We start from the raw sequence: 52,155 nt of genomic DNA on the forward strand, positions 1-52,155 counted from the left end.
GCCGTCTTGCGGAAGACCAGGTTGCCGGTGTCATCGGCCTTCCACGCCTTCACGATCGACAGATCCGCCACGATGCCGCGTTCCAGGATATGGGTCTGGCCGTCGAAATCCTTGTGCTCCTTCCCTTCGGCGATCATCGTGCCGACGCCGGTCTTGGTATAGAAGCCCGCGATGCCGCTGCCGCCGGCGCGCATCCGTTCGGCCAGCGTCCCTTGGGGGTTGAATTCCAGCTCCAGCTCCTTCGACAGGTACTGGCGCATGAATTCCGCGTTCTCGCCCACATAGCTGCTGATCATCTTGCGGATCTGGCGGGTCTGCAACAGGATCCCCAGCCCGAAATCGTCGATGCCGCAATTGTTGCTGGCGACGGTCAGATCCTTCGTGCCCGCGTCCCGGATCGCCGCGATCAGCAGCTCGGGAATGCCGCAAAGGCCGAACCCCCCCGCCGCGATGAACATCCCGTCATGCAAGACACCCTCAAGCGCCTCCGACGCCGTCCCGTAAACCTTCTTCATCGGGCCTCCTTCCCACGTTTCCTGCCATTGCAGGGGTTGTCGCCCGTGCCCCCGCAAGTGTCAATCGCGGCAGAATGTGTTAGCGCCGCCACACGGGGGGTGCGGCGGCGCTTTGGACGGACCTGATCCTGGGCGTCATTCCCCGGTGGGGGCGTCATCCGGCTTGGCGGTCGTCTTCTTCGCAGCAGGCTTCTTGGCTGCGGGTTTCTTGGCGGCCGTGGTCTTCTTGGCCGCCGGTTTTTTCGCGGCGGGTTTCTTGGCTGCCGGCTTCTTCGCCGCCTTCTTGGGCGATTTGGCCGCCTTGGCCGCGATCAGCTCCAGCGCCTGTTCGACAGTCAGGTCGGCCGGTTCGACATCCCGGGGCAGGGTCGCGTTGATCTTTTCCCATTTCACATAGGGGCCATAGCGGCCGCTCATCACCTGGATCGCGCCGCCATCGGGGTGATCGCCCAATTCCTTCAGGGGCGCGGCGGCGGCACCGCGACCACGGGTCTGCTTGGCCACCAGCACCTCGACCGCACGGTTCATGCCGATGGTAAAGACCTCATCCACGTCCTGGATGTTGGCGTATTTCGAACCATGCTTCACGTAGGGTCCGAAACGGCCAATCCCGGCCTCGATCAGCACGCCATCCTCGGGATGCGGGCCGACGGGGCGGGGCAGGGACAGCAGTTGCACGGCCTGGTCCAGGTCCAGCTTGGCCGCGTCCCAGCCCTTGGGGATGGAAGTGCGCGGCGGCTTGGGAACCTCTTCGGTGGCCTCTCCCCGCTGGACATAGGGTCCGAAGCGGCCTGTCTTCAGGCTGATCTGGTCGCCCGCATCCTCGCCCAGAACGCGGTCGCCCACGGGTTCCTCTCCGTCAGGGGCCGAAAGCGGGCGGGTATAGCGGCATTCGGGATAGTTCGTGCAACCGATGAAGGCCCCGCCCGAACGCGCCGTCTTGAGGTTCAGGCGACCCGCATTGCAAAGCGGGCAGACGCGCGGATCGCCCCCATCCGCACGCGGCGGATAAAGATGCGGCGCCAGCGCCTCGTCGATGGCGTCCAGCACTTCGGTGATGCGCAGTTCCGAGGTGCCCTCCAGCGCCTTGGAGAAATCTTTCCAGAAGCGGCCCAGAACCTCGCGCCACAGGCGGTCGCCTGCGCTGATCTCATCCAGCTCGTTTTCCAGGTTCGCGGTGAAGTCATGGCTGACATAGCGCGGGAAATACTTGATCAGGAAGGTCGTGACCAACCGGCCCTTGTCTTCGGGGATCAGGCGGTTCTTGTCCTTGCGGACATAGTCCCGGTGCTGGATCGTCGTGACGATGCTGGCATAGGTGGACGGGCGGCCGATGCCCAGCTCCTCCATGCGCTTGACCAGGGTGGCTTCAGTAAAGCGGGGCGGGGGCTGGGTGAAATGCTGGCGCGCGGCGGTTGACGCGGCGTCGTTCACCAGCAGGCCGGGGGCCGCGCGCTGGCCCTTGGGCGCGTCGGGCAGGGGGTCGGTCTTGTCGCTCGCCTTGGCGAATTCGGCGTCGAATCCGCTGGCGACCAGCGTCGCGGCCTCGCCTTCGGTGATGGCGGGCAGGCGGGCGCTGTCCTCGCCCTCATCATCGTCCCGGCCTTGGTCATAGACACGCAGGAAGCCGTCGAACAGCATCACCTGGCCGGTGGCGCGCAGGCCGACCTGATCGTCGGGGCTGGCGATTTCGACCGTGGTGCGCTCCATCCGGGCCGCTTCCATCTGGCTGGCGATGGTGCGCTTCCAGATCAGGTCATAGAGCTTGCGCTGGTCATCCGCGCTCAGCTTCAGCTTGTCGGGCGACATCATCATGTCGGTCGGCCGGATGCATTCGTGGGCTTCCTGCGCGTTCTTGGCCTTGTTCTTGTACATGCGCGGGCTTTTGGGCAGGTATTTTTCACCGAACTTGGCCTTGATCGCGTCGCGGGCGGCCATGACCGCCTCGGGGGCCATGTCGATGCCGTCGGTCCGCATATAGGTGATCAGGCCGGCCTCGTACAAACGCTGCGCCGCCGACATGCAGGCCTTGGCCCCCATGCCCATCTTGCGGCTGGCCTCCTGCTGCAGGGTCGAGGTCATGAAGGGCGGCCAGGGGTTGCGGCTGGCGGGCTTGGCGGTGACGCCCGTGACGCGCAGATCGCGGCTGGTGACGGCGCTGACGGCCATTGCGGCCTGTTCGGCGGTCGCAAGGTCGAACCGGTCCAGCTTGGACCCGGCCAGGGTGGTCAGCGTGGCGTCGTATTCGTCGCCGCCGGGCGTGGCCAGGCGGGCATGGACGGACCAGTATTCGCGGGCCTTGAAGGCCTCGATCTCCATTTCCCGATCGACGATCAGGCGCAGGCAGACGGATTGCACGCGGCCGGCCGATTTCGCGCCGGGCAGCTTGCGCCACAGGACCGGCGACAGCTTGAAGCCCACCAGATAATCCAGCGCACGGCGTGCCAGATAGGCATCGACCAGCGGCTGGTCGATCTGGCGCGGCTTGGCCATGGCTTCGGTGACGGCGGATTTGGTGATGGCGTTGAAGGTGACGCGGCTGACCTCGCTGGTCTTCTTCAGCGATGTCTGCAGCGCCTCCAACAGGTGCCAGCTGATCGCCTCGCCCTCGCGATCGGGGTCGGTGGCCAGGATCAGGTTGGGATCATCCTTCAGCGCATCCTTGATGGCCTTCAGGTGCTTCTTGCTGTCCGCGGCGACTTCCCATTTCATGTCGAAATCATGGTCGGGATCGACGCTGCCATCCTTGGGGGGCAGGTCGCGGACATGGCCGAAACTGGCCAGAACGCGGTAATCGCCGCCCAGGTATTTTTCGATGGTCTTGGCCTTGGCCGGGGATTCTACGACGACAACGGGCATGGGAACCTCGGACAGCTGCAATGGGGCGGCAACATGGGTGCAGGTCGCCCCACTGTCAACGGGTGCCGGACGTGGCGCCGGCTCAACTCAAGGCCAGGCGCCCCCCGGCCAGACGCGTGATGCGGCCCTGAAGTTCCAGCGACAGCAGCGCCGCACTGACCGCCGACGCGGCCATGCCCAGGTCGCGGATCAGGTCGTTTTCGTCAGTGGGTGACGGCGTCAGCTGGCTCAGGATGCGGTCCTCCAGCGGCATCGCGGCCACGGGTGGCGCGATTCTGGCAGCGGGCGGCGCGACGGGTCTGACCGGGGCAGGGGCAGCCATGGTCACGAATTCGCGCTGCGGAGCCTGCTGCAGCGCTTCGGCCACGTCGGCGGCGCTGCGCACCAGCGTCGCGCCGTCGCGGATCAGCGCGTTGCAGCCCGCCGCGCGGGCATCCATCGGGTGCCCGGGGACGGCCATCACCTCGCGCCCCTGGTCCAGCGCGTTCCGGGCGGTGATCAGCGTGCCGGAACGCTGCGCGGCCTCGATCACGACAACGGCATGCGACAGGCCTGAGACGATGCGGTTGCGGGTCGGGAAATGGCGCGCGGTCGGTTCGGTGCCGGGGGGCTGTTCCGATACCAGTGCCCCGCCTTCGGCGATCTGGGCGGCAAGCTGGGCGTTTTCTGCCGGATAGATAACGTCGATGCCGCCCGCCATGACGGCGATGGTGCCGGTCGCCAGGCTGGCCGCATGGGCCGTGGCGTCGATGCCGCGGGCCAAGCCGGCGGCGACGACCAGACCCTGTTCGCCCAGGCCCGCCGCCATTCCCCGCGCCATGCGCAGCCCAAGCGAAGAGGCGTTGCGCGCACCGATGACCGCGACGACGGATGCCGACAGCAACCGTGCATCGCCCCGCACCCACAGGATGGCCGGTGCGCCGTCGATGTCGCGCAGCGATGCGGGATAGAGGGGCGAATCGCAGCGGATCAGCTGCGCGCCCGCCCGTCGCCCGGCGGCCAGTTCGGCGGCGGCCACACCTTCGGGACAGACCTGATAACCGCTGACCCCGGACTGCGCTGCGATATCGGGCAGGGCGGCCAGCGCTGCGCGCGCGGACCCGTGTTCCGCGATCAGCCGGTGAAAGGTGGCGGGCCCGACCCGGCGGGACCGGATCAGCCGCAGGACCGACAGATCGTCATCGGCGCTGATCGAAACGCTGCTGTTCATGATGCCTCCGGCCCGGTGCCCGGACAGGAATAGCGCGCGAATGGTTAACAGGCGGTTAGCGGATCACCCCGCCGCCGAGCCGCCCACCGTCAGCCCGCCGATCATCAGCGTCGGCTGGCCCACGCCCACCGGCACCCATTGGCCCTGCTTGCCGCAATTGCCGATGCCGGGGTCCAGCGCCATGTCGTTGCCGATGCCGCGGATCTGCTGCAGCGCGGTGGCGCCGTCGCCGATCAGGGTTGCGCCGCGAATCGGGTCGCCCACGACGCCGTTCTTCACGCGATAGGCCTCGGTGCAGGAAAACACGAACTTGCCATTGGTGATGTCCACCTGTCCGCCGCCGAAGCCCACCGCATAAATGCCGTCCTTCAGATCGGCCAGGATCGCCGCCGGGTCGGCATCGCCGCCGGGCATATAGGTGTTGGTCATGCGCGGCATCGGCACATGGGCATAGCTTTCGCGCCGCCCGTTCCCGGTGGGTTCGACCCCCATCAGCCGCGCGTTCTGGCGGTCTTGCATATAGCCGACCAGGATGCCGTCCTCGATCAATACGTTGCGGGCAGGGGGCGTGCCCTCGTCGTCGATGTTGATGCTGCCGCGGCGGTCGGGAATGGTGCCGTCATCGACCACGGTGACGCCGGGGGCGGCCACGCGCTGGCCCATCAGCCCGGCAAAGGCCGAGGCCTTCTTGCGGTTGAAATCGCCCTCCAGCCCGTGACCGACGGCTTCGTGCAGCAGGATGCCGGGCCAGCCCGCGCCCAAGACGACGTCCATCACCCCCGCCGGCGCGGGAACCGAGCGCAGGTTCACCAGCGCGATGCGCAGCGCCTCGTCGACCAGACCCTGCCAATGGGCGGGCCCCATCAGGGCGTCCAGGGCGAAACGCCCGCCGCCCCCGGCATTGCCGCTTTCGCGGCGGTCGTTGTTTTCCACGATGACTGCGACATTCAGTCGCGTCATCGGACGGATATCCGTGGCCAACCCGCCTTCGGGACGCAGGATCGCGACCTCCTGCACGCTGCTGCCCATGGAGGCCGTCACCTGCACGACGCGCGGGTCCAGCTGGCGGGCATAGGCGTCGATCTGGCGCAGCAGGTCGATGCGGCGCGCGATGGTGATGTCCTGCGCGGGATCGATCGGACGATAGAGGTCCACCGGCGTCATGGCGGGCGCGGGCGCCATGACGCCGCCGCCCTGACCCACCGCCAGCCGTGCGGTTTCGGCCGCGCGTTGCAAGGATGGCACAGTGATCTCGCTGCTGTGGGCGTATCCCGACACCTCGCCACGCACGGCGCGCAGCCCGAAGCCCTGGCCCGCCATGAAGCTGGAATTGCGCAGCCGGCCATCGTCGAAGACCAGCGTTTCGGACTGGCTGCGTTCCAGGAACAGCTCACCATCATCGGCGCCATGCACGGCCTGCCGCAGGATGGTCAGGGCGGTGTCGCGATCAAGCTGGGCGGCGAAGGGATCGAAGGGCGGGCGGCTCATGCAGGTCTCCTTGCAGGGGCGGGCAGGGGGCAAAGCCGGGGCGCGGCAGCGGGTCGCGTTCCCTCTTTGGCCGGAAATGCTGTAGTCATGTCTTGCCCGATTGGGCTAGATATGGTCATAGAGCGGTCACTGTGAAAGGAAAAGGGGCAGCCTGTCGGCAGCCCTTGCGGCCATATTGGCCGGGCCAACGCAACGGGATGGAATGATGGCAAGAGCGATGATTCGCCGTGCAGTCGCGGCAGCTACGGGGTTCGCATCTGCGGGCGTGTTGGCCGGGGCTGCGATGGCGCAGAGTGCCGTGGGCGAACTGCCCACGATCGGCAAACCGGTGGCAGGGGGCATGGGCTTCCAACCCGCCTCGACGGAACTGGCGCGCGACCAGCAATGGCTGGACCATTTCGTGCTGATCATCATCACGGTCGTGACCATCGTGGTCTGCGCGCTGCTGCTGTACGTGATCGTGCGCTTCAACTCGCGCGCCAATCCCGTGCCGGCCAAGTTCACCCACAATACTCCGCTGGAAGTGGCATGGACGCTGGTTCCTGTGCTGATCCTGGTGGCCATCGGCGCGTTCTCGCTGCCGATCCTGTTCCGCAGCCAGGAAATGCCGGCGGACCCCGATGTCGTGGTCAAGGTCACGGGACACCAGTGGTACTGGTCCTATGAATATCCCGAGAACGGCGTCGCGTTCGATTCGCTGCTGCTGGAAAAGGAAGACCTGGCCGAGGCAGGCTACAGCGAGGATGAATACCTGCTGGCGACCGACACCGCCGTGGTGGTGCCGACCGGTCAGAACATCCTGCTGCAGGTCACGTCGGGCGACGTGATCCATTCCTGGACCATTCCGGCCTTCGCCGTGAAGCAGGACGCCGTTCCGGGCCGCATCGCCCAGGCCTGGTTCAACGTCGAACAGGAAGGCACCTATTTCGGTCAGTGCAGCGAACTCTGCGGCATCAACCACGCCTACATGCCTATCGTCGTGAAGGCCGTCAGCCCCGAGGTCTATGCGGCCTGGGTCGCCGAACAGGGCGGCACGCTGGAGGAAGAGGCGCAGACCGCAGCGGTCGACACCGACGCCGCCGTCGAGGTTGCCGAGGCCAACTGAATTGAATGATCCCGATCCGGCCGGCATGATGCCGGCCGGATCCGATATTTCCGAACCGATTGCAGGCATGATGGCCGATATCAACGCATATGAGCACACCCCCGAGGCCCAGTTCGGCGATTACGTCGCGCTGCTGAAGCCGCGGGTCATGTCGCTTGTCGTGTTCACGGCATTCGTCGGCCTGTGGGTGGCACCTGGTCCGGTGCATCCCTTCATCGGCTTCTGCGCCGTGCTGTTCATCGCCCTTGGCGGCGGTGCATCGGGCGCGCTGAACATGTGGTACGACCGCGACATCGACGCGATCATGACCCGCACGCAAAGCCGGCCGATCCCGTCGGGACGCGTCGAACCCGGCGAGGCCCTGGGCGTCGGCATCGTGCTGTCGGTGATTTCGGTGATGATGCTGGGGCTGGTCGCGAACTGGTTCGCGGCGGCTTTCCTGGCCTTCACCATCTTCTTCTATGCCGTGGTCTATACCGTCTGGCTGAAGCGCTGGACGCCGCAGAACATCGTCATCGGCGGTGCCGCGGGCGCCTTCCCCCCGATGATCGGATGGGCCTGTGCGACCGGCGGGATCAGCATTGAATCGCTGCTGATGTTCGCGCTGGTCTTCTTCTGGACGCCGCCTCATTTCTGGGCGCTGGCGCTGTTCATGAAGGAAGACTATCACAATGCGGGCGTGCCGATGCTGACGGTGACGCATGGCCGCCGTTCGGCGCGTCGCCACATCTTTGCCTATACGCTGGTCCTGGCACCCTTCGCCATCTGGCTGGGCCTGACCTCGGTCGGCGGGCCGCTCTACATGGCGGTGGCGGTCGTCCTGAACGCGATGTTCATCCATGGCGGCTGGAAGATCCTGAAGCGCTCCGAAGATCAGGCCATCGCCGATGGCTATGCCGTCGAAAAGCGGGTCTTCAAGCTGTCGCTGGTCTATCTGTTCGTTCATTTCCTGGCGCTGCTGGTGCAGGGCTGGATGGGGGGCTGGTGATGCCGATCCAGGCGGAACATGAAATCCACGGGCGGCGCAGGTCGCGCAATGTCGGTCTGGGCCTTGTGCTGATCGGCTTCGTGGCGCTGGTCTTTGCCCTGACGGTCGTCAAGGTGCGCCAGGGCGGGCTGATCGAAGGATATGACCACCAGCCGCGCGTCTCGCTGACGCCCATCGAAGGTGAAACCAAGGGAGACGCGCCATGAAACGCCTCAGCCCCGAAGGACGCACCGCCGCCACCCTGGTCGGGGTCGTCCTGACCATGGGCGCCCTGGCATGGGCCGCCGTCCCGTTCTATAACTGGTTCTGCCAGGTCACGGGCTTCGGCGGCACGACACAGGTGGCCGAAACCGTGTCGGACGAGGTTCTGGACGAAACCGTCCGGGTCCGCTTCGATGCCAATACCGACAGCGATCTGGGCTGGACCTTCAAGCCCATGCAGACCCGCATGGACCTGAAGATCGGCGAGAACGGCCTTGCCTTCTACGAGGCGGTGAACAACACCGACCAGCCCCTGACGGGGACCGCCAGCTATAACGTGGCGCCGGATGTGGCGGGGTATTACTTCATCAAGGTGCAGTGTTTCTGCTTTACCGAACAGACGCTGCAGCCCGGCGAACGCGTCGAGATGCCGGTCAGCTTCTATGTCGATCCCGCGCTGGTGAACGACCCGGATGCCGATTACGTGCGCGACATCACCCTGTCCTATACCTTCCACCGGACAGAGCCGCGCTCGGCGGCGCTTGACACGGCACCTGCCGAAAACATCAATTAAGACGAACTAGGGGAGCCGACGGGGATCCGACATGGCGCATGCTAAGAACCACGACTACCATATTCTTCCGGCCTCGGTCTGGCCCTTCCTGGCAGCGGTGGCGGTTTTCGTCATGCTGTTTGGTGCCGTCGCCTGGATGACCGGTCAGGTCACCATCGCGGGCGCCGAGATCACCGGCCCCTGGATGTTCGCCATCGGCTTCATCGGCACCTGCTATGTCAGCTTTGGCTGGTGGGCGGACATGGTGCGCGAAGGTGAACAGGGCGATCACACCCCGGTCGTCCGCATCGGCCTGCAATACGGCTTCCTGCTGTTCGTGATGTCCGAGGCGATGCTGTTCGTCACGCTGTTCTGGAACTTCATCAAGAACGCGCTGTATCCGATGGGCGAAAACAGCCCCATCACCGATGGCGTCTGGCCGCCCGAAGGCATCGTGACCTTCGATCCCTGGCACCTGCCCTTCATCAACACGCTGATCCTGCTGCTGTCGGGCGTGGCCGTGACCTGGGCGCATCACGCGCTGGTCCATGAAGGCGACCGCAAGACCACCATCAACGGCCTGATCGTGGCCGTCGTGCTGGGCCTGCTGTTCACGGCCCTTCAGGCCTATGAATACAGCCACGCCGCCTTCGGCTTGGCCGACACTTCCTATGCCTCGGCCTTCTACATCGCCACCGGCTTCCACGGTCTGCACGTGATCATCGGGACGATCTTCCTGTTCGTCTGCCTGATCCGCATGATGCGGGGCCAGATGACCCAGAACCAGCATCTGGGTTTCGAAGCCGCCGCCTGGTACTGGCACTTCGTCGACGTGATCTGGCTGGTCCTGTTCGCCGTGATCTATATCTGGGGCAGCTGATACCCCGACCCTGACATCCGGAACGCGCGGGGGGCAGCCTCCGCGCGTTTTTCGTTGCCCCATCCGGAGCCCGTCCATGCGCCGCTATCTGTTTCCGCTGATCCTTGGCATCGTCGGTTGCACCATCCTGATCCAGCTGGGCCTGTGGCAGCTGGATCGGATGGCATGGAAGCAGGGCCTGCTGGACCAGATCACCGACGGCATCGAGGCCGATCCCGTGCCGCTGCCGGATCAGGTCGACCCGTCGATGAAATACCTGCCGGTCACCGTCACGGGGACCACCACGGGGCAGGAGATCGACGTGCTGTCCCAGCTGCGCGACCAGGGCGCGGGATACCAGGTCGTGTCGCGCTTTGTCACCGATGACGGGCGCGCGATCCTGCTGGACCGCGGTTTCATCCCGCAGGAGGCGCGGCATCTGGAACGCGGGCCCACGCGGCTGCGCGTCACGGGCAACCTGCATTGGCCCGCCGATACCGGCAGTTCGACCCCGGCGCCCAACCTGGACGAAAACATCTGGTTCGCGCGGGACGTGGATGCCATGTCCGAACACCTGGACACCCAGCCGGTCCTGGTCGTGGCCAGCTTTGTCGAGGGCGAGGCCCAGGGCGTCATTCCCATGCCTGTCGCCATCGAGGGCATTCCCAACAACCACCTGTCCTATGCCGTCCAGTGGTTCATGATCGCGGCGGTCTGGGCGGTGATGACACTGGCGTTGATCTGGCGTATCAGACAGCGCAGCTATTGAAGGATTTCCGATGCGTTACGTCTCGACGCGGGGTCAGGCCCCGGTTCTGAACTTTGAACAGGCCATGCTGTCCGGGCTGGCTCGGGACGGGGGATTGTATCTGCCGGAGACCATTCCGACCTTTGAGGGGTTGGCCGACCTGGACGGTCTGTCCTATGAGGAAGTCGCCTTCCGCGTCGTGCGTCCCTTCACCGACGACAGCTTTTCCAAGGATGAGCTGCGCGGCGCCATCGACCGGGCCTATGCGCGCATCAGCCATGCCGCCCGCGCGCCCCTGGTGCAGCTGGCCCCGGGCCACCACCTGCTGGAGCTGTTCCACGGGCCGACCCTGGCCTTCAAGGATTTCGCGATGCAGCTGATCGCGCAGCTGTTCCGCATCGCGCTGAAGCGGTCGGGCCAGAAGATCACCATCGTGGGCGCGACCTCGGGCGATACCGGCAGTGCCGCCATCGAGGCCTTCAGCGGCATCGAAGATGTCGACGTCTTCATCATGTACCCGCATGGCCGCGTCAGCGAAGTCCAGCGCCGCCAGATGACGACGCCTGCCGCCGACAACATCCATGCGCTGGCGCTGACCGGGCATTTCGACGATTGCCAGGCGCGGCTCAAGGATCTGTTCAACGACCATGCCTTCCGCGACGATGTCGGGCTGGCGGGCGTGAACAGCATCAACTGGGCGCGGGTGGTGGCGCAGATCGTCTATTACTTTACGGCGACCGCCAGCCTGGGCATGCGCCCGACCGATTTCTGCGTGCCGACCGGCAATTTCGGCGACATCTTCGCGGGCAGCATCGCGCGGTCGATGGGTCTGCCGATCCGCCGCCTGATCGTCGCCACCAACCAGAACGACATTCTGCACCGTGCCCTCAGCCAGGGTGAATATCGCGTGGGCGAGGTCGAGCCTTCGATCAGCCCGTCGATGGACATTCAGGTCAGCTCGAATTTCGAACGGGCGCTGTATCTGGCCTATGGCGGCGATGCCGGGGCCGTCAGCCAGCTGATGGACGAGTTGAAGACCGGTGGCTTTGCCATCAGCCAGGGCGCGCTGCAGACCCTGCGCGACCAATACCTGTCGGGCCGCGTCTCGGAGGAGGAGACGCTGGACACGATCCGCGCCATGCGCGAGGCCACCGGCGAGATCCTGTGCCCGCACAGCGCCGTGGGCGTCGCCGTCGCCAACCGCCACCTGGAACCCGGTGTGCCGATGGTGACGCTGGCCACCGCCCATCCCGCGAAATTCCCCGATGCCGTCGAACGTGCCATGGGGGTCCGTCCGGGCCTGCCGCCGCATATGGCCGGGCTGTTCGACCTGCCCGAGCGCGTGACCCGGGTTGAAAATGACGTCGAGGCGCTTAAATCGCTGATCCTCGAGCGGAGAACCAATTGACCCAAGACCCCACCCCCCGTCTGACGACCCTTCCCAACGGCCTGTCCATCGTGACGCGCCAGATGCCCGGCCTGCATTCGGCAGCGCTTGGCATCTGGGTCAGTGCGGGTGGCCGCAACGAACGCGCCGAACAGAACGGTATCGCGCATTTCCTGGAGCATATGGCCTTCAAGGGCACGGCCAAGCGCAGCGCCCTGCAGATCGCCGAGGCGATCGAGGATGTGGGCGGTTATATCAACGCCTATACCTCGCGCGATGCGACGGCCTATTATGTCCGCGTGCTGGAGGATGACGTCGATCTGGCCTTCGACGTGATCAGCGACATCGTCCTGAACCCCGCCTTTGACCAGCGCGAGATCGAGGTCGAGCGGGGCGTCATCCTGCAAGAGATCGGGCAGTCCATGGACACGCCCGACGACATCATCTTCGACTGGCTGCAAGAGGCCGCCTATCCCGATCAGGCCATGGGGCGCACCATCCTGGGCCCCGCCGAACGCGTCGGCAGCTTTGGCCGCGCCGATCTGGCGGGGTTCGTCGCCGAAAACTATGGCCCCGGCCAGATGGTCGTCGCGGCCGCGGGTGCGGTCGATCATGACCGGATCGTGCGGCTGGCCGAAAAGGTTCTGGGCCACATGACGCCCATCCGGCAGGCCCCGCGCGAGGCCGCCACCTGGCAGGGCCGCGAAGCGCGTCAGGTCAAGCAGCTGGAACAGGCCCATTTCGCGCTGGCTCTGGAAGGGCCGGGCTACATGGCGCCCGATTTCTATGCGGCGCAGATCTTCTCCTCGGCGCTTGGCGGGGGAATGTCGTCGCGGCTGTTCCAGAAGATCCGCGAGGAACGCGGGCTGTGCTATACCATCTTTGCGCAATCGGGCTTCCACGACGATACCGGCATGCTGACCATCTATGCCGGGACGGGCGGTGACGATCTGGCCGATCTGACCAACCTGACCATCGATGAGATGAAGCGCGCCGCCGAGGACATGTCCGAGGCCGAGATCGCCCGCGCCAAGGCGCAGTTGCGCGCGGGTCTGCTGATGGGGCTGGAAAGCCCCTCGGCCCAGGCCGAACGCATGGCCCGCACGTTGGCCATCTGGGGTCGCGTGCCCGACCCGGCCGAGGTCGCCGAGAAGATCGCCTCGGTCACGGCTGCGGATGTGCGTGCCCATGCCGAAGGGCTGCTGACGCGGGCCCGCCCGGCGCTGGCGCTTTACGGTCCGGTGGCCGATGCGCCCACGCTTGACGCCCTGGCTGCGCGGTTGGCCGCATGATGCTGGGACGCCGCCGTCCATTTCGGCTGGAAGCCGAACGGATCGTGCTGCGTCTGCCATCCCATTCCGATTTCGGCGCCTGGACGGCGCTGAGATCGGAGAGCCGCGATTTCCTGGTGCCATGGGAACCGGTCTGGTCGCCCGACCACCTGTCGCGGAAAAGCTTTACCAACCGCGTCTATTGGGCCGCGCGCGCCAGCAAGGCGGGCACGGCCTTTCCGCTGTTTCTGGTCCGCCGCGACGGCGTGCTGCTGGGCGCGATCACCATGGACAACATCCGCCGCGGCCCGGCGCAATCCGCGACCATCGGCTATTGGATCGGCCAGCGCCATGCCCGCAACGGCTATATGCGCGAGGCGATCGGCATCCTGGTCCATCACGCCTTCACCACGCTGGACCTGTCCCGGATCGAGGCCGCCTGTCTGCCCGAAAACGCCGCATCCCGGGGGGTGCTGGAAAAATCCGGCTTCAAATACGAAGGCGTCGCGCAAAGCTATCTGCAGATCAACGGACGCTGGCGCAACCACGTGCTGTTTGCCAACCTGCGCGGCGACCGGCGCGGCAAGACCGATATCCGCTGAGAGGGGACCATCATGCTGAACGCCGCCGACAAGGCCCTTGCCGCCACGCTGCCCCAAGGCGTGCTGCGCGATCCCGCCCCCCATTACACCGAAGAACCGCGCGGGCGTTATCACGGGCTGGCGGGACTGATTGCCGCGCCACATGACGCTGAAGAAACCGCCGCCATCATCCGCGCCTGCGCTGCCGCACGCGTTCCTGTCGTCCCGCGCGGCGGCGGGACGGGCCTGGTCGGCGGTCAGATCATGTCGGACGGCCCTGCGCCGCTGATCCTGTCGATGGAACGCATGACCGCCATCCGCGACGTCTTCCCCGAGGAAGGCGTGATGATCGCTGAATCCGGCGTGACCCTGCAGGCTGCGCGAGATGCGGCGGATGCGGCGGGGCGGCAGTTCCCGCTGTCGCTGGCATCGCAGGGCAGCGCCCAGATCGGCGGCGTCCTGTCGACCAATGCGGGCGGCGTCAACGTGCTGCGATATGGCAATGCCCGCGCCCTGTGCCTGGGGGTCGAGGCGGTGATGCCGGACGGCAGCATCCTGCGCGACCTCAAGCGGCTGCGGAAGGACAATACCGGCTATGACATCCGCGACCTGATGATCGGGGCGGAAGGAACGTTGGGGATCATCACGGCGGCATCGCTGGTGCTGGCCCCGAAGCCCGCCGAGACCGGGGTGGCGCTGATGGTGGTGGAAAGCCCCGCCGCGGCGCTGTCGTTGTTGTCCTTGGCGCAGGCGCGCATGGCGGGCGGCGTCACCGCGTTCGAGCTGATCTCGGGACAGGGGCTGCGGTTCCTGAACGCGGCCTTTCCGGACATGCGCCAACCCTTCGACACGCGCCCGGACTGGCTGGTCCTGACCGAGGTCGGCCTGCCTGCGGGGCTGTCCGCCGACGCCGCGCTGGAGGGCCTGTTCATCGCCGCATCCGAGGCCGGTCTGGCCAGTGACGGGGTGATCGCCCGGTCAGATCAGCAGGCCACCGACCTGTGGGCACTGCGCGAACATATCCCCTTGGCCAACCGTCATGTCGGCGCGATCGCCAGCCATGACATCAGCCTGCCTCTGACCGAAATCACCCATTTCATCCGCGATGCCAGCGCCATGATCGCCGCCGAGGGCGACTTGCGGATCAACTGTTTCGGGCATCTGGGGGACGGCAACCTGCATTACAACCTGTTCCCCGCCGAAGGTCGCGTGCGCGAGGATTACGACGATATCCGCAAGGAGATGTCCCGCCGCATCCACCAGATGGTCGTGGAACGCGGCGGGTCGTTTTCGGCCGAACATGGGGTGGGTCGCCTCAAGGCGGGCGATCTGGCCCATTGGGGCGATCCGGTCCGCCTGCAGGTCATGCGTGCCATCAAGGCGGCGCTGGACCCGGCAGGCATCATGAACCCCGGCGCGGTGCTGGCCTAGGCGCCTTCGAATTCACACAGCGCGTGGACGGGCATTTCCAGGCTTTCCAGCAGCGCGCGCCCGCCCAGTTCCGGCAGGTCGATCACGAAGGCGCAGCCGACGACCTCGGCGCCAAGGCGGCGGCACAGCTTGATCGCGGCTTCGGCGGTGCCGCCGGTGGCAAGCAGGTCGTCGACGATCAGCACCTTTTCACCGGGCTTCAGCGCGTCGTCATGGATCTCCATGATCGCCTCGCCATATTCCAGTTGATAGGCCTCGGAGATGACCGCGCCGGGCAGCTTGCCCTTCTTGCGGATCGGGACGAAGCCGGTGGACAGCTGGTGCGCCACCGCGCCGCCAAGGATGAAGCCGCGCGCCTCGAGGCCCACCACCTTGTCGATGCGCGTGCCGGCATAGGCGTGCAGCAGCTGATCGACCGCCATGCGAAAGCCGCGCGCATCGGCAAACAGCGTGGTCACGTCGCGGAAGATGATGCCTTCATGCGGGAAGTCGTGGATGGAGCGGACATAGTCCTTGACGGTGCGGTTCATGCAGGGCGGTCCATTTCGAAAAGATCGTGCACGGCGGCGTAATCCTTGTAGCCGAGCCGCGCAATCCATCCCCCTGCGGCACGCGGATCGAAACGACCCTCGACCACGCAATCGTCGCGCATGTGCACGCCCGTGACGACGCCGAAGACGGCGAAATTGTGATCGCCCGCCAGCGGCACGATCTGCGTCATGCGGCATTCCAGGTTCGCGGCGGCATGGGTCGCGCGCAGGCAGTCGATGGTGGTGCAGTCCGACGATTCGATGCCGGCGGCCTGGAATTCGCTGGTGCCGGCGGGCAGGGGGGCGGAACTGGCATTGACCGCGTCGCGCAGATCGCCCGTGGCGATGTTGACGCAGAAGACGCCTGTCTCGATGATCTGGGCGACGCTGTCCTTGGTGCCCTTGCGATCGGGCTTGGCGCCGGTCGAGGCGAACATCACCTGCGGCGGGGTATAGGCGACGGCGTTGAAGAAGGAATAGGGCGCCAGGTTGTCACCCTGCGATCCGCGGGTCGAGATCCAGCCGATGGGCCGGGGCGCGATGATCGCGTTGAAGGGGTTGTGGGGTAGGCCGTGTCCGGCTTCGGGGCGATAGAACATGTCGGCCTCCTGTTGGTTTGCGCGCCCAACCTGCCACCGCTTTTGCCGGTCCGCAATGTTTCGCCCGACAAACCGACGTGCTAAGGGGCCGCAGATGCAGCAGGAGGCGCGATGTACGAGATCTGCCCCGAGACCCCGGCCGATACGCCCGAGGTCGAAGCCCTCTATGATCTGTGTTTCGCGCCGGGGCGCACGGCACTGTCCTCCTATCGGCTGCGCGACGGGGTGCCGAGGGTGGCCGATCTGTGCCTGGTGCTGCGCAGCGACGCCGTCCTCACGGCAGCGATTCGTTTCTGGCCGGTGCGCATCGGGGATCACCCGGTGCTGTTGCTGGGGCCGATCGCCGTCCATCCAACCGCCCAGGGCGAGGGATTGGGCGGGCTGTTGATGCGCGACAGTCTGACGCGCGCGACCAAGATGGGTTTCGAACGCGTCCTGCTGGTCGGGGATGCACCCTATTACTCGCGTTTCGGCTTTCAGCGGCTGGACGATGTCATGATGCCGCCCCCCACCAACCCCGATCGGGTCCTGGGGTTGGAACTTCGACCGGGGGCCTGGGTTGGGGTGACGGGCGATGTCGAACGCGCGCCCGAACAACAACCCTCATTGCCGCCCGTTCCCGATCGCGACGACTGTGTCGTGATTGCGCATCCGAAAGAAGACACAGATGACGCCGAAAACGCCTCAGGTTCTTCCGCCGATCTCTGATCCCTCCGTTCACGCCCAGATCGACCGTCTGGCGCTGCGATACGTGAAGGCCCAGGGGTTGGCGATGCAGATGATGGCGCGTCTTGGCAATGGCGCCGAGGGGCTGATCCAACGTCTGCCATCCTTTGTGCGCAACCGGCTGGACGCGGCCACGCGGGCGGCGCTGACACGGGCCTTCTCTGCCGCCTCGGGCAGCCGGCGCGTGCTGCGCGACCGGGGCGACCTGTTCAACCGGATGCTGTCCACGGCCAGCGGCGCGGCGGGCGGCGCGGCCGGTTTCGCCGGTGCCTTGGTCGAACTGCCGTTCACCGTCACGCTGCTGCTGCGGGCGATGCTGGACATCGCCGCCGAACATGGGCTGGACCCCGACAGCGAGGAAGTGCGTCTGGAATGCCTGCGCATCTTTGCGGCCGCGGGCCCGATGACGACCGACGACCAGACGGACCTGGGTCTGTTGGCGGCCCGTCTGTCGGTCAGCGGGCAGACGGTGCAAAGCCTTGTCAGCAAGGTGGCTCCGCGGCTGTCGGTGTCCCTGGGGCAAAAGATGGCGGCGCAGGCGGCACCCGTTTTCGGCGCGGTCGCGGGGGCGTCGATCAACTTCATCTTCGCGCGCTATTACCAGGAACTGGCCCGCGTGCATTTCGGGCTGATGCGGCTGGCCAAGGAAACCGACCTGCCGCCCGAAGCCCTGACAGAGGCCCTGCGCCTGTCCATCGACGCGCGCCAAACCCGCTGATCAATCCTCCTGCGCGTCCAGCGACAGGGGCGCGGCCTTGGCCAGCAGATCGTCGGTCGACAGGGGGCCTTCGGGGCGGGCCAGCCGCGCCTTGGTCACCCAGTAAAGCCGTTCCTGCGCCCGCGTGATCGCCACATAGGTCAGGCGCTTCCAGAGGGGCACGCCCGCCTCGCTCCGGTTCGACCAGGCGGCGGCGCTGATGTCGGGGCCAAAGACCTGCACCTGCGGCCATTGGCTGCCCTGCGCCTTGTGGACCGTGACCGCCGCCCCGTGCAGAAAGGCCGCCCCCATACGCGCGGCATAGGGGATGAAGGGTTCTTCCTGGTCGGGCATCTCGATCTTGACGATGGATGCGGCGGACAGGCGCGGGTCCTCGGCACCGATCACGTGCAGGCGGGAAAAGCCCGGCTTGCGGCCCGGCCCTAGATAGACGACCTGCGCGCCCTTGATCAGGCCACGCGCCTCCAGATCGATGCGCTTCTTGCGATGCTTCAGCGGCAGTTCCAGCCCGTCGCAGATCAGCGGCTCGCCCGGCAGCAGGGCATCACCCGGCGCACCGAAGGCCGTGCGGAAGGCGTGGATCAGCCGGATGCGGGTGGCGTTGCGCCAGACCAGCACGGGGCTGCGGGCCATCAGGTCGCTTTCCACACGCTCGGCCCAGACCACGCGGTCATCCTTGCGGGCGGCGCTGCGGATCAGGCTCTCGAAATCCTCGAAGTTCAGCTGATCGTCGGCAAGCGCATGGGCCAGGTCCAGGATGGGGCTGTCATCCGCCTGTCGGTGGATGCGGTTCAGGTACAGACGCTGCGGGGCGGCCAGCCGGTCAAAGACCATCTCGCCCGATTGGCCGACGGGGGCCAGCTGGGCGGGGTCGCCGAACAGGATCAGCGTCGGAAAGATCTCGCGCAGGTCCTCGAACTGCTTTTCGTCCAGCATCGAGGCCTCGTCGATCAGCCCGACATCCAGCCCGTCCTCGCGCCGCTTCCAGCCCCGGATGAAATCCGACCCGCGCAGCCCCGCCGTGGCCAGCGCGCCGGGAATGGAAGTGTGGATGTCGTAAAAGGCCTTGGCCTTGTCCAGGGCCGCGTCGGACAGCCCTTCGATCACCGGACGTTCGCCGGTGCCGGTCAGCCATTCGGCGATCTTTTCATATTCCGGGTCATAGACCGGCGTATAGAGGATGCGGTGGATCGTCGTCGCCGGGACACCGCGCATCCGCAGGACGAAGGCGGCCTTGTTCGTCGGCGCCAGGATCGCGACGCTGCGCCGGTCCTTGCGGCGGCGGCCTTCGTAATCGGGGCTGATCAGTTCGACCCCGGCCTCCAGCAGCGCCTTGGTGATCTGCGACAGCATCAGCGTCTTGCCGGACCCTGCCTTGCCGATGACCGCCATGACGCGACCTTTGCCCGATTGCGGGGGGTGGATCTCTTCTGCGATGATGTCGATGCCGGCCGCGCCGAAGGTTTCGGCCAGCGCATCCCATGCGTCGGCCTGATCGGGCGAAAGAGTCGGGGCTGGGGCGGGGATATTCATGCCCTTCCCTTAGCCTGCCTTTTCGCAAAAGCGAAGCGCCGCGCAACTTTTCATGATGTCCGGGCGTGTCTTGGACCATCGAAAGGACGTGCCGCGATGATCGAGCTGTTTTTCGTCACCTGCCTGCTGTCGGACCCCGACCGCTGCCTGGATCACAGCCTTCTGTTCGAGGAACAGAACGGCCTGATCACCTGCATGCTGCAAAGCCAGAACGAACTGGCCCGCTGGATCGAGACCCATCCCCAGGAACAGGTCCGCGAGTGGAAATGCCGCTTTGCCGGCGAGACGGATCGCAAGGCCTGAAGCCCGGAACTGCCTGAACCGTCGGCAATGCCACGGCGTCGCGCCTGCAAAACACGCGCTTTGGCGGTGCGGGGCCGCTGATGCGCCCTGTCGGCTTTGCGGGAATCACCCCGAACGGCATCCTGTCGTCATGGGAGGGCAACGCAAGGGACTTGCCCATGATCGAACTGCTTTTCGTTGCCTGCCTGTCGGGCGAACCCCAAAGCTGCCGCGACCGCAGCATGGTCTTTACCAGCGATATCGGCCTGATGGGCTGCATGATGGGCGCGCAGGCGCAGCTGGCCAAATGGGCGCAGTCCCATCCCGGCCAGTCGATCAGCGGCTGGAAATGCCGGATGGCCGGCGCGGATGGCCGCGCCGCCTGAGGCCACGGGCCGCCCGCAGGGGACGGCCCGGACTATGGGTCAGCCGTGACCGGGTTCCAGCGCGTCCTCGAAGGTGCGCAGGCCGGTGCGGGGCGACTGGACCAGCACCGACATGTTGCCGGGCTTGTGTTCGTTGCGGTACATCTTCATATGCGCCGCCGGGATGTCGGCCCAAGGGAACACCTCGGACATGCAGGGGTCCAGCCGGCGTTCCAGCATCAACTTGTTCGCGGCGCTGGCCTGTTTCAGATGCGCGAAATGGCTGCCCTGGATGCGCTTCTGATGCATCCACAGATAGCGGACGTCGAAGGTGCAGTTGAAGCCCGTCGTGCCCGCGCAGATGACGACCATGCCGCCCTTCTTGCAGACCAGGGTCGAGACCGGGAAGGTCGCCTCGCCCGGATGTTCGAAGACGATGTCGACATTGTTGCCCTTGCCGGTGATCTGCCAGATGGCCGCGCCGAACTTGCGCGCCTCGGTGAACCATTCCTTGTATTCGGGGGTGTTCACCTTGGGCAGCTGGCCCCAGCACTTGAATTCCTTGCGGTTGATGACGCCCTTGGCGCCAAGCCCCATGACGAAATCGCGCTTGTCCTCTTCGCTGATGACGCCGATGGCATTGCCGCCCGCCGCGTTGATCAGCTGGATCGCATAGGACCCCAGCCCCCCCGACGCGCCCCAGACCAGCACGTTCATGCCGGGCTTCAGTTCATGCGGTTCATGGCCGAACAGCATGCGATAGGCGGTGGCCAGCGTCAGGGTATAGCAGGCCGATTCCTCCCAGGTCAGGTGTTTGGGGCGGGGCATCAGCTGCTGGGACTGGACGCGGGTGAACTGGGCAAAGCTGCCATCGGGGGTCTCATAGCCCCAGATGCGCTGCGTGGTGGAAAACATCGGGTCGCCGCCGTTGCATTCCTCGTCGTCGCCGTCGTCCTGATTGCAATGGATGACGACCTCGTCGCCGACCTTCCAGCGCTTGACCTTGTCGCCCACCGCCCAGACGATCCCCGAGGCATCCGATCCGGCAATGTGATAGGGCTGCTTGTGCACGTCGAACATGCTGATCGGCTGGCCCAGGCCCGCCCAGATGCCGTTATAGTTGACGCCTGCCGCCATCACCATCACCAGCACCTCGTTGCTGTCGATGGTGGGGGTCTCGACGACCTCGGGCTGCATGGCCTGGTCGGGTTCGCCCTGACGTTCGCGGCGGATGGTCCAGGCATGCATGCGGGCCGGGACATGGCCAAGCGGCGGCATTTCACCAACCGCGTAGAGATCCTTCACCGGGGCATCATAGGGGGCGATCGGGGTCGGTGCGTCGAGGGCCATCATACTCTCCTTTCATGTGCCGCAGCGCAGAATCGCCGGGCCGATTTGGATCTTGCTACGATAGGTCGCGCAACAATGCAATATACTGAGGCCAATAATAGAAATATTGTGTCGTTACGGAATTTGAATCGCCGCGGTGCGGCGAATTGACGTCGCATCATTGTTTCTGTATTTCTTTCCCTGTCGAAATATTATTGCGAGGTTATGCGATGGCCCAGAAGGACAAGCCTTGGCTGTTCCGCACCTATGCGGGCCATTCCACGGCGGCGAAATCGAACGAGCTGTACCGGATGAACCTGTCCAAGGGGCAGACCGGCCTGTCGGTGGCCTTCGATCTGCCCACCCAGACGGGCTATGACAGCGACCACGTTCTGGCGCGGGGCGAGGTCGGCAAGGTCGGCGTGCCGGTCTGCCACCTGGGCGACATGCGCGCCCTGTTCGACCAGATCCCGCTGGAACAGATGAACACCTCGATGACGATCAATGCGACGGCGCCGTGGCTCTTGTCGCTCTATATCGCTGCCGCGCAGGAACAGGGGGCCGATATCGCGGCGCTTCAGGGCACGGTGCAGAACGACCTGATCAAGGAATATTTGTCGCGCGGCACCTATATCTGCCCGCCCGCGCCGTCGCTGGCGATGATCACGGATGTCGCGGCCTATACGCGCGAACATCTGCCCAAATGGAACCCGATGAACGTCTGTTCCTATCACCTGCAGGAGGCCGGCGCGACGCCCGAACAGGAACTGGCCTATGCGCTGGCGACCGCCGTCGCGGTTCTGGACGACCTGAAGGGCAAGGTGCCCGAGGAGAGCTTTCCCGAAATGGTCGGGCGGATCAGCTTCTTCGTCAACGCGGGCATCCGTTTTGTCACCGAACTGTGCAAGATGCGCGCCTTCACCGAGCTGTGGGACGAGATCACCCGCGACCGCTATGGCATCACCGATCCGAAATATCGCCGGTTCCGGTATGGCGTGCAGGTCAACAGCCTTGGCTTGACCGAACAGCAGCCCGAGAACAACGTCTATCGCATCCTGCTGGAAACGCTGGCGGTGACCTTGTCGAAGAACGCGCGGGCACGTGCCGTTCAGTTGCCCGCCTGGAACGAGGCCCTGGGCTTGCCGCGCCCCTGGGATCAGCAATGGTCGCTGCGGATGCAGCAGATCCTGGCCTATGAGACCGACCTGCTGGAGTTCGGCGACCTGTTCGACGGCAACCCGGTGATCGAGGCCAAGGTCGATGAGCTGAAAACGGGCGCGCGGGCCGAGCTGGACCTGCTGGACCGGATGGGCGGGGCGATTGCCGCGATCGACTATATGAAATCGCGGCTGGTCGAGTCGAATGCCGCCCGGCTTGGGCGGATCGAGACGAACGAGACCATCGTGGTGGGCGTGAACCGCTGGCAACAGGCCGAACCGTCGCCCCTGACGGCGGGGGATGGCGGGATCATGGTGGTCGATCCGGCGGTCGAGCAGGACCAGATCGCGCGGCTGGATGCGTGGCGGGCCGGTCGGGACGCCGAAGCGGTCGCCACGGCGCTGGAGGTTTTGCGGGCGGATGCGGCGGCGGGGCGGAACGTGATGCCTGCGTCCATCGCCGCTGCGCGTGCGGGGGTGACGACCGGCGAATGGGCGGGCGTCATGCGGCAGGTTCATGGCGAATATCGGGGGCCGACGGGCGTTTCAGCGAACCCCTCGAACCGGACCGAGGGGTTGGAGGAGATCCGCGAGGCGGTGGATGCCGTCAGCCATCGATTGGGGCGGCGCCTGAAATTCCTGGTGGGCAAACCCGGCCTGGACGGTCATTCCAACGGCGCGGAACAGATCGCGTTTCGCGCTCGTGATTGCGGCATGGACATCACCTATGAGGGGATCCGCCTGACGCCGGAACAGATCGTCGCCCGGGCGGCCGAAGAGAAAGCCCATGTCATCGGGCTGTCGATCCTGTCCGGAAGCCACCTGCCGCTGATCCGCGACGTGATGCAGCGGCTGTCAGCGGCGGGATTGGCGCATATGCCGGTGATCGTCGGGGGGATCATCCCGGATGAGGATGCACGGGCCTTGTCCGACATGGGCGTGGCGCGGGTCTATACCCCGAAGGATTTTCAGCTGAACACCATCATGCGGGATATCGTCACCCTGGTCGAACCTGCCGAGGCAGTCGCCTGATCTGCGTCCCGCGACCGCCGGGGGGCTTCGCGCCCCCCGGACCCCCCGCGGGGTATTTCGGCAACGGAGAAATGCGAAACGCCGCCCCGAGGGGCGGCGTCTGCGTGTCTGCGATGGTCGGGGCGATCAGAAGCCGAGACCTGCATATTTGGATTTGAACTTGGTGACGCGGCCACCGGCATCCATGAGGCGGGTGGAGCCACCGTTCCAGGCGGGGTGCGAGGTCGGGTCGATGTCCAGCGTCATCGAATCGCCTTCCGAGCCCCAGGTCGAACGGGTCTGGTAGGTGGTCCCGTCGGTCATCTTGACCTCGATCATGTGATAATCGGGATGGATATCGTTTTTCATCTCGTGACCTCGGTTCAGGCTTTCGCGTCGGTTTTGGGGCGGTAGTTGGTCTTCTCGACAATACGTGCCGATTTACCGCGACGGTCGCGCAGGTAATACAGCTTGGCGCGACGGACCTTACCGCGACGAACGACCTCGATCGAGTCGATGTTGGTCGAGTAGAGCGGGAACACGCGTTCCACGCCTTCGCCGAAGCTGATCTTGCGCACGGTGAAGCTGGCGGCGATGGTGCTGCCGCCCTTGCGCGAGATGCAGACGCCTTCGTAGTTCTGGACGCGCGAGCGGGTGCCCTCGGTCACTTTGTAGCCGACGCGGATGGTGTCGCCGGCCTTGAAGTCGGGAATGTTCTTGCCGAGCTCTGCGATTTGCTCGGCTTCGAGTTCTGCGATCAGATTCATCGCTGTTGATCCTTATCATGCTCGCGGTGGTTCCGCGATTGGTCTGATGCGCCCGAGCGCTGTCGGTCCTTTGCCGGGTCCACATGCGTCTCCGCATATGCCCGCCACAGATCGGGGCGGCGTTCCTTGGTCAGCCGTTCGGCCTCACGGGCGCGCCAGTCGGCAATGGCCGCATGATTTCCCGACAACAGGATGTCGGGGATCTGGCGGTCTTCCCAAAGGGCGGGCTTCGTGTACTGAGGATGTTCCAGAAGACCCCGGTTGCCGACGGAAAAGGATTCCTCGGCCAGCGAATCCTGATTCCCCAGCACGCGCGGTATAAGCCGGACCGTCGTGTCGATCAAGACCTGAGCGGCGATCTCTCCTCCGGTCAGGACATAATCCCCGATGCTGATCTCCTCGACGCCGTGGGCGTCCAGGACGCGCTGGTCGACGCCTTCGAACCGGCCGCAGATCAGCGTGACGCCGGGGCCTTGTGCCAATTCGCGGGCGCGGGCCTGGGTCAGGGGTTTGCCGCGGGGCGACATGTAGATGACGGGCAGGCGCGTCCCGCGCGCAGCCTGGCGCAGCGCGGCATCCATCACGTCGGCGCGGATCACCATGCCGGCACCGCCCCCCGCGGGCGTGTCGTCGACATTGCGGTGCTTGCCGACGCCGAAATCGCGCAGGGGAAGGGTCTGGATGTTCCACAGGCCCTGCGACAGCGCCTTGCCGGTCAGCGACAGGCCCAGGATGCCGGGGAACGCCTCGGGGAAGAGCGTGATGACACGCGCGGTCCAGGCGCCACGCACCTGCGGTTCGGCCATCAGTTCGCGCGGACGCAGGGTGGCGTTGATCGACAGGCGCCCATGCGACTTTGGCGGTTGGGTCATTCGTCGGCGCCGGGCGGGTCGGCCACGATGCGGCGCGCGGCAAGGTCGATCGTGGGGACGATGGCCTTGGTAAAGGGCAGCATCAGGATGTCCTTGCCGCCCACGATTTCCAGGATGTCGCCGGCACCATGGTCATAGATGGCACGGACACGGCCCAAGGGCTGGCCGCCGGTATCCACGACATCCAGTCCGATCAGGTCGGCGTGATAGAATTCGTCATCGGGAAGCGAGGGCAGGGCCGCGCGCGGTGCCCAAAGCGTCAGGCCTTTCAGGGCCTCGGCCTCTTCGCGGGTGGCGATGCCCGAAACGCGGGCGCCGATGCCGCCGGTGACCGGACGGGTCAGCGACACGGTGAAGCTGCGCGTGCCATCCTCGGATGTCAGCGGCGCGTAATTGGCAATGTCGGACGGTTCGGCGCAGAAGCTTTTCAGCCGGACTTCGCCATGGACCCCGAAGGCCCCGGCGATCGCGCCGACACAGATGCGGTCGTCAGCCATTCTCAGCCTCCTGGTTGGTGTCTGGCGGGGTTGCCCCCGCCAACAGGGATCACTCGGCTTCGGCCGGAGCAGCAGCCTTGGCGGCACGCTCTTCGGCGCGCTGCGTGGCCTTCTTGCCGGGGACGGCTTTCTTCATGTTCTTGCGCTCGGCCTTTTCCTTGACGCCGGCCGCTTCCAGGAAGCGTGCGACGCGGTCGGTCGGCTGTGCGCCCTGGCCCAGCCAGTACTGGATACGCTCGATATCCATCTTGACGCGGTCTTCGCTGTCTTTTGCCAGCAGCGGGTTATAGGTGCCCAGCTTTTCCAGGAAGCGGCCGTCGCGCGGCATGCGCGAATCGGAAGCGACGATGGCATAGTGGGGGCGTTTCTTGCTGCCACCACGGGCAAGGCGGATCTTCATGGACATGGGTAGTCTCCTTGGAAAGTCTATGATGCTGTGCGGATTGCGCAGGATCAGGGTTGCAGTCGTTCATGGTGCCGAATGACTTCGGCGATCACGAAATTCAGGAATTTGCGCGCGAATTCCGGGTTCAGATCGGCCTCGCGCGCGAGGCGTTCCAGCCGCTCGATCTGTTGCGCTTCACGCGTCGGATCCGAGGGAGGAAGGTCGTGTTCGGCTTTCAGTTTGCCGACGGACTGGGTGTGCTTGAACCTTTCGGCAAGCGTATAGACCAGAATGGCGTCCAGGCGGTCGATGCTGGCGCGATGTTCGGCCAGGATCTCGGCGGCGCGCAGGGCCTGTTCGGGGGTATCGGTCATGGTCATTTCTTGCCGAAAAGGCCGCCAAGGCCACTGGGCAGGCCGGCACGACCCAGCTGACCGCCAAGACCCTTGGGGTCCTGCAGCATCTTCTGGGCTTCGGCCATCTTGGCGGGGTCCATGTTGTCCATATCGGGCAGGCCGCCGCCCTTGCCGGTCATGGCGCGCATGGCTTGCTTCATCATGCCGCCCTTGCCCATCTTGCCCAGCTTCTTCATCGTGTCGGCCATCTGCTTCTGCATCTTCAGCAGCTTGTTCAGCTCGGACACTTCAAGGCCGGCACCGGCGGCGATGCGCTTCTTGCGGCTGGCCTGCAGAAGGTCGGGATTGGCCCGTTCCTTCTTGGTCATCGAACTGATCAGCGCCAGCTGATGGCGGACCACCTTGTCGTCGAAACCGGCGGCCTCGGCCTGCTTGGCCATCTTGGCCATGCCTGGCATCATCGACATGACCGACTGCATGCCGCCCATCTTCTGCATCTGTTCCAGCTGGCCGCGCAGGTCGTTCATGTTGAACAGGCCCTTCTGGAAGCGCTTCATCATGCGTTCAGCCTGTTCGACCTCCAGCACCTGCTGGGCCTTTTCGACCAGGGCCACGATGTCGCCCATGCCCAGGATGCGGCCCGCGACGCGTTCGGCGTCGAAGGTTTCCAGCGCATCCATCTTTTCGCCAAGGCCCACAAAGCGGATCGGCTTGCCGGTGACGGCACGCATCGACAGGGCCGCGCCGCCGCGACCGTCGCCATCCATGCGGGTCAGGACGACGCCGCTGATGCCGACCTTGCCGTCGAATTCGGTCGCGACGTTCACCGCGTCCTGACCCGTCAGGCCGTCGACGACCAGGATGGTTTCGCGGGGCTGGGCGATGTCGCGCACGGCCTGGACTTCGTCCATCAGGACTTCATCGATATGCAGACGACCGGCGGTATCCAGCAGGAAGACGTCATAGCCGCCCAGGGATGCCTGCGTCTTGGCGCGCTTGGCGATCTGGGGGGCGGTTTCGCCCTTGACGATGGGCAGCGTGTCGACGCCGATCTGCTGGCCCAGGATGGCCAGCTGTTCCATTGCGGCGGGGCGGTTGGTGTCCAGCGACGCCATCAGCACGCGCTTCTTCTCGCGGTCCTTCAGGCGCAGGGCCAGCTTGGCCGTGGTCGTCGTCTTGCCCGAACCCTGCAGACCGACCATCAGGATCGGCGCGGGCGGGTTGTCGATGCGCAGCGCGTCGGGTTCGCCTTCGCCCTGCAGCACCTTGATCAGTTCGTCATGGACGATCTTGACCACCTGCTGGCCGGGGCTGACCGACTTCGTGACGGAGGCGCCGGTCGCCTTGGCGGTGACCGATTTCACGAAGCTGCGCGCGACCTGCAGGGACACGTCGGCCTCCAGCAGGGCGACGCGCACCTCGCGCATGGCGGCGGCAACGTCGTCTTCGGTCAGGGCGCCCTGCTTGGTCAGCCGGTCGAAGACGCCGCCCAAACGGTCGGAAAGGTTCTCGAACATAGGCCGGGCCTCCTGCGGTCCAAATACGGTTTTGCCCCCGTGGGCGCGACGCGCTGACGGGGGGCGATCCCCGCATCTGACGGGGACCGGAAGGCTATCCTTCCGGGAATCTGGGGTCTGATACAGAGAAACGGCCCCCAAGTCAACCTTGGGGGCCGTCTTCGATATCCGCGCCGATCAGGCGGCGATCTTGTCCATGTCTTCTTTGGCGCGGGCCAAGGACGCATCGCGGTCCATCATCAGGCGGTCGGCGGCCACGAAGGACACGTCCGTGATGCCCAGAAAGCCCAGCATGTGGCGCATGTAGTCCGAGGCGAAGTCCATGTCCGACCCGAAGGGCGTCCCGCCCGAGGCATAGGCCACGATGGCGCGCTTGTTCTTCAACAGACCCTCGGGGCCGTTTTCGGTGTAGCGGAAGCTGACGCCGGCGCGCGCGATCTGGTCCAGCCAGCTCTTCAGCGGCGCGGGCAGGGTGAAGTTGTAGATCGGCAGGCCGATGATCAGCGTGTCGGCCTCCTGCACCTCGCCCAGCAGGCTGTCGCTGTCCGAGATCCGGTCCTGCTGTGCGGCGGTCGGTTCGTCCACGCCCTTGCGCACGGATTCGTACCAGGTGCTGTCGATGGCCGGAACGCCCTTGTTCAGGTCGCGATAGGTGACGGTGGCATCGGGATTGGCCTGCTTCAGGCGATCTGCGATGTCGGCGGTCAGCTGGCGCGTCACCGAATCCGAACCGGTCACGGCGCTGTCGATATGGAGGATATACATGGTCGGCTCCTTCAAGACGATTTTCTGTTGCCTTGGATCTATGGCTATGCACCTGCGAACGAAAGGCCCATAATCGCGCATCACCTGTGCAGGAGCGCACATGACCATCGAAAGTTGGGACGATATCCGTGTGGCGCTGGCCGTGGCGCGGACCGGCACCGTCAGCGGTGCGGCGGCCGATCTGGGCGTGCACCACGCCACCGTCATCCGCCGCATCGACGCGCTGGAGGCGGCGCTGCAGGCCCGCCTGTTCCAGCGCCACCCGCGCGGCTATGCCCTGACCGAGGCCGGGCGCACCCTGCTGGCGACCGCCGACGTGACCGAGCAGCGCTTTGCGCAGATGGCCGCCCAGATCGCCGGCAGCGCCCAACGCATCGAGGGCGAGCTGATCGTCACCGTCCTGCCCGAGATGGCCAGCATGGTGATCCCGCGGCTGGCCGAGCTGACGACCCGCCACCCCGACCTGCGCCTGACCTATCTGACCGATGCGCGTCTGTTCCGCCTGGCCACCGGAGAAGCGCACGTCGCGATCCGCGCGGGCTCTAAGCCGACCCAGCCCGATTATGTCGTCGTGCCGATGGGCCGCATCCACCACGCGCTTTTTGCCACGCAAGGCTATCTTGACCGGCACGGCCCCCTGACCCAGCTGCGCGACCACCGCTTTGCCCTGCCGGGCCCCGAGGCGCGGAACGCCCCCCTGATGCGCTGGCTGGAGGCGCGGCTGGAACCGCGCAACATCCTGCTGACCGCCAATGATCCGATGGCCCGTGAAATGGTGATCCGCCAGGGGCTGGCGATCGGTCCGCTGGCCCCCGATCGCGCCGAGGGCCTAGTCGAGGCGATGTCGCTGCCCGAATGGGACAGCACCCTGTGGATCGTCAGCCATGTTGACTTGCACCGCACGCCCAAGGTTCAGGCGGCGCTGACGGTCCTGCGCCGTCCCGCCTGAGGGGACTTTCGTTCGCGGACACGCTGGGGCAGGCTGCCGCCCGAGGAGAATCCCATGACCCATCCCATCAGCCGCTTTGCCGTCCCCGATCTGGACAGCCTTCCCCAGGATATCCGCGACTCCATCGCCAAGATTTCGGAGAAATCGGGCTTCGTGCCGAATGTCTTTCTGGCCCTGGCGCATCGCCCGGCGGAATTCCGGGCCTTCTTCGCCTATCACGATGCGCTGATGGACAAGGATGACGGCCTGACCAAGGCCGAACGCGAAATGATTGTGGTGGCGACCAGCGGTCTGAACCGGTGCCAGTATTGCGTCGTGGCGCATGGGGCCATCCTGCGCATCAGGGCCAAAAACCCGCTGATCGCGGATCAGGTGGCCGTGAACTGGCGCAAGGCCGACCTGACCGACCGGCAGCGGGCCATGCTGCGCTATGCCGAAAAGGTCGCGCTGGCCGCGCAGGAGATCGAGGATGCCGACCATCAGGCCTTGGCCCAGGCGGGCTTCACCGCCGACGAGGTCTGGGACATCGGCGCCATTGCCGCCTTCTTCGGCATGTCGAACCGGCTGGTGAATGCGGCCAACATCCGGCCCAATGACGAATTCTACATGCTGGGCCGACAGCCATGAATGCCACCGCCCCGCATGCCATCAGCGCCCGCATGGGGGCCGCCGATTGGGGCCAGCTGCTGCTGCTGTCGCTGATCTGGGGCGGGTCCTTCTTTCTGATCGGGGTGATCGTCGGGCATCTGCCGGTGCTGAGCATTGTGGCCATCAGGGTCGCGGTGGCGGCCCTGGTCCTGTGGGCGATCGTGCTGGCCACGGGGCGTCATGTGCTGCGCGATGCCGGGCTGTGGGGGGCGTTTCTGGTGATGGGGGTATTGAACAACGCGATCCCCTTCGGGCTGATCGTCTGGGCGCAGACGTCGATCCCGGCGGGGCTGGCCTCGATCCTGAACGCGACGACGCCGTTGTTCACCGTGCTGGTTTCGACCCTGGTGCTGAGCGATGAGCGCGCCAGCCTGATGCGGCTGGCGGGGGTCGCCACGGGTCTGGGCGGCGTTGCCGTGATGATCGGGCTGGACCGCGTGTCGGGGATGGATCACGGCATCCTGCCGCAGGTCGCGATGTTGGGGGCCGCGATCAGCTATGCCTGTGCTGCGGCCTTTGGCAGGCAGTTCCGCAGGCGCGGGATCGATCCGGTGGTGACGGCGGCGGGGATGGTTACCGGGTCCAGCGTCGTGCTGTTGCCCTTGGCGCTGATGGTGGACGGCATGCCGCCCGCCGATGTGCCGGGGCGGGTCTGGCTGTCGGTTCTGGTCCTGGGGGCGCTGTGCACTGGCCTCGCCTATGTGCTGTTCTTCCGCATCCTGGGCCGGGCCGGGGCCACCAACATTTCGCTGGTGACCTTCTTGGTGCCGGTCTCGGCGATCCTGCTGGCCTGGCTGTTCCTGGGGGAGAGCCTGGGGACGGTGCAGGTGCTGGGCATGGCCGTCATCGGGCTGGGGCTGGCGATGATCGACGGGCGCCTGATCACGCGGGCCGCCCCGCCTGCGTGAACGTTGCGCAATCATTCGTGATCAAGCTGCGCGCGGTGACTTTCCTTCGTCCTCTCCGACAGTTAGGTTCTCGCCAAGGGACAGGACAAGAGGCGGCCAGTGGCGCATATCATCGTGGTCGGAAACGAAAAGGGCGGGTCGGGTAAATCGACCACGTCCATGCATGTGACCACCGCCTTGGCGCGCATGGGCCATACCGTCGGCGGTCTGGACCTGGACGTGCGCCAACGCAGCTTTGCCCGTTATTTGGAAAACCGCGGCGCCTTCCGCGCCCGCGAAGGCATCGATCTGCCCATGCCCGTCATGGCGCAGCTGGGCGAGGGGTCGGACCCGCTGACCCCGGCGCTGGAGCTGCTGGAAAAGCAATGCGACTTCATCCTGCTGGATTGCCCCGGTTCGCATACCAGGCTCAGCCAAATGGCGCATACGGTCGCGGATACGCTGATCACGCCGTTGAACGACAGCTTCGTCGATTTCGACCTGTTGGCACGGATGTCGCCCGACGGGCAGGTGCTGGGTCCGTCGATCTATGCCGAGATGGTCTGGAACGCGCGCCAGATGCGGGGGCAGGCGGGGGCCGGACCGATCGACTGGCTGGTCCTGCGCAACCGCCTTGGCACCCAGCAGATGCACAACAAGCGCAAGGTCGGGGGGGCGCTGGCGTCCCTGTCCAAGCGCATCGGATTTCGGGTCGCGCCCGGTTTTTCCGAACGCGTCATCTTTCGCGAACTGTTCCCGCGCGGGCTGACCCTGCTGGACCTGAAGGATGTCGGGACCGAAACCCTGTCCATGTCCCATATCGCGGCGCGTCAGGAATTGCGCGACCTGATCACCGAGCTGAACCTGCCAGGCGTCACGATCACCTTCTAGGAACCGTGGCCCGCCCCTTCGCATTGACTGCCCAACAAGGCATGAGGCAAAGGAGTCCGAACATGGCCAATATTCTGATCATGGCATCCGACGGGTTCGAGCAATCCGAGCTGTTCGTTCCACTGGAACAACTGAAATCCGCCGGCCACGAGGTCCATATCGCCGCACCCAAGGTTGGCACCATCAAAGCTTGGGACAAGGACGATTGGGGCAAGACCGTCGATGCCGACCTGGCCATCGCGGACCAGACCCCCGAAGGTTTCGACGCATTGGTCCTGCCGGGCGGCGTCATCAACCCCGACACCTTGCGTGTCGATGAAAAGGCCGTCGGCCTGATCAAGGCATTTGCCGAAGCCGGAAAGCCGGTCGCGGCCATCTGTCACGCGCCTTGGCTGCTGGTCGAAGCGGGCCTGGTCAAGGGTCGCAAGATGACCAGCTTCACCTCGATCCGCAGCGACATCCGCAATGCCGGGGCCGAGGTCGTCGATCAATCCGTGGTCGAGGATCGTGGTGTCATCACCAGCCGGAATCCCGATGACCTGGATGACTTCGTCAAGGCGATCGTCAAGGCCGTGTCCTGATACGATCGTCCTGATGACATGAAAGGGGCCGCGCTTGATTGCCAAGCGCGGCCTTTTTCTTGGCAAGACGACGGGGGGCTTACTGGCGGGCCGCGCCTTCGCGCTTGCAGTATGCGTCGGCCTCCGCCACCGACATGCCTGCCGGAGAATCCGTCGCCCGATCCCAATCGGTCAGGCCGGACGTGTAAAGCTGGCAGGTCACCGGCCCTTGGGGCGTGTCCACCATCACGGGCGGGGATTCGAAATTTCGGGGCGTACAGGCAGCCAGCGCTGCAACTGCGATCAGGGCAAAAACGGGTTTCCGGATCATCACGATCCTCCTTTGTCGGATACCGATACCATTGACTGAAACCTGCCAGCCTGCGTGGGCAGGCAAGCAAATGACACAGGCGGTAGGCTAGGTTGCCGTACCGCCTGTGTCGATCAGTGCATCGGTATAGAGAACCGGCTATCCGGATGGGTTGTCAGGCCAGCATGCCGATCGGGTTTTCCAGATGCGCCACGATCGCCTCCAGCAGCTGGGCCCCCATGGCGCCGTCGATCACGCGGTGGTCGACCGACAGCGTCATCGACATCACGTTGCGGATGACGACCTGATCGCCTTCGACCACGGGGGTCTTGACGCCCGCGCCGACGGCCAGGATCGCGCCATGCGGCGGGTTGATGACGGCATCGAAATTCTCGATCCCGAACATGCCCAGGTTGCTGATCGCAAAGCTGCCGCCCTGGTATTCATGGGGGGCCAGCTTCTTGGACTTGGCGCGGCTCGCCAGATCCTTCATCTCGGCCGAGAGGGTGGACAGCGTCTTTTGGTGCGCGTCCTTCAGGACCGGGGTGAACAGACCGCCATCGATGGCCACGGCCACGGCCACGTCCGAAGGCGTCAGCTTCAGGATGCGGTCGCCCGCCCAGACCGCATTCGCGTCCGGCACCTGCTGCAGTGCCAGCGCGCTGGCCTTGATGATGAAGTCGTTGACCGACAGCTTGACCCCGCGTCCCTCCAGCTGCTTGTTCAGCGTGGCGCGGAACTCCATCAGCGCATCCAGCTTGGCCGAACGGCGCAGATAGAAATGCGGGATGGTCTGCTTGGCCTCGGTCAGACGCGCGGCGATGGTGCGGCGCATGCCGTCCAGCTGAACCTCGGTCGTCTCGCGGTCGGCATACATCTTGATGACGGCATCGGTGGACAGACCCTTGGGGGCCTGTGCGGGGGTGGCTGCCGCCGCGGGGGCTTGGGCCGCGGCAGGTGCGGCATCGGCCTTGGCAGGGGCTGCGCCCGGCTTGGCGTTTTCCACATCGGCCTTGACGATCCGACCGCGCGGGCCCGAGCCCTTGATCGCGGAGAGATCCAGCCCCTTGTCGGCCGCAATGCGCCGCGCAAGGGGCGAGGCGAAGATGCGGCTGCCGTCTTCGGCCTTGGGCGCCGGACCCGAGGGCTTGGCGGGCGAGATGTCGCGGTCCGCCTCGCCCTGAACCTCGCGCGAGGCTTCGGCGGGGGCGCTGTCGGCCTTGGCATCCGACTTGGCATCCGCCTTCGGGGCCGAGATGTCATCGGCGGATTCGCCGTCCTCCAGCAGCACGGCAATGGCGGTGTTGACCGCCACGCCGGACGTGCCTTCGGCGATCAGGATCTTGCCGATCGTGCCTTCGTCGACGGCCTCGAACTCCATCGTGGCCTTGTCGGTCTCGATCTCGGCGAGGATATCGCCGGATTTGACCTCGTCGCCCTCTTTCACCAGCCATTTGGCCAGCGTGCCTTCCTCCATCGTGGGGGACAGCGCGGGCATCAGGATTTCCGTGGGCATCGCGTTGCCTCCCTTACTTGTAGGTGACTTTTTTCACGGCTTCGACGACCTCGGCGGGCGTGATCAGCGCGTGTTTTTCCAGGTTTGCGGCATAGGGCATCGGCACGTCCTTGCCGGTGCAGTTGATGACCGGCGCGTCCAGATAGTCGAACGCGTTCTCCATCAGCCAGGCCGAGATGTGGTTGCCGATGGACCCGACGGGGAAACCTTCCTCGACGGTGACGCAGCGGTTGGTCCGCTTGACCGATTCCAGGATCGAGCCGTAATCCAGCGGGCGCAGGGTCCGCAGGTCGATCACTTCGGCCTCGATGCCCTCCTCGGCCAGCTTGTCGGCGGCTTCCAGCGCGTGGGCCATGCCGATGCCGAAGCTGACGATGGTCACGTCGTCACCCTTGCGGGCGATGCGGGCCTTGCCGAAGGGAATGGTGAAGTCCTCAAGGTCCGGGACCTCGAAGCTGCGGCCATAGAGGATTTCGTTCTCCAGGAAGATGACCGGGTTCGGATCGCGGATCGCCTGCTTCATCAGGCCCTTCGCGTCGGCTGCCGAATAGGGCATCACGACCTTCAGGCCGGGAATGGCGGCGAACCATGCGGCGTAATCCTGGCTATGCTGGGCACCCACGCGGGCAGCGGCGCCGTTCGGGCCGCGGAAGACCATCGGCGCACCCATCTGACCGCCCGACATGTACAACGTCTTGGCGGCCGAGTTGATGATGTGGTCCATCGCCTGCATGGCGAAGTTGAAGGTCATGAATTCCACGATCGGGCGCAGGCCGGCCAGCGCCGCCCCCGTGCCGATGCCGGCAAAGCCGATTTCGCTGATCGGCGTGTCGACGACCCGGCGCGGACCGAACTTGTCCAGCAGGCCCTGGCTGATCTTGTATGCGCCCTGGTATTCGCCGACCTCTTCGCCCATCAGGAAGACGGTGTCGTCGCGTTCCATTTCTTCCGCCATGGCTTCGCGCAGCGCTTCGCGCACGGTCATGGTCTTCATCTTGGTGCCCTCGGGCCAGTCGGGGCTGGTGTCGGGGGCAGGGGTCTTGACCTCTTCCACGGCCGAGGTGGTGGGCTTTTCGGCGGGCGCGGCTTCGGCGGGGGCTTCGGCTTCGGCCGGGGCCTCGATGTCGTCGGCGCTTTCGCCTTCCTCGATCAGGACGGCGATGGGCGTGTTCACCTTGACGCCCTGTTCGCCTTCCTGGACCAGGATCTTGCCCAGGATGCCTTCATCGACAGCCTCGAACTCCATCGTGGCCTTGTCGGTCTCGATCTCGGCCAGGATGTCGCCGGATTTGACCTCGTCGCCTTCCTTCTTCAGCCATTTCGCAAGCGTGCCTTCCTCCATCGTGGGGGACAGGGCAGGCATCAGGATTTCGGTAGCCATGTTACGTCACCCCCTCAGGCGTTTTCTTCGGCACTGCCCTGCGGCAGTTCGGTGGCATAGATGTCGGTCCAAAGCTCGTCCAGGGCGGGCTCGGGGCTTTCCTTGGCGAACTCGGCGGAGTCGTTGACGACGTCCTTGATTTCCTTGTCCAGCGCCTTCAGCTCTTCCTCGGAGGCATGCTTGCCCTGCAGCAGCAGCTCGCGGATGTTCTCGATCGGATCGCGTTCGTCGCGCATCTTCTGGACTTCCTCGCGGGTCCGGTACTTGGCCGGGTCGGACATGGAATGCCCGCGATAGCGATAGGTCATCACTTCCAGGATATAGGGGCCCTTGCCCGCGCGGCAGTGCGCCACGGCCTTTTCGCCGGCGGCCTTGACGGCCATCACGTCCATGCCGTCGACCTGCTCGCCCTCGATCCCGAAGGCCTGGCCGCGGCCGAACAGCGTCGTCGACTTGGTCGAGCGCTTGACGCTGGTGCCCATGGCGTATTGGTTGTTCTCGATCACGAAGATGACCGGCAGGTCCCACTGGGCCGCCATGTTGTAGGTCTCGTAGACCTGGCCCTGGTTCGCGGCGCCATCACCGAAATAAGTGAAGGTGACATTGTCATTGCCCAGATACTTGTCGGCAAATGCCAGGCCCGCCCCGAGCGGTACCTGCGCCGCGACGATGCCGTGGCCGCCATAGAAATGCTTTTCGCGGCTGAACATGTGCATGCTGCCGCCCTTGCCCTTGGAATAGCCGCCCTCGCGGCCGGTCAGCTCGGCCATGACGCCGCGGGCTTCCATGCCGCAGGCCAGCATGTGCCCATGGTCGCGATAGCTGGTGATCCGCTTGTCGCCTTCCTTGGCGCAGGCTTCCAGACCCACGACCACGGCCTCCTGACCGATATAGAGGTGGCAGAACCCACCGATCAGGCCCATGCCGTAAAGCTGTCCGGCCTTTTCCTCGAATCGGCGGATCAACAGCATGTCCCGATAATATTGCAGCAGCTCGTCCTTCGATATGTTCGAAGGCGCCTCCGTCTGGGGGCTGGGTTTCCTGGCCATGCGGCGTATCCTCCTGGAGCGTGGTAGGGATAGTTCAGCGTTAAACTAATCCGTAACCCATCACTTGCAGCCGTGCAATGCCGGTCAAAATCGCCCGCGACGCAGCTTAGCGCAGGATGATTTCATCCGAACGCAACAGCCCCAGCACCTCGCGGGCGCGTTCATCGAGCAGGTCGATGTCCAGATAATCGTCCGACAGGCGGTGGGTCAGGTTCTGGATCTGCTCGACCTCGGCCCGCAGGGCGTCACGCTGACTTTCCAGTTCGGCGGTCTCGGCCTCGATCTGGATGCGGCGCAAGATGCCCGACGGCCCCTGCACCGCCGCAAAGGCGAAATAGAGACCAAGCGCGCAGATGACGACAAGATAGACGGTCGCGCCGATCGACAGGCGTTGAGGCATGGGGTTGTTCCTTTTGGCACTGCGGATCATGCCACAGCGCAACCGGCGGGGGAATCCCCGTCATGCATCTTGTCAGGCGCGGGTGCGGAACACCGCTTCCAGCCGGCGCGCCTCTTCGGTCAGGCCCCAAGGCGGGTTGATCACGAACATGCCGGACCCGATCATGGAATGGCCCGGACGCGCGGGTGGAAAGCCGACCTCGGACAGCAGGGCGTCGGGGAACTGGCTGGTCAGTTGCGCCGTCATCGCCAGATGCCGGTGATCCGTCAGGATCGGATACCACAGGGCGATGACACCGACATTCCACTTGCGCGCCAAGAGGCCGATCTGGCGGGGGACGATGTCGTACTCGGCCTTGATCTCATAGCTGGGGTCGATCAGCATCATGCCGCGCCGGGGGGTGGGGGGGCATTGGGCCTGCGCCATCTCGAAGCCGTCACGGGCGTGCAGGGTGGCAAATCCGGCCACGGCGCGCAGGGCCTGATGTTCGGCGGGGTGCAGTTCGGCCAGATGGATGCGGTCATCGGGACGGATGAAATGCGCCGCGACCAGGGGTGATCCGGGATAGACATGGGCACCGCGCGACCGGCGGATCGCGGCAAGGGCATCCATCAGCGGATGGTCGTCGGGCAACCAGCCGTCGGCGGCGGCGCGAGTGATGCCCGCTTCGGCCTCTCCGGTCTTCAGCGCTTCGGCGCCGGTCAGGTCATAGAGGCCCCGGCCGGCATGGGTTTCCAGATAGGACAGCGGCTTGTCCTTGCGGGCCAGGTATTCCATGGCCACCGCAAGCAACGCGTGCTTGTGCAGATCGGCCAGGTTTCCTGCATGATAGGCGTGTTGATAACTGAGCATCCGCCACGCTTAGCGCCCTTCTGCGGGCGCGGAAAGACGTCAATCGGCGCGCTTCAGCTCGGACCTGCCCTTCAGGACCTGATCGCCGTCATCCTGTTCGATCAGATAGGCGGGGTCGTCCTGGCTGGCCTTGCGGGTGACGGTGCTGCCCTTGATCTGGCGGCTGACGTCATCGTGGAAGATCTGGGTGATCGTTCCGGTCGCGGTATGGCCGGACCAGTTCCATTCGACCTTGGTTCCCTTGCGCAGAATCATGATGCCTCCGGTTCGCATGTTCCAAGGTGGGAATGCGCGACCTGGGGCAGGGTTCCGCTGACATGAAAATGCGGCGACCCCAGGGAGGAGGAGGGGGTCGCCGCGCAACGCTGGCCCAGGGAGGAGGAGGGGCCGCGTTTGGGGTGCGGTGTCGGCCAGGGAGGAGGAGGGCCTTCACCGCGAACACCGGGGTCTCAGGGAGGAAGAGGAGACCCGGCGTATCCGGTTGCCGCAGATGAGGCGGCTATGTGGGATGCGGCGACCCCAGGGAGGAGGAGGGGGTCGCCGCGCAACGCCGGCCCAGGGAGGAGGAGGGGCCGCGTTTGGGGTGCGGTGTCGGCCAGGGAGGAGGAGGGCCTTCACCGCGAACACCGGGGTCTCAGGGAGGAGGAGGAGACCCGGCGTATCTGGTTGCCGCGAATGGGGCGGCTATGTCTGGTGCGGCGACCTCAGGGAGGAGGAGGTCGCCGTCTTCCGCTTGAAACCCGGGGAGGAGGATCGGGTTCCGGCGTAACTTTGGGCGACATCCCTCAGGGAGGAGGAGAAAGGGATGTCGCCGGTCCCGACCACAGGGAGGAGGAGGTGGTCGGGAATTCGAATTCTTACTGGGCCGAGCCGTATGCGGCTTCGCGTGCCAGGCGGGTGATCATGGTGCGATTGATGCCCAGATCGTCCAGATCGCGGGTCGTCAGCGCATTGAGTTCACGCACGGTCTGGCGGTAAACGGCGCGACGGGCGCGGTTTTCCTGCATACGCTGGATCGCGGTCAGAAAGCGGCCACGAAGACCGGTGTCAACGGCGACGTTCTGTGCTTGGGCGAAAACAGCCATGGTGGGTATCCTTTCGGTTCATCTCGTCTGCCGGACCCGGATTGGTACGGCGTTTCGTTGGAATGAAGATGGACCTTGGGGCCGCGATGCACAACGCACGGTTTGCGAATGCTGCCATGCAGCAAACGCATGACTATTCCTGACCTATCAACCGCCTTGTCGATGATATGACGTCATAAAATTGAAACAATACATTCGTTAGCGTTCACGCTGCGGCTGCAAAATCGCAGCAATTGAAAGCGGTTAGTGCATAGCGGGATCAGTTTGTCGCAGGGGGTGTTGAGGCGCTGGCTTCTGTGCTTCATGGTGTCCAGCAAACAAGACACAGGTTTTTCACATGCCCGTCACCCGCGAAGCGATCCTTACGGCAATCTCGGATATTCCCCTTCCGCAGGGGGGAACGCTGGGTGCGGCCGATATTGTCAGGGCCATTTCCATCGATGCGGGGACGGTGCGATTCGTCCTTGAGGTCGAGAATGCCGCCACCGCCAAGGCCTATGAACCCGTCGAAGCCGAGGCCAAGGCCCGCGTCGCCGCCCTGCCCGAGGTGACGGCGGTCCAGATCGTCATGACCGCCCCCGCCAAGCCCGCGCCCCCGAAGGCCGTGTCGGGCGATGCGCCCTCGCTGAAGATCGGCGGGCACCCCAAGCCGCAGGCGGGCCCCCAGGCCATTCCCGGCGTTAGCAACATCATCGCCATCGGTTCGGGCAAGGGCGGCGTCGGCAAATCGACCGTCACGTCGAACCTTGCCGTGGCCCTGGCCCGCGCAGGTCGCAAGGTGGGCCTGCTGGATGCCGACATCTATGGTCCCTCGCAGCCGCGGATGATGGGCCTGTCCGGACGCCCCGCCAGCCCCGACGGCCAGCGGATCGAACCGCTGCACGCGCATGGCGTCACCGTCATGTCCATCGGTCTGATGCTGAAGGAAGGCGAGGCGCTGGTCTGGCGCGGCCCCATGCTGATGGGTGCCCTGCAGCAGTTGCTGCAACAGGTGAACTGGGGCGAGCTGGATGTCCTGCTGATCGACCTGCCGCCGGGCACGGGGGATGTGCAGCTGAGCCTGTGCCAGAAGGCGCCCGTCACGGGGGCGATCATCGTGTCGACGCCGCAGGACGTGGCACTGTTGGATGCGCGCCGCGCCATCGACATGTTCGGCAAGCTGAAGACGCCCGTCCTGGGGCTGATCGAGAACATGTCCTCTTACATATGTCCCAGTTGCGGCCACGAGGCGCATCTGTTCGGCCATGGCGGCGTCGCCTCCGAGGCGGAGACGCTGGGGCTGCCCTTCCTGGGCGAGCTGCCGCTGGAGCTGGAAGTGCGTCTGGCGGGTGACTCGGGCCGCCCGGTGGCCCTGGGCGAGGGGAAGGTGGCCGAAGCCTATGCGCGCCTTGCCGAACGGCTGGTCCAGGACGGCATCGCCTGATTCCCACCGGATTCGAGGGGCAGCTTGGGAATTCACGGGGGGCCGCACCAGCGGCCTCCCTTTTTCGTGAGGAGCTGTGAACTGGTGTCGGCATTTCTTGGAAATCTGGCGCAGTTCGCGCTTGATCAGTCCCGAACTGTGCCGCAGCTGCCGCAGTTGGTCAGAAAACGACCTGCCACAGAAATTTCCATATTTAGTGTTGTTCAAATGTCACAATACTACAGGTTGCGTAAATTTGGCGAGCTAACGCGATTCGACGCCGTATATGCAGGTTTTTGCATCGGCGGAATGCGGTACATGGCCCAATAATACCGTTGCTTCCCATGAATTCCCATGGCACAACCAGATCACGAAAACGGGCAGATAAACGGGGCACCAAAGACCCCGTGAAGGCGAAGCAGACTTCATACAGGCATCCGTTTTCCAAACAGACCGGCCCGCGCGTGCGAGCAGCACCAACCCCAAGGTGGCGCGCGACAGGGCAGGCGACCAACCCCGCAAAGGGGCCCGGGTAACGGGAACGAGGGCGGCGGATCGGGCAGTGGCAGCAGCTCGGTCCGCCCTTTCTCTTTCGGAGGTCCGAAAGGGGCAGGACAGTGAGGGCGGGCGCAAAGGTGGCGCGTAAGTTCAGAGGCACCGAAACCGTCAAGGTTGACAGCAAGGGTCGCATGTCGATTCCCGCGCGCCTCAGACGCGTCTTCGACGCGGGCGATCCCGGTTTCGCATCCGCCGCGAACGGCCGCACCCAGCTGGTCGCCGTCTATGGTCCCGATTGGTGGAACTGGCTGGAGCTGTACAGCATCGAGGCCATCGAAGAAATCGACGAACAGATCGACCGCCTGACCCGCGGCAGCCAGGAACGCCGCTGGCTGGAGCTGTTGATGAACGGACAATCCACCGACCTTGAGATCGACCGCGAAGGCCGCCTGGTGCTGCCTGCGAAGCTGCGCGAAAAGCTGGGCTTTTCCGAAGGGTCGGAAACGATCTTCGAATCGCGCGGGGATTACGTCCAGGTCTATGCCCCCGATTCACGACCCAAGGATGTCGAGGCGCTTGAAGAATTCACCGCACAGCATGGGCCGGGCTTCGACCCCCGCGCCTTCCTGCATCAATCCGAACAGGGGTAAGCCCATGGCCGATCCGCATATCCCCGTTCTTCTGAACCCGCTGCTGCGCGCCGTGGCGCCTGTCGGCGGTGTCTGGCTGGACGGCACCTTTGGCGCGGGGGGCTATGCCCGCGGTCTTTTGGCCGCCGGGGCCGACAAGGTCATCGGCGTTGACCGCGACCCCTCCGTCTTTGCGATGGCGGATGCGTGGCGGGGCGAGCATGGCGACCGGCTGACCCTGGTCGAGGGCACGTTTTCCGATATGGGCCGGCTGGCTGGCGAAAAGTTGGACGGGGTTGTTTTGGACCTGGGCGTCAGCTCGATGCAGCTGGATCAGGCCGATCGCGGCTTTTCCTTCATGCGCGACGGACCGCTGGACATGCGGATGGGGGGCGATGTGCCTTCGGCCGCCGATCTGCTGAACACCGCCGAAGAAAGCGTGATCGCCGATGTCCTTTATCATTACGGAGAGGAACGTGCCTCGCGTCGCATCGCCAAGGCGATCGTCGCGGCACGTCCGCTGACCCGCACGGCGCAATTGGCAGAAGTGGTCGCATCCTGCCTGCCGCGCCCGAAATTCGGCCAGAGCCATCCAGCGACGCGCAGCTTCCAGGCGATCCGCATTTGGGTGAATGACGAATTCGGCCAGCTGGTCGCGGGGCTTTCCGCGGCCGAACGCGCGCTGAAGCCCGGTGGCCAGTTGGCGGTCGTCAGCTTCCATTCGCTGGAGGACCGGATCGTCAAGCGCTTCCTGCAGGCGCGGTCTGATGCGGGCGGGGCGGGGAACCGTTATGCGCCGGTGACCGAACTGGTGACCCCCGCCTTCACCATGCCCTTCCGCCGCGCCATCGGTCCCGACCCCGATGAGCTGGACGTGAACCCGCGCGCGCGCTCGGCGCTGTTGCGGGTGGGCGTGCGCACGGATGCCCCCGCGGGCGATGTCGATGCCAAGGCGCTGGCCATGCCGCGCCTGCCGGGCAAGGGGAAGGGCTGATGCGTTCGATCACCTATTTCGCCGGGATACTGGTGGTGATGGGTCTGGCCTTCTGGGCCTATCGCGAAAACTATGCCACGCAGGCCGCCATCGGAGAGATGGCGCAGGTCCAGCGCCAGATCGCATCCCTGCGCGAGGAGCTGGGCGTCCTGCGCGCCGAATGGGCCTATTTGAACCGACCCGAGCGCCTGCGCCAGCTGGTCGATCTGAACTTTGACCGCCTGCAGCTGATCCCGGTCGAGACGGGGCAGTTCATCGCGCTCGACAATATCGATTATCCCAAACCGCCCGCTCCGGTCGATCCGCTGGTCGTCCTGGAAGGCATTGCAACCCCCGAGGTTCAGCCATGATCCGCACACCCTTGCGTCCCTTGGCCCGCATCCTGCGCGCACGCGAACGTGGCGAGGACCCCGACGATATCGAGGCCGAGAACAGGCGCCTGCGCCACGAGGCCCTGCAGGACCGGGCCCGCCGCCGCGCCGAGGGGCGGCTGATGCTGATGGCGGGATGTTTCCTGCTGGCCTTCGGAACGGTGGGCGTGCGGATGGGGGCCTTGGCTTCCAGCCAGCCGTCCGAACCGCGCGCCCAGGTGCTGTCATCGCAGATCATGTCGCAGCGGGCCGACATCACCGACCGGCGAGGGCGCATCCTGGCGACGAACCTGCTGACGCATTCGATCTATGCCCATCCCCATCAGATGGTCGATCCGATCGCTGCGGCCGAAGGGCTGGCCCGGATCTTTCCCGATCTTGAGCTGGAGCAGCTGAAGGAGGATTTCACCGGCAATCGCAAGTTCATGTGGATCAAGCGCAAGATCAGTCCCGAACAGATGCAGGCGGTCCATGACATCGGCGAACCCGGCCTGCTGTTCGGCCCGCGCGAGATGCGCATCTATCCCAATGGCGATGTGGCGGGTCACATCCTGGGCGGATCGGGCTTTGGCAACGAGGGCGTGAACAGCGCCGAGGTGATCGGCATCGCGGGCGTCGAGAAGGCGTTCGACGCCTGGCTGCGCGATCCGGCCAATTCCGGCGCGCCGCTGTCGCTGTCCATCGACCTGACGCTGCAGCAGGCGATGGAGGAGGTGCTGGCTTCGGGCATGGACGTGATGAATGCCAAGGGCGCCTCCGGCGTCCTGATGGAGGTGTCCACGGGTGAGGTTCTGGCCATGGCCAGCCTTCCCGATTTCGATCCCAACGACCGCCCGCGCCCCCTTCTGACGGGCGATGCATCAGACAGCCCTCTGTTCAACCGCGTGGTCCAGGGCCAATATGAACTGGGGTCCACCTTCAAGATCTTCCCGATCGCGCAGGCGCTGGACCTGGGGCTGATCAATCCCTCGACCGGGATCAGCGGCAAGACGCCGATCCGGATCGGCAAGTTTCGCATCAACGATTTCCACAATTACGGCGACGTTCTGAGCGCGACGGACATCATCGTGAAATCATCGAACGTGGGGACGGTGCGGATCGCGCAGATGATCGGTGTCGACCGGCAGAAGGACTTCCTGCAGAAGCTGGGTCTGTTCGACGCGACCCCGATCGAGCTGGTCGAGGCCTCGACCGGTCAGCCGCTGGTGCCGCAGCGCTGGCCTGCCGTGACCGCGGCCACCGTCAGCTTTGGTCACGGCCTTGCCGCGAGCCCCCTGCACCTGGCCACGGCCTATGCCACCATCGCCAATAACGGGCATCGCGTGACGCCGACGCTGGTTCATGGCCGCAAGCGCCCCGAAGGCGAACAGATCCTGACGCCGCGTTCTGCCGCCATGTCCATCGACATGCTGCGCCAGGTCGTCACCCGCGGGACCGCCCGGCAGGCGGATGTCCCGGGCTATGAGGTCGCCGGCAAGACCGGCACCGCCGACAAGCCGCGCCCCAGTGGCGGATATTACAAGAACAAGGTGCTGGCGACCTTCGCCTCGATCTTTCCGGCCAGCGACCCCAAATACGTGCTGATCGTGTCCCTGGACGAACCGAGCGTCGAAACCGCCTATGGCAGCGAAAGCCGCACCGCGGGCAACACCACCGTTCCCGTGGCGGCCGAACTGATCCGTCGCATCGGCCCCCTGTTGGGCCTGTCGCCCAAGGGTGACGAAAATCTGCCGACGATCCGTGCCCGGTTCGAACCCCGTGTTGAACCCCGGGAACCGAGTGGGATAAAGCTCGTCGCAAATCAATGACGGGTGGGACTGTGAGCCAGGACAGAGTGACGCTTTCGCAACTGGGGTTGCGCGCACGCGATGGGCGCGATCCCGAAATCACCGGCCTGTCGATCGACAGCCGCACGATCAAGCCGGGGCACCTGTTCGCGGCGCTGCCTGGATCGGCGGTCCATGGCGGCGAGTTCATCCAATACGCCCTGCGCATGGAGGCCGCCGCCATCCTGACCGACCGCGAGGGCGCCCGGATCGCAGCCGACCTGCTGGCCGATTGGAATGGCGCATTGGTCGTGGCCGAGGACCCGCGCGCGGCCCTGGCCAGCGCCGCGTCGCTGTGGTTCCGCTGGCAGCCCGAACATCTGGTCGCGGTGACCGGCACCTCGGGCAAGACCAGCGTGGCCAGCTTTACCCGCCAGATCTGGCAGATGCTGGGCCATGGCGCGATCAGCCTGGGCACCATGGGGGTCGAGGGCGATTACAGCGCCAAGCTGGCCCATACCACACCCGATCCGCTGACCCTGCACCGCGTTCTGGCCGAAGCCACCCGCGCGGGCGTCACCCATGCCGCGATGGAGGCCTCAAGCCACGGTCTTGATCAGCGTCGCCTGGACGGGGTTCGCGTGCAGGCCGGGGCTTTCACCAATTTCAGCCAGGATCACCTTGATTACCACGCGGGCTTTGATGAATATTTCGCGGCCAAGGCGCTGCTGTTCAACCACATCCTGCAGGACGGCGCGGCTGCGGTCATCAACATCGACAGCCCGCGCGGTCGTCAGATGCTGGACATCGCCACGGATCGCGGTCTGGCGGTCACGACGGTCGGCACCCATTCGGACGCGATGCTGCGGATTCTGGGCCAGCGCTATGACGCGACGGGGCAGGACCTGCGCTTTTCGGTGATGGGTCAGACGCATATGGTGCGGTTGGGCCTGATCGGCGGGTTCCAGGCGGAAAACGTGCTGGCGGCGATGGGCCTGTGCCTGGCCACGGGCGATGCGGCGGATGCGATCATCGCGACGCTGCCGCGTCTGGCGACCGTGCGGGGGCGGATGCAACTGGCCGCGCAGCGTGAAAACGGCGCGGCGGTCTTTGTCGATTACGCCCACAAGCCCGGCGCGCTGATCGCGGCGCTGCAATCGCTGCGCCCGCATGTGATGGGCCGCATCGTCGTGGTGATGGGGGCGGGTGGCGATCGCGATACCGGCAAGCGGCCCTTGATGGGGCAGGCCGCACGCGACCATGCCGATGTGGTCATCGTGACCGACGACAATCCCCGGACCGAGGACCCGGCGCTGATCCGCGCCGCCGTGATGGCCGGTGCCGGCCCCGAGGCGACCGAGGTTCCCGACCGCGCCGAGGCGATCCTGCGCGGCGTCGATGCGTTGCAGCCGGGTGACGCGCTGCTGATCGCGGGCAAGGGGCACGAGACCGGCCAGATCGTCGGTCACGACGTCTATCCCTTCGATGATGCCGAACAGGCTTCGGTCGCGGTTGCCGCGCTGGACGGTCGGATATGAGCCTCTGGACAGCGGCAGAAGCCGCCGCCGCCACGGGCGGGCAGGCGCAGGGGGATTGGTCGGTGGACGGTGTGTCCATCGACACCCGCACCATCGCCAAGGGCGATCTGTTCGTGGCCTTGCAGGCGGCGCGTGACGGGCATGATTTCGTGGCGCAGGCCTTGGACAAGGGTGCCGGGGCCGCGATGGTCACCCATCGGCCCGAAGGCGTCGCGCCTGACGCGCCGCTGCTGATCGTGCCGGACGTGCTGGCCGCGCTGGAGGATCTGGGTCGCGCCGGGCGCGCCCGCAGCCGGGCAAAGGTGATCGCGATCACCGGATCGGTCGGCAAGACCTCGACCAAGGACATGGCGCGGGTGGCCTTGGCGGGGCAGGGGCGCATTCATGCCGCCGAGGCCAGCTATAACAACCATTGGGGGGTGCCGCTGACCTTGGCGCGCATGCCCCGGGACACGGATTTCGCCATTATCGAGATCGGGATGAGCAATCCCGGTGAAATCGCGCCCCTGTCGCGCATGGCCCGCCCGCATGTGGCGATGATCACCACCGTCGCGCCCGCGCATCTGCAGGCCTTCGGTGCGATCGAGGGCATCGCCCGCGAAAAGGGGGCCATCTTCCAAGGGCTTCAGGCTGTCGGCACCGCCATTATCCCCGAAGAACTGCCGGTCACGCAGATCCTGCGCGATTGCGCCGACGAGGCGGGGGCGATCCTGGTGGGCTTTGGCGAACAGGGTGCGGCCAAGCTGATGCGCGCGCAGATCCTGGACGGCAAGCTGAACTGCCATGCCCGCATCCAGGGCGAGACCGTGATCTTTGCGCTGCCCACGACCGGCAGGCATTTCGCGATGAATGCGGTGGGGGTGCTGGCTGCGCTGGCGGCTGCGGGGGCCGACGTCAAGGCAGCCGCCAAGGCCATGGCCGATTGGCAGCCCCCCAAGGGTCGCGGCGCGGTCGAGGATCTGGATGGCATCCGGCTGATCGACGATGCCTTCAATGCCAATCCGGCATCGCTGGCGGCGGGTCTGGCCACGCTGGCGGGGCTGACGGGCCAGCGGCGCGTGGCCATTCTGGGCGACATGCTGGAACTGGGTGCGGACGAGATCGCCATGCATCGCGACGTGGCCGGCGATCCGGCCATGGCGCAGGTTGACATGGTGCATTGCGCGGGGCCGCTGATGCGGCACCTGCACGACGAATTGCCCGTGGCCAAGCGCGGCCTCTGGGCGCAAAACGCAACTGAATTGGCCGAAATGCTGCCGCAGCTGGTGCAAGCCGGGGATGTGGTGCTGGTCAAGGGATCGAAATCCTCGCGGATCTCGACGGTGGTCGACGCGCTGCGCGCGCGTGCCGCCCAAGAAAAGGAATAACGCCATGCTGTATTGGCTCAGCCATCTGTCCGAGGGGGGGGATTTCTTCAACCTCTTCCGCTATATCACCTTCCGGGCCGGGGCCGCGTTCTTTACCGCGCTGATCTTCGGCTTCATCTTCGGACGCCCGTTGATCAGCTATCTGCGGCGTGTCCAGAAGAAGGGCCAGCCGATCCGCGATGACGGTCCCGAAAGCCATCTGTCCAAGGCCGGCACGCCCACGATGGGCGGGCTGCTGATCCTGTCGGCGCTGATGTTCACCACCCTGCTTTGGGCGCGACTGGACAACGGCTATGTCTGGATCGTGCTGCTGGTGACGGCAGGCTTTGCCGGGATCGGCTTTGCCGACGACTATGCCAAGGTCTCCAAACACAACACCAAGGGCGTCAGTTCGCGCGTCCGCATGGGTCTGGGCCTGCTGATCGCCGCACTGGCCGCCGCCGCCGCCAGCTGGCTGCACCCGGCTGAGCTGTCCAACCAGCTGGCCCTGCCGATCTTCAAGGACGTGCTGATCAACATGTCCTTCCTATTCATCCCCTTCGCGATGATCGTGATCGTCGGATCGGCCAATGCGGTCAACCTGACGGACGGGCTGGACGGTCTGGCCATCATGCCGGTGATGATCGCCGCCGGAACGCTTGGCGTCATCGCCTATACGGTCGGTCGCGTCGACTTCACCGAATATCTTGGCGTCCACCACGTCCCGGGATCGGGCGAGATCCTGGTCTTCGTTGCCGCCCTGATCGGCGGGGGCCTGGGCTTTCTGTGGTACAACGCCCCCCCGGCGGCGGTCTTCATGGGCGACACGGGCAGCCTTGCCCTGGGCGGCGCCCTTGGTGCCATCGCCGTCGTTACCAAGCACGAGATCGTCCTGGCCATCGTCGGCGGCCTGTTCGTCGTCGAGGCGCTGAGCGTCATCATCCAGGTCCTCTATTTCAAGAGAACCGGCAAGCGCGTCTTCCTGATGGCCCCCATCCACCACCATTTCGAAAAAAAGGGCTGGGGCGAGGCGCAGATCGTCATCCGTTTCTGGATCATCTCTTTGATCCTTGCGCTGATCGGTCTGGCGACGCTTAAGCTGCGCTAGGTTGCGACAATTTGCGGTACAGGTAAGACAGCATGATTCCCGTTGAAGACGTTGAAGGCCAGACCATCGCGGTGCTGGGCCTGGGCCGTTCCGGCAAGGCGACGGCTGCGGCCCTTGCGGCCGGCGGTGCGCAGGTCGTCGCATGGGATGACGGGGTCGATACCCGCCAGGCCGCGCAGGATGCCGGATTGCGGATCCTGGATCTGACACGCGACGACAGCTGGCATGGCGTGACCGCATTGATCGTCAGTCCCGGGATCCCGCATCTTTACCCTGCGCCGCATCCGGTGATCGAAAAGGCCTATCGCCTTGGCATCCCGGTGGACAATGATATCGGGCTGTTCTTTCGCAGCTATGCCACCGCCGATTGGGACAGTTTCGACCGCGCGCCGCGCGTCATCGCGGTGACCGGGTCGAACGGCAAGTCGACCACCACGGCGCTGATCCATCACATCCTGCAGGAATGCGGGCGACCCACCCAGATGGGCGGCAATATCGGGACGGGCGTCCTGTCGTTGGAACCGGCGACGGATGGAGAGGTGGTCGTCCTGGAGCTCTCCAGCTATCAGACCGACCTGGCGCGGGCGCTGACGCCGGATGTGGCGGTCTTCACCAATCTGTCGCCGGATCACCTGGATCGGCACAGCGGTCATGGCGGCTATTTCGCGGCCAAGCGCCGGCTGTTCGCAGAAGGCGGGCCGGATCGGGCCGTGATCGGCGTGGATGAGCCCGAGGGTCTTTACCTAGCGGGGCAGCTGGCCGTCGGGCCGACGGATGATCGGGTGATCCGCATTTCTTCGGGGCAAAAGCTGGAGCAGGGGGCCTGGACGGTCTTTGCCCGCAAGGGGTTCCTGTCGGAATACCGCAAGGGACGGCAGGCGGCCTCGATCGACCTGCGCCAGATCCAAGGGTTGCCCGGCGCGCATAACCATCAGAATGCCTGTGCCGCCTATGCCGCCTGTCGCGCTGTGGGGCTGGCGCCGCGCCAGATCGAGGCGGCGCTGCACAGCTTTACCGGGCTGCCCCATCGCAGCCAGACCGTCGCCGAGATCAACGGCGTCCGCTATGTCAATGACAGCAAGGCCACGAATGTCGATGCCGCGGCGAAGGCGTTGCAGGCCTTCAGCCAGATCCGCTGGATCGCCGGGGGTCTGGGCAAGGAAGGGGGCATCAGCGCGTTGGCGCCCCATCTGGGCAATGTCGCCAAGGCCTATCTGATCGGTCATTCGGCCCGCGATTTCGCGCTGGAGATCGGCAAGACCCCGCATGAGATCTGTGAGACGATGGCACAGGCCGTGGCCCGCGCCGCTGCCGAGGCGGAGGCTGGGGATACCGTCCTGCTGGCTCCTGCGGCTGCCAGCTTTGACCAATACCCCAATTTCGAGAAACGCGGTGAGGATTTCGTCCAGCTGGTCTTGGCCCTGCAGGAATCCTGAGACCCGAACAGACCAAAGGGGTCAGATCATGCCTTGCCCTGGCGACCAGTCCGTCTTGCATTCCCTTGCTGATTGACGACAGCTTGGGCGCAAGGATGTGAGGGGGGAAGCATGACGATTGTCATGGATGCGGCGGCACTGAACGCGTTTCTGGAAACCGAGTTTCCCCAGGTGGCGGGCGATTATATCGTCGATTCGCTGAGCGAGGACAGTCTGGTGGCGCGGCTGCGGGTGGGGCAGGGTCATCTGCGTCCGGGCGGCACGGTCAGCGGACCGTCGATGTTCGCGCTGGCGGATCTGGCGGTCTATTGCGCGATCCTGTCGCGGATCGGGCCGGTCGGGTTGGCGGTGACGACGAATGCCTCGATCGATTTCATGCGCAAGCCCGTGGCCGGGGTCGATCTGCTGGCCGAATGCCGCATCCTGAAACTGGGTCGCGTTCTGGCGGTGGCCGATGCCCTGATCCGATCGGAAGGCATGACCGAGCCTGTGGCACGCTGTTCGATGACCTATTCGATTCCGCCGAAACAGGGATAAACAGGGGATATAAAATGGGGTATTTTGATACCTATATTTCAAGTCATTGTTTTTGATATCAATATTGGCGCATGTCGGGCTTGACGGAAGGGGCGCAATCTTCGATATACCCCCATCTCGAATGATTACGACCCTGAAGGGACGACAGATGAAAACCTTTACCGCAAAACCGGCGGATATCGAGAAGAAGTGGATCCTGATCGACGCCGAAGGCGTCGTTCTGGGCCGTCTTGCTACGATCGTCGCCAACCGCCTGCGGGGCAAGCACAAGCCCAGCTACACGCCGCACATGGATATGGGCGACAATGTCATCATCATCAACGCCGACAAGGTGCAGATGACCGGCAAGAAGCGTGATGACAAGAAATACTTCTGGCACACTGGCCACCCGGGCGGCATCAAGCACCGCACCGCACGCCAGATTCTGGAAGGCGCGCACCCCGAGCGCGTGGTGATCAAGGCCGTCGAGCGCATGATCAGCCGCAACAAGCTGGGCAAGCAGCAGATGACCCATCTGCGCGTCTATGCCGGCGCCGAGCATGGTCACGAAGCACAGCAGCCCGAAGTTCTGGACGTCAAGGTCCTGAACCCCAAAAACACCCGGAGCGCATGAGCATGGCCGAAGACATCAAAACCTTGGACGACCTGAAGTCGGCCGTCACCGGCACCTCGGCTGATGCAGCCACCGCCGTTGTCCACGAAGCGCAGATCGACGACCTGGGTCGTTCCTATGCGACCGGCAAGCGTAAAGACGCAGTTGCTCGGGTCTGGGTCAAGCCGGGCTCCGGCAAGGTCACCGTGAACGGCAAGGACATCAACGCCTATTTCGCGCGTCCCGTTCTGCAGATGATCCTGCGTCAGCCGTTCGACGTCGCGGGCGTTGCCGGTCAGTACGACGTGACCGCAACCGTCAAGGGCGGCGGTCTGTCGGGCCAGGCCGGCGCCGTTAAGCACGGCATCAGCCAGGCATTGCAGCTGCACCAGCCCGCCCTGCGCGCAGCGCTGAAGGCAGCAGGCTTCCTGACCCGCGACAGCCGCGTGGTCGAGCGTAAGAAGTATGGTCGCGCCAAGGCACGCCGCAGCTTCCAGTTCTCGAAGCGCTGATTCTTCAACGACCTTCGATGTGTTATGCGAAAGCGCGGCCTGTTCGGGTCGCGCTTTTTGCGTCCGGTTCGATCGGATTCTCTATTTGATCGCGGCTGAAGGAATGCAGGCTAATTTTCAGAATGCCTGAAATAACGCTGTTTGCTGGGGTTTTGGAGCTTTCTTCAGAAAAGATGCAGCAACGATGAATTTTATGCTTGCGTCTGTTTGTTGGTTTGCCTAAACACCGCTTCACCGAAGGCGGGAACGCTTGAGGGGCCGGGACGGCGGCGCTGGAAGGCGCGGTTGGACGG

57 protein-coding genes are annotated in these 52,155 nt (G+C 65.2%); 32 read left to right on the top strand and 25 right to left on the bottom strand.

Features of this window, described 5'->3' with window-relative positions:
- The 4 genes from IE00_RS17440 to tldD form a co-directional block, all read right to left on the bottom strand.
- Positions 1-515: CoA transferase subunit A (locus IE00_RS17440; protein ID WP_072298472.1), on the bottom strand; the 515-nt coding region annotated here is incomplete at its 3' end.
- 135 nt (positions 516-650) lie between these two features.
- Positions 651-3,374 (bottom strand): type I DNA topoisomerase, encoded by a 2,724-nt coding sequence (topA, locus tag IE00_RS17445; RefSeq protein WP_072298518.1) that lies wholly within the window; start codon positions 3,372-3,374, stop codon positions 651-653.
- An 82-nt stretch (positions 3,375-3,456) separates the two neighbouring features.
- Positions 3,457-4,584: a DNA-processing protein DprA gene (gene dprA, locus IE00_RS17450; RefSeq protein ID WP_072298473.1), complete on the bottom strand. Its 1,128-nt coding sequence runs from the start codon at positions 4,582-4,584 to the stop codon at positions 3,457-3,459.
- A 63-nt stretch (positions 4,585-4,647) separates the two neighbouring features.
- Positions 4,648-6,072 (bottom strand): metalloprotease TldD, encoded by a 1,425-nt coding sequence (tldD, locus tag IE00_RS17455; RefSeq protein WP_072298474.1) that lies wholly within the window; start codon positions 6,070-6,072, stop codon positions 4,648-4,650.
- Between the two features lie 217 nt (positions 6,073-6,289).
- Between tldD and coxB the strand changes: the two genes are divergently transcribed.
- From coxB to IE00_RS17505, 10 genes are all read left to right on the top strand, one after another.
- Positions 6,290-7,177 (top strand): cytochrome c oxidase subunit II, encoded by an 888-nt coding sequence (coxB, locus tag IE00_RS17460; RefSeq protein ID WP_371328458.1) that lies wholly within the window; start codon positions 6,290-6,292, stop codon positions 7,175-7,177.
- 70 nt (positions 7,178-7,247) lie between these two features.
- Positions 7,248-8,165 (top strand): heme o synthase, encoded by a 918-nt coding sequence (gene cyoE, locus IE00_RS17465; RefSeq protein WP_072298519.1) that lies wholly within the window; start codon positions 7,248-7,250, stop codon positions 8,163-8,165.
- Positions 8,165-8,371, top strand: coding sequence for a hypothetical protein (locus IE00_RS17470; RefSeq protein WP_072298476.1), 207 nt, complete (start codon positions 8,165-8,167; stop codon positions 8,369-8,371). Before cyoE ends, IE00_RS17470 begins: the two co-directional genes overlap by 1 nt.
- Entirely contained in the window at positions 8,368-8,940 is a 573-nt protein-coding gene (locus IE00_RS17475) for a cytochrome c oxidase assembly protein (RefSeq protein WP_072298477.1), read from the top strand. The genes IE00_RS17470 and IE00_RS17475 overlap by 4 nt, the downstream gene beginning before the upstream one ends.
- A gap of 31 nt (positions 8,941-8,971) precedes the next feature.
- The gene (locus IE00_RS17480; protein WP_072298478.1) at positions 8,972-9,799 is read left to right on the top strand and encodes a cytochrome c oxidase subunit 3; all 828 of its coding nucleotides are present in this window, start codon (positions 8,972-8,974) and stop codon (positions 9,797-9,799) included.
- A 76-nt stretch (positions 9,800-9,875) separates the two neighbouring features.
- On the top strand, positions 9,876-10,547 hold the full coding sequence (locus IE00_RS17485; protein WP_072298479.1) for an SURF1 family protein: 672 nt from the start codon (positions 9,876-9,878) through the stop codon (positions 10,545-10,547).
- Between the two features lie 10 nt (positions 10,548-10,557).
- Positions 10,558-11,934, top strand: coding sequence for a threonine synthase (gene thrC, locus IE00_RS17490; RefSeq protein ID WP_072298480.1), 1,377 nt, complete (start codon positions 10,558-10,560; stop codon positions 11,932-11,934).
- 62 nt (positions 11,935-11,996) lie between these two features.
- Positions 11,997-13,205, top strand: a complete 1,209-nt coding sequence (locus IE00_RS17495) for a pitrilysin family protein (RefSeq protein ID WP_072298521.1) — start codon at positions 11,997-11,999, stop codon at positions 13,203-13,205.
- Positions 13,205-13,786 carry a GNAT family N-acetyltransferase gene (locus IE00_RS17500; RefSeq protein ID WP_072298520.1) on the top strand — a complete coding sequence of 194 codons (582 nt, stop codon included), beginning with the start codon at positions 13,205-13,207 and terminating at the stop codon, positions 13,784-13,786. The genes IE00_RS17495 and IE00_RS17500 overlap by 1 nt, the downstream gene beginning before the upstream one ends.
- A gap of 12 nt (positions 13,787-13,798) precedes the next feature.
- Complete coding sequence (locus IE00_RS17505; protein ID WP_072298481.1) at positions 13,799-15,196, top strand: FAD-binding oxidoreductase; 1,398 nt, start codon at positions 13,799-13,801, stop codon at positions 15,194-15,196.
- Here IE00_RS17505 and IE00_RS17510 read toward each other — a convergent pair.
- A complete protein-coding gene (locus tag IE00_RS17510; protein WP_072298482.1) occupies positions 15,193-15,726 on the bottom strand; it encodes an adenine phosphoribosyltransferase in 534 nt (177 codons plus the stop codon). The two genes, IE00_RS17505 and IE00_RS17510, sit on opposite strands and share 4 nt — an antisense overlap.
- Positions 15,723-16,325, bottom strand: a complete 603-nt coding sequence (locus IE00_RS17515; RefSeq protein WP_072298483.1) for a flavin reductase family protein — start codon at positions 16,323-16,325, stop codon at positions 15,723-15,725. The genes IE00_RS17510 and IE00_RS17515 overlap by 4 nt, the downstream gene beginning before the upstream one ends.
- Before the next feature lie 111 nt (positions 16,326-16,436).
- Between IE00_RS17515 and IE00_RS17520 the strand changes: the two genes are divergently transcribed.
- Together IE00_RS17520 and IE00_RS17525 are read left to right on the top strand one after the other, a co-directional pair.
- Positions 16,437-17,033 carry a GNAT family N-acetyltransferase gene (locus IE00_RS17520; protein ID WP_083554498.1) on the top strand — a complete coding sequence of 199 codons (597 nt, stop codon included), beginning with the start codon at positions 16,437-16,439 and terminating at the stop codon, positions 17,031-17,033.
- Complete coding sequence (locus tag IE00_RS17525) at positions 16,993-17,769, top strand: EcsC family protein (protein WP_072298484.1); 777 nt, start codon at positions 16,993-16,995, stop codon at positions 17,767-17,769. Before IE00_RS17520 ends, IE00_RS17525 begins: the two co-directional genes overlap by 41 nt.
- Here the strand turns inward: IE00_RS17525 and IE00_RS17530 are convergent, their stop codons facing one another.
- Positions 17,770-19,302, bottom strand: coding sequence for an ATP-dependent RecD-like DNA helicase (locus IE00_RS17530; protein ID WP_072298485.1), 1,533 nt, complete (start codon positions 19,300-19,302; stop codon positions 17,770-17,772). It abuts the gene before it with no gap.
- Positions 19,303-19,398: 96 nt separating this feature from the next.
- Here IE00_RS17530 and IE00_RS17535 point away from each other — a divergent pair, with 96 nt between their 5' ends.
- Positions 19,399-19,605, top strand: coding sequence for a hypothetical protein (locus IE00_RS17535; protein WP_072298486.1), 207 nt, complete (start codon positions 19,399-19,401; stop codon positions 19,603-19,605).
- 158 nt (positions 19,606-19,763) lie between these two features.
- Entirely contained in the window at positions 19,764-19,970 is a 207-nt protein-coding gene (locus tag IE00_RS17540; protein ID WP_072298487.1) for a hypothetical protein, read from the top strand.
- Between the two features lie 39 nt (positions 19,971-20,009).
- On the opposite strand, the gene ccrA is transcribed toward IE00_RS17540, so the two are convergent.
- Positions 20,010-21,299 carry a crotonyl-CoA carboxylase/reductase gene (gene ccrA / locus IE00_RS17545; protein WP_072298488.1) on the bottom strand — a complete coding sequence of 430 codons (1,290 nt, stop codon included), beginning with the start codon at positions 21,297-21,299 and terminating at the stop codon, positions 20,010-20,012.
- Between the two features lie 209 nt (positions 21,300-21,508).
- Here ccrA and IE00_RS17550 point away from each other — a divergent pair, with 209 nt between their 5' ends.
- Complete coding sequence (locus IE00_RS17550) at positions 21,509-23,467, top strand: protein meaA (RefSeq protein WP_072298489.1); 1,959 nt, start codon at positions 21,509-21,511, stop codon at positions 23,465-23,467.
- A 126-nt stretch (positions 23,468-23,593) separates the two neighbouring features.
- Here the strand turns inward: IE00_RS17550 and rpmE are convergent, their stop codons facing one another.
- The 8 genes from rpmE to IE00_RS17590 all read right to left on the bottom strand — a co-directional run bounded on the left by rpmE (position 23,594) and on the right by IE00_RS17590 (position 28,605).
- On the bottom strand, positions 23,594-23,815 hold the full coding sequence (rpmE, locus tag IE00_RS17555; protein ID WP_072298490.1) for a 50S ribosomal protein L31: 222 nt from the start codon (positions 23,813-23,815) through the stop codon (positions 23,594-23,596).
- Positions 23,816-23,829: 14 nt separating this feature from the next.
- On the bottom strand, positions 23,830-24,213 hold the full coding sequence (gene rplS / locus IE00_RS17560) for a 50S ribosomal protein L19 (RefSeq protein ID WP_072298491.1): 384 nt from the start codon (positions 24,211-24,213) through the stop codon (positions 23,830-23,832).
- Positions 24,210-25,085: a tRNA (guanosine(37)-N1)-methyltransferase TrmD gene (gene trmD, locus IE00_RS17565; RefSeq protein WP_072298492.1), complete on the bottom strand. Its 876-nt coding sequence runs from the start codon at positions 25,083-25,085 to the stop codon at positions 24,210-24,212. Before trmD ends, rplS begins: the two co-directional genes overlap by 4 nt.
- Complete coding sequence (gene rimM / locus IE00_RS17570) at positions 25,082-25,582, bottom strand: ribosome maturation factor RimM (protein ID WP_072298493.1); 501 nt, start codon at positions 25,580-25,582, stop codon at positions 25,082-25,084. Before rimM ends, trmD begins: the two co-directional genes overlap by 4 nt.
- Before the next feature lie 49 nt (positions 25,583-25,631).
- Positions 25,632-25,988 carry a 30S ribosomal protein S16 gene (rpsP, locus tag IE00_RS17575; protein WP_072298494.1) on the bottom strand — a complete coding sequence of 119 codons (357 nt, stop codon included), beginning with the start codon at positions 25,986-25,988 and terminating at the stop codon, positions 25,632-25,634.
- Positions 25,989-26,035: 47 nt separating this feature from the next.
- Positions 26,036-26,341: a chorismate mutase gene (locus tag IE00_RS17580; protein ID WP_072298495.1), complete on the bottom strand. Its 306-nt coding sequence runs from the start codon at positions 26,339-26,341 to the stop codon at positions 26,036-26,038.
- Positions 26,342-26,343: 2 nt separating this feature from the next.
- Positions 26,344-27,840, bottom strand: a complete 1,497-nt coding sequence (gene ffh, locus IE00_RS17585; protein WP_072298496.1) for a signal recognition particle protein — start codon at positions 27,838-27,840, stop codon at positions 26,344-26,346.
- Positions 27,841-28,017: 177 nt separating this feature from the next.
- Positions 28,018-28,605 carry an FMN-dependent NADH-azoreductase gene (locus IE00_RS17590; RefSeq protein ID WP_072298497.1) on the bottom strand — a complete coding sequence of 196 codons (588 nt, stop codon included), beginning with the start codon at positions 28,603-28,605 and terminating at the stop codon, positions 28,018-28,020.
- A 100-nt stretch (positions 28,606-28,705) separates the two neighbouring features.
- On the opposite strand from IE00_RS17590, the gene IE00_RS17595 reads away from it, so the two are divergent.
- From IE00_RS17595 to IE00_RS17615, 5 genes are all read left to right on the top strand, one after another.
- On the top strand, positions 28,706-29,554 hold the full coding sequence (locus IE00_RS17595) for a LysR family transcriptional regulator (RefSeq protein ID WP_083554499.1): 849 nt from the start codon (positions 28,706-28,708) through the stop codon (positions 29,552-29,554).
- A 54-nt stretch (positions 29,555-29,608) separates the two neighbouring features.
- Positions 29,609-30,181, top strand: a complete 573-nt coding sequence (locus IE00_RS17600) for a peroxidase-related enzyme (RefSeq protein ID WP_072298498.1) — start codon at positions 29,609-29,611, stop codon at positions 30,179-30,181.
- The gene (locus IE00_RS17605) at positions 30,178-31,110 is read left to right on the top strand and encodes a DMT family transporter (protein WP_240493987.1); all 933 of its coding nucleotides are present in this window, start codon (positions 30,178-30,180) and stop codon (positions 31,108-31,110) included. The genes IE00_RS17600 and IE00_RS17605 overlap by 4 nt, the downstream gene beginning before the upstream one ends.
- A gap of 99 nt (positions 31,111-31,209) precedes the next feature.
- Positions 31,210-31,980 (top strand): division plane positioning ATPase MipZ, encoded by a 771-nt coding sequence (locus tag IE00_RS17610; protein ID WP_072298499.1) that lies wholly within the window; start codon positions 31,210-31,212, stop codon positions 31,978-31,980.
- A gap of 62 nt (positions 31,981-32,042) precedes the next feature.
- Entirely contained in the window at positions 32,043-32,561 is a 519-nt protein-coding gene (locus tag IE00_RS17615) for a type 1 glutamine amidotransferase domain-containing protein (protein WP_240493988.1), read from the top strand.
- Positions 32,562-32,640: 79 nt separating this feature from the next.
- Here IE00_RS17615 and IE00_RS17620 read toward each other — a convergent pair whose 3' ends face one another.
- The 8 genes from IE00_RS17620 to IE00_RS17655 form a co-directional block, all read right to left on the bottom strand.
- A complete protein-coding gene (locus IE00_RS17620) occupies positions 32,641-32,871 on the bottom strand; it encodes a hypothetical protein (RefSeq protein WP_240493990.1) in 231 nt (76 codons plus the stop codon).
- A gap of 154 nt (positions 32,872-33,025) precedes the next feature.
- Complete coding sequence (locus tag IE00_RS17625) at positions 33,026-34,366, bottom strand: pyruvate dehydrogenase complex dihydrolipoamide acetyltransferase (protein WP_072298501.1); 1,341 nt, start codon at positions 34,364-34,366, stop codon at positions 33,026-33,028.
- A gap of 13 nt (positions 34,367-34,379) precedes the next feature.
- Complete coding sequence (locus IE00_RS17630; RefSeq protein WP_072298502.1) at positions 34,380-35,747, bottom strand: pyruvate dehydrogenase complex E1 component subunit beta; 1,368 nt, start codon at positions 35,745-35,747, stop codon at positions 34,380-34,382.
- A 14-nt stretch (positions 35,748-35,761) separates the two neighbouring features.
- Positions 35,762-36,796: a pyruvate dehydrogenase (acetyl-transferring) E1 component subunit alpha gene (pdhA, locus tag IE00_RS17635; RefSeq protein WP_072298503.1), complete on the bottom strand. Its 1,035-nt coding sequence runs from the start codon at positions 36,794-36,796 to the stop codon at positions 35,762-35,764.
- A 106-nt stretch (positions 36,797-36,902) separates the two neighbouring features.
- Positions 36,903-37,196, bottom strand: coding sequence for a septum formation initiator family protein (locus IE00_RS17640; RefSeq protein ID WP_072298504.1), 294 nt, complete (start codon positions 37,194-37,196; stop codon positions 36,903-36,905).
- Between the two features lie 72 nt (positions 37,197-37,268).
- Complete coding sequence (locus tag IE00_RS17645; RefSeq protein WP_072298505.1) at positions 37,269-38,048, bottom strand: 23S rRNA (adenine(2030)-N(6))-methyltransferase RlmJ; 780 nt, start codon at positions 38,046-38,048, stop codon at positions 37,269-37,271.
- 39 nt (positions 38,049-38,087) lie between these two features.
- Positions 38,088-38,303 (bottom strand): DUF2945 domain-containing protein, encoded by a 216-nt coding sequence (locus IE00_RS17650; protein WP_139291520.1) that lies wholly within the window; start codon positions 38,301-38,303, stop codon positions 38,088-38,090.
- 602 nt (positions 38,304-38,905) lie between these two features.
- On the bottom strand, positions 38,906-39,133 hold the full coding sequence (locus IE00_RS17655; protein WP_083554500.1) for a DUF1127 domain-containing protein: 228 nt from the start codon (positions 39,131-39,133) through the stop codon (positions 38,906-38,908).
- Between the two features lie 337 nt (positions 39,134-39,470).
- On the opposite strand from IE00_RS17655, the gene IE00_RS17660 reads away from it, so the two are divergent.
- From IE00_RS17660 to rpsI, 12 genes are all read left to right on the top strand, one after another.
- Positions 39,471-40,556, top strand: a complete 1,086-nt coding sequence (locus tag IE00_RS17660; RefSeq protein WP_072298507.1) for an Mrp/NBP35 family ATP-binding protein — start codon at positions 39,471-39,473, stop codon at positions 40,554-40,556.
- Between the two features lie 614 nt (positions 40,557-41,170).
- Positions 41,171-41,683, top strand: a complete 513-nt coding sequence (locus IE00_RS17665; RefSeq protein WP_072298526.1) for a division/cell wall cluster transcriptional repressor MraZ — start codon at positions 41,171-41,173, stop codon at positions 41,681-41,683.
- A 4-nt stretch (positions 41,684-41,687) separates the two neighbouring features.
- Entirely contained in the window at positions 41,688-42,656 is a 969-nt protein-coding gene (rsmH, locus tag IE00_RS17670; protein WP_072298508.1) for a 16S rRNA (cytosine(1402)-N(4))-methyltransferase RsmH, read from the top strand.
- Complete coding sequence (locus tag IE00_RS17675) at positions 42,656-43,006, top strand: cell division protein FtsL (protein ID WP_072298509.1); 351 nt, start codon at positions 42,656-42,658, stop codon at positions 43,004-43,006. The genes rsmH and IE00_RS17675 overlap by 1 nt, the downstream gene beginning before the upstream one ends.
- On the top strand, positions 43,003-44,835 hold the full coding sequence (locus IE00_RS17680; protein WP_072298510.1) for a penicillin-binding protein 2: 1,833 nt from the start codon (positions 43,003-43,005) through the stop codon (positions 44,833-44,835). Before IE00_RS17675 ends, IE00_RS17680 begins: the two co-directional genes overlap by 4 nt.
- A complete protein-coding gene (locus IE00_RS17685) occupies positions 44,832-46,331 on the top strand; it encodes a UDP-N-acetylmuramoyl-L-alanyl-D-glutamate--2,6-diaminopimelate ligase (protein ID WP_170864201.1) in 1,500 nt (499 codons plus the stop codon). Before IE00_RS17680 ends, IE00_RS17685 begins: the two co-directional genes overlap by 4 nt.
- A complete protein-coding gene (murF, locus tag IE00_RS17690) occupies positions 46,328-47,698 on the top strand; it encodes a UDP-N-acetylmuramoyl-tripeptide--D-alanyl-D-alanine ligase (RefSeq protein ID WP_072298512.1) in 1,371 nt (456 codons plus the stop codon). The genes IE00_RS17685 and murF overlap by 4 nt, the downstream gene beginning before the upstream one ends.
- Before the next feature lie 4 nt (positions 47,699-47,702).
- Entirely contained in the window at positions 47,703-48,785 is a 1,083-nt protein-coding gene (gene mraY / locus IE00_RS17695) for a phospho-N-acetylmuramoyl-pentapeptide-transferase (protein ID WP_072298513.1), read from the top strand.
- Between the two features lie 32 nt (positions 48,786-48,817).
- The gene (murD, locus tag IE00_RS17700; protein ID WP_072298514.1) at positions 48,818-50,221 is read left to right on the top strand and encodes a UDP-N-acetylmuramoyl-L-alanine--D-glutamate ligase; all 1,404 of its coding nucleotides are present in this window, start codon (positions 48,818-48,820) and stop codon (positions 50,219-50,221) included.
- Positions 50,222-50,332: 111 nt separating this feature from the next.
- Complete coding sequence (locus tag IE00_RS17705) at positions 50,333-50,758, top strand: PaaI family thioesterase (RefSeq protein ID WP_072298515.1); 426 nt, start codon at positions 50,333-50,335, stop codon at positions 50,756-50,758.
- Between the two features lie 148 nt (positions 50,759-50,906).
- The gene (gene rplM, locus IE00_RS17710) at positions 50,907-51,371 is read left to right on the top strand and encodes a 50S ribosomal protein L13 (RefSeq protein ID WP_072298516.1); all 465 of its coding nucleotides are present in this window, start codon (positions 50,907-50,909) and stop codon (positions 51,369-51,371) included.
- A gap of 2 nt (positions 51,372-51,373) precedes the next feature.
- Positions 51,374-51,862 (top strand): 30S ribosomal protein S9, encoded by a 489-nt coding sequence (gene rpsI, locus IE00_RS17715; protein ID WP_072298517.1) that lies wholly within the window; start codon positions 51,374-51,376, stop codon positions 51,860-51,862.
- A gap of 22 nt (positions 51,863-51,884) precedes the next feature.
- On the opposite strand, the gene IE00_RS20425 is transcribed toward rpsI, so the two are convergent.
- Positions 51,885-52,155 (bottom strand): hypothetical protein (locus IE00_RS20425; RefSeq protein WP_205949706.1); only part of this gene is annotated, 271 nt, incomplete at its 5' end.

It is taken from the genome of Paracoccus sp. SM22M-07 (assembly GCF_001887735.1).
Taxonomy (GTDB): domain Bacteria; phylum Pseudomonadota; class Alphaproteobacteria; order Rhodobacterales; family Rhodobacteraceae; genus Paracoccus.

Coding starts and splice junctions, on each gene's coding strand:
- IE00_RS17535 (WP_072298486.1), top strand. CDS start 19,399: ATGATCGAGCTGTTTTTCGTCACCTGCCTGCTGTCGGACCCCGACCGC.
- IE00_RS17520 (WP_083554498.1), top strand. CDS start 16,437: ATGTACGAGATCTGCCCCGAGACCCCGGCCGATACGCCCGAGGTCGAA.
- IE00_RS17550 (WP_072298489.1), top strand. CDS start 21,509: ATGGCCCAGAAGGACAAGCCTTGGCTGTTCCGCACCTATGCGGGCCAT.
- IE00_RS17655 (WP_083554500.1), bottom strand. CDS start 39,133: ATGGCTGTTTTCGCCCAAGCACAGAACGTCGCCGTTGACACCGGTCTT.
- IE00_RS17600 (WP_072298498.1), top strand. CDS start 29,609: ATGACCCATCCCATCAGCCGCTTTGCCGTCCCCGATCTGGACAGCCTT.
- IE00_RS17595 (WP_083554499.1), top strand. CDS start 28,706: ATGACCATCGAAAGTTGGGACGATATCCGTGTGGCGCTGGCCGTGGCG.
- IE00_RS17685 (WP_170864201.1), top strand. CDS start 44,832: ATGACGGGTGGGACTGTGAGCCAGGACAGAGTGACGCTTTCGCAACTG.
- IE00_RS17630 (WP_072298502.1), bottom strand. CDS start 35,747: ATGGCTACCGAAATCCTGATGCCTGCCCTGTCCCCCACGATGGAGGAA.
- mraY (WP_072298513.1), top strand. CDS start 47,703: ATGCTGTATTGGCTCAGCCATCTGTCCGAGGGGGGGGATTTCTTCAAC.
- IE00_RS17625 (WP_072298501.1), bottom strand. CDS start 34,366: ATGCCCACGGAAATCCTGATGCCCGCGCTGTCCCCCACGATGGAGGAA.
- IE00_RS17650 (WP_139291520.1), bottom strand. CDS start 38,303: ATGATTCTGCGCAAGGGAACCAAGGTCGAATGGAACTGGTCCGGCCAT.
- IE00_RS17525 (WP_072298484.1), top strand. CDS start 16,993: ATGACGCCGAAAACGCCTCAGGTTCTTCCGCCGATCTCTGATCCCTCC.
- dprA (WP_072298473.1), bottom strand. CDS start 4,584: ATGAACAGCAGCGTTTCGATCAGCGCCGATGACGATCTGTCGGTCCTG.
- rsmH (WP_072298508.1), top strand. CDS start 41,688: ATGGCCGATCCGCATATCCCCGTTCTTCTGAACCCGCTGCTGCGCGCC.
- IE00_RS17640 (WP_072298504.1), bottom strand. CDS start 37,196: ATGCCTCAACGCCTGTCGATCGGCGCGACCGTCTATCTTGTCGTCATC.
- IE00_RS17675 (WP_072298509.1), top strand. CDS start 42,656: ATGCGTTCGATCACCTATTTCGCCGGGATACTGGTGGTGATGGGTCTG.
- rplM (WP_072298516.1), top strand. CDS start 50,907: ATGAAAACCTTTACCGCAAAACCGGCGGATATCGAGAAGAAGTGGATC.
- IE00_RS17580 (WP_072298495.1), bottom strand. CDS start 26,341: ATGACCGATACCCCCGAACAGGCCCTGCGCGCCGCCGAGATCCTGGCC.
- IE00_RS17680 (WP_072298510.1), top strand. CDS start 43,003: ATGATCCGCACACCCTTGCGTCCCTTGGCCCGCATCCTGCGCGCACGC.
- rimM (WP_072298493.1), bottom strand. CDS start 25,582: ATGGCTGACGACCGCATCTGTGTCGGCGCGATCGCCGGGGCCTTCGGG.
- cyoE (WP_072298519.1), top strand. CDS start 7,248: ATGGCCGATATCAACGCATATGAGCACACCCCCGAGGCCCAGTTCGGC.
- murD (WP_072298514.1), top strand. CDS start 48,818: ATGATTCCCGTTGAAGACGTTGAAGGCCAGACCATCGCGGTGCTGGGC.
- IE00_RS17705 (WP_072298515.1), top strand. CDS start 50,333: ATGACGATTGTCATGGATGCGGCGGCACTGAACGCGTTTCTGGAAACC.
- IE00_RS17505 (WP_072298481.1), top strand. CDS start 13,799: ATGCTGAACGCCGCCGACAAGGCCCTTGCCGCCACGCTGCCCCAAGGC.
- thrC (WP_072298480.1), top strand. CDS start 10,558: ATGCGTTACGTCTCGACGCGGGGTCAGGCCCCGGTTCTGAACTTTGAA.
- IE00_RS17590 (WP_072298497.1), bottom strand. CDS start 28,605: ATGTATATCCTCCATATCGACAGCGCCGTGACCGGTTCGGATTCGGTG.
- rpmE (WP_072298490.1), bottom strand. CDS start 23,815: ATGAAAAACGATATCCATCCCGATTATCACATGATCGAGGTCAAGATG.
- IE00_RS17475 (WP_072298477.1), top strand. CDS start 8,368: ATGAAACGCCTCAGCCCCGAAGGACGCACCGCCGCCACCCTGGTCGGG.
- IE00_RS17470 (WP_072298476.1), top strand. CDS start 8,165: ATGCCGATCCAGGCGGAACATGAAATCCACGGGCGGCGCAGGTCGCGC.
- rpsI (WP_072298517.1), top strand. CDS start 51,374: ATGGCCGAAGACATCAAAACCTTGGACGACCTGAAGTCGGCCGTCACC.
- IE00_RS17480 (WP_072298478.1), top strand. CDS start 8,972: ATGGCGCATGCTAAGAACCACGACTACCATATTCTTCCGGCCTCGGTC.
- pdhA (WP_072298503.1), bottom strand. CDS start 36,796: ATGGCCAGGAAACCCAGCCCCCAGACGGAGGCGCCTTCGAACATATCG.
- IE00_RS17615 (WP_240493988.1), top strand. CDS start 32,043: ATGGCCAATATTCTGATCATGGCATCCGACGGGTTCGAGCAATCCGAG.
- IE00_RS17620 (WP_240493990.1), bottom strand. CDS start 32,871: ATGATCCGGAAACCCGTTTTTGCCCTGATCGCAGTTGCAGCGCTGGCT.
- IE00_RS17540 (WP_072298487.1), top strand. CDS start 19,764: ATGATCGAACTGCTTTTCGTTGCCTGCCTGTCGGGCGAACCCCAAAGC.
- trmD (WP_072298492.1), bottom strand. CDS start 25,085: ATGACCCAACCGCCAAAGTCGCATGGGCGCCTGTCGATCAACGCCACC.
- topA (WP_072298518.1), bottom strand. CDS start 3,374: ATGCCCGTTGTCGTCGTAGAATCCCCGGCCAAGGCCAAGACCATCGAA.
- tldD (WP_072298474.1), bottom strand. CDS start 6,072: ATGAGCCGCCCGCCCTTCGATCCCTTCGCCGCCCAGCTTGATCGCGAC.
- IE00_RS17485 (WP_072298479.1), top strand. CDS start 9,876: ATGCGCCGCTATCTGTTTCCGCTGATCCTTGGCATCGTCGGTTGCACC.
- IE00_RS17495 (WP_072298521.1), top strand. CDS start 11,997: ATGCCCGGCCTGCATTCGGCAGCGCTTGGCATCTGGGTCAGTGCGGGT.
- IE00_RS17605 (WP_240493987.1), top strand. CDS start 30,178: ATGAATGCCACCGCCCCGCATGCCATCAGCGCCCGCATGGGGGCCGCC.
- IE00_RS17500 (WP_072298520.1), top strand. CDS start 13,205: ATGCTGGGACGCCGCCGTCCATTTCGGCTGGAAGCCGAACGGATCGTG.
- IE00_RS17510 (WP_072298482.1), bottom strand. CDS start 15,726: ATGAACCGCACCGTCAAGGACTATGTCCGCTCCATCCACGACTTCCCG.
- ffh (WP_072298496.1), bottom strand. CDS start 27,840: ATGTTCGAGAACCTTTCCGACCGTTTGGGCGGCGTCTTCGACCGGCTG.
- rplS (WP_072298491.1), bottom strand. CDS start 24,213: ATGAATCTGATCGCAGAACTCGAAGCCGAGCAAATCGCAGAGCTCGGC.
- IE00_RS17530 (WP_072298485.1), bottom strand. CDS start 19,302: ATGAATATCCCCGCCCCAGCCCCGACTCTTTCGCCCGATCAGGCCGAC.
- IE00_RS17515 (WP_072298483.1), bottom strand. CDS start 16,325: ATGTTCTATCGCCCCGAAGCCGGACACGGCCTACCCCACAACCCCTTC.
- coxB (WP_371328458.1), top strand. CDS start 6,290: ATGATTCGCCGTGCAGTCGCGGCAGCTACGGGGTTCGCATCTGCGGGC.
- IE00_RS17645 (WP_072298505.1), bottom strand. CDS start 38,048: ATGCTCAGTTATCAACACGCCTATCATGCAGGAAACCTGGCCGATCTG.
- murF (WP_072298512.1), top strand. CDS start 46,328: ATGAGCCTCTGGACAGCGGCAGAAGCCGCCGCCGCCACGGGCGGGCAG.
- IE00_RS17660 (WP_072298507.1), top strand. CDS start 39,471: ATGCCCGTCACCCGCGAAGCGATCCTTACGGCAATCTCGGATATTCCC.
- rpsP (WP_072298494.1), bottom strand. CDS start 25,988: ATGTCCATGAAGATCCGCCTTGCCCGTGGTGGCAGCAAGAAACGCCCC.
- ccrA (WP_072298488.1), bottom strand. CDS start 21,299: ATGGCCCTCGACGCACCGACCCCGATCGCCCCCTATGATGCCCCGGTG.